A 57,671-nucleotide genomic window follows, 5' to 3' on the forward strand; every position below is an offset into this window, starting at 1 on the left:
TGGCTGCTGTGGTTGCTGGTGCAGGTGAGCTGCAGGTGGCGATCCCTGAAGGTAGTGAAGGCCTCCTTGCCTACCTTCAGGGTAGGCAAGGAGGCCTTCACGGACTACGCGATCGCCACCCGCGGCTCAGCCGAGGCAACTCGACCTTCACACGTTCCCCAAGTACGTGAAGGCCCCCTTCACTGCGTCTAGCACAGTGAAGGGGGCCTTCACGTACTTCAGCTGCGAGCGAAGGGCAGCGGTGGCGTGGTGGGGCGCGTCTCGGGAGTGGCGATTCGGATTAGAGCCGCCCGTGTCCTCGGCACCTCCCGATCCGAAGTCCGTGAAGGCCTCCTTGAGGGACTCTGGGTCCCTCAAGGAGCCCTTCACAGACTTGGAAACACCGACAGGGCGTGCGCGAAGGCGTGATTCGCGTGACTGGGAGGCGCACTCGGGGTGTTCCGCCGCTGATCACGCGAGTCCCGGATTCGATCACGTCAGTGCGATCTCACGACCACCCCGACCCAGGCCCCAGAACGACGGGGGTCAATACGCGCCGCCGTGCTCGAAGAACCGGCGGGGATTGTGCACCAGCATCGTCGTTATGTCCTTTTCGGAAACCCCCGACTCCCGCAAGGCGGGCAGCACATCCCGGGTGATGTGGAGGAAATGCCAGTTCGGTGCCACGGCGGCCATCTTGTCCCGCTCGAACCAGTCGATGAAACACGAGGCATCATGGGAGAGGACCATGCTTTCGGCGTAACCGCGCTCGCACATCGCCGCGACCGTGGCCACCCGGTCGTCGAACGACAGCAACGGGTCGAGCCCGAACCGGTCCATGCCCAGCAGCGATCCCTTGTCGGCGATTTCGGTGAGGTAATCGAGGTCCGTGGTGTCGCCGCTGTGGCCGATGAGGACCCTGCTCAAGTCGACGCCTTCGGAAGCGAACACGGCCTGCTGTTCGAGGCCGCGGCGGGTGGGCGCGTGGGTGTGGGTCATGATCGGCGCGCCGGTCTCCCGGTGCGCCTTCGCGACCGCGCGCAGGACGCGTTCGACGCCGGGAGTGACCCCGGGTTCGTCGGTCGCGCACTTCAGCAGGGCCGCCTTCACCCCGGTGCCGGCGATCCCGTCGACGATGTCGCCGGTGAAGAGGCCGACCAGCGGATCTTCGCCGTCGTCGAAGATGAGGCCCGGTCCGCGGTGGTGGAGGTAGTGCGGGACGTCGTTGTAGGTGTAGAGCCCGGTCGCGACGATGATCCGGAGGTCGGTTTCGGCCGCGACCCGCTGAACGCGCGGGAGGTAGCGGCCGAGCCCGATCACGGTGGGGTCGACGATGGTGTCGATCCCGGCGGCCTTGAGTTCGTCGAGCCGCCGGATCGCGTCGGCGACGTGTTCGTCTTCGCGGAACCCGTCGTGCTCGGGGTGGTTCGCCATGAACTCGGGACTGAGCACGAACAGGTGCTCGTGCATGAGCACCCGGCCCAGCTCGCCGGTGCCGACGGGCCCTCGGACGGTTTCGACCTGCGCCATGCCGCTCAGCCCCTCTCCCGGAGTTCGCGGCGGAGGATCTTGCCGCTCACCGTTTTCGGCAGTTCGTCGAGCACCTCGATCACGCGCGGGTACTTGTACGCGGCGAGGCGTTCCTTGCAGAACGCGACGAGATCCTGGGGGTCGGGCGTGGTGCCCGGAGCCGGGCTGATGTAGGCCTTCACGGTCTCGCCGCGATACTCGTCCGGAACGCCGACGACAGCCGCTTCACGCACCGCGGGATGCGTGTACAGGACGTCCTCGACCTCACGCGGCCAGACCTTGAACCCGGAGGCGTTGATCATGTCCTTCTTGCGGTCGACGACGTAGACCCAGCCGCTCGGCTCCATGAAGCCGATGTCGCCGGTCAGGAGCCTGCCGCCGGGCAGCGCGGCTTCGGTCGCCTCGGGCCGGTTCCAGTAGCCGGGGATCACCATCGGACCTTCGACGGCGATCTCGCCCGCCGTCCCGAACGGCAGCTCCTCGCCGTTCTCACCGAGAATGCGCACGATCGTCCCCGGCACCGGCAGGCCGATCGAGATCGTGCCGGACGCTTCGTCGATGGGCGCTTCGAGACTGCTCGGGACGACGATGCAGCCCGCGGTCGTCTCGGTGAGCCCGTAGCCGTTGTGGATGTAGTGGCCGAACCGTTCGCGGAACGCGGCGACCACGGCGGGCGGCAGCGCGGCGCCGCCGGAGTACAGCAACTCGAACGAGTCGAAATGTTCGCGGCCGACGCCGGGGTGGGCCATCAGCGCCATGTACGCCGTCGACGGGCCCACCGTGTACACGGGCTTGTGTTCCAGGAAGGCGTCGAGCACCACGCCGGGCTCGAACCGGTACGCGAGCGCGAGCGTGCCGCCGATGTCGATCGCGGAGGCGATCTCGCAGACCATGCCGGTGATGTGGAACAGCGGGGCCAGACCGAACAGCGTGGCGCCCTCGCCGAGACCGCTGAACGTGCTGAGCACGGCCGCGTTCGCGCCGAGGTTGCCGTGGGTGTTCATCGCCCCCTTCGGCGTCCCGCTGGTGCCCGACGTGTAGCTGATCAGCGCGACGTCGTCGGGGCCGAGGCGGGGGTCAGGGGGCGGATCTCCCGCCGCCCGCGCCACCGTCAGCAGATCGGCGGCGCCGGGGGTCGGCTCCCGCACGATCCCGCCGAACACCCGCGCGTCGTCGCGGCCCTGCAGGTCCAGTTCGCTGGTGGTCAGCGCGATGGTCACGCCGCTGCCGGGCACCAGCGGGCCGATCCGGCGGTTCCATCCGCTCTGCGAGCAGACGACCGCGCGCACCCCCGCGTCCTCGAAGACGTGCCGGAGTTCCCGCTCGCGGTACATCGGGTTGACCGGGACGACGATCCCGCCCGCCTTCCAGGCTCCGAGCAACGCCAGCACGAACTGCGGGACGTTCTGCAGGACCAGGGCGAGCCGGTCCCCCGGGGCGAAACCGGAGGCCAGCAGATGACGCGCGACGCCGTCGGAAAGCTCGTCGACCTCGCGATAGCTCATCGTCGCGTCGAAGTAGGCGATCGCCGTGGCCTGCGGGGAGCGCCGCACCGCCCGCCGAAAGGACGCGGGGACCGTGGTCGCTTCCGGTGTCCCCGCCGCCTTCATCCGATCTTCGTAGGCGGCCAGCCACGGCTTCGCTTCGTACCGGCTCATGCAGGTTTCCTCCCTGACAAGACTCGACGATCCCGTAAGCATCCGCTTAGTATGTCGATGACGCAAGGAGGTCGACGTGACCGATCAGCTCTCACCGTCCGAAGTGGACACTGCGGACACGGTCCGGTACGCCGTGGACGGCGCCGTCGCCACGATCACCTTCGACAAACCCGAGCGCGGCAACGCGATGGATCAGCCGATGCAGATCCGCTACGGCCGGCTGCTGGGCGAGGCGTCGGCCGATCCCGGGGTCCGTGCCGTCGTCGTCACCGGCGGCGGGCGCTCCTTCTGCCCCGGCGCGGACCTGGGGCTGCTGGAGGACATCTCCGCCAACGGCACGGGCACGCCGGAACGGGAAGGTTTCCGCGACGTCCTCGCCGCCGCGTATGCCGACGTGCCGGTGGTCGCGGCGATCAACGGCGGCTGCGCCGGGCTCGGTTTCGTCATCGCCTGCGCCGCCGACGTCCGGTTCGCCGCGGCGGGCGCGAAGTTCACCACCGCGTTCGCGCGGCGCGGCCTCATCGCCGAATACGGTGTGGCGAAACTGCTTCCCGAACTCGTCGGCCGCGGCCGGGCGCTCGACCTGCTGCTCTCCGGGCGGACCTTCACCGCCGAACAGGCGTACGAGTACGGCCTGGTGCAGGAAGTCGTGTCGCCGGAAGAGCTTTCGGCTCGGGCGATGGCCTACGCCACCGAACTCGCGACGTACAGCGCGCCACGCTCCATGGCGCTCATGAAACGGCAAGTCCTTCGAGAAGCCGGGCTCTCCCTGGAGGATTCCGCCAGGGAGGCCACCTCCCTGATGCTCGAATCCTTCGGCCACCCGGAACTTCCCGAAGGCCTGGCCAGCTGGAACGAACGCCGCCCGCCGGCTTTCCCGCCGTACCAAGGCGATTAGGCCGCGTCCGGTCCCGCGGTGCTCACTCCCCGCTGACCTGCTCCACCTTGCGCTGCAGCTTGTTCATCCCGCCGAGCCAGCGGTCGGTCTGCGTGGCCCGCGCGGCGTAGTAGTCCGCGACCTCGGGATGCGGCAGCACCAGAAAACGGTCCTCCGCGATGGCCTCGAACAACGCGTCCGCGACCTGTTCCGGCTGGATCGCCGACGCGCCCATCAGCAGTTCGCCCGCGGGGCCGGTGTTCTCCAGCATCGCCGTCCGCACGCCCTGCGGGCAGATGGCCTGCACGGTCAGCCCGCGGTGCCGGTACGTCGCCGACAGCCATTCGGAGAACGCGAGCGCGCCGTGTTTGGTCACCGAGTACGAAGCCGAACCGAGACTGGTCAGCAATCCCGCCGCCGACACCGTCGAGATGAAGTGCCCGCGTCCGCGTTCGAGCCACGGCGGCAGGAGCAGCCGCGCCGCGCGCACGTGCGCCATGACGTTGACGTCCCAGATCCGCGCCCAGTCCTCCTCGGGCGCGTCGACGCCGCCCATCGGCGCGATCCCGGCGTTGGCACAGAAGACGTCGATCTCGCCGAGGGTTTCGCGGGCCGCCGCGATCAGCGACGCGACTCCCGCTTCGCTCGCGGCGTCACCGGCGACGGCGGTCCCGCCGATCTCCTTCGCGACCTCGGCCGCGGCGTCCCCGTTCAGGTCGCCGACGACCACGCGCGCGCCCTCGGCGGCGAACCGGCGGGCGAGTACGGCACCGATCCCGCCGCCCCCGCCGGTGACGACGACACCGGATCCGGTGAAGGACGGCGTCACAGGCCACCGGCCAGTGTCACGCCGCCGTCGAGGACCATCGTCTGCCCGGTGATCCAGCCCGCCTCTTCCGAAAGCAGGAACGACACGGCGCTCGCGATGTCCGCCGGGACGCCGAGGCGCTTCATCGGGTACGGCTCCGAGACCTCTTCCTCGCGGCCTTCGTACAGCGCGGTCGCGAACTTGGTCTTGACCACGGCCGGCGCGACGGCGTTCACGCGGATCTTCGGGCCCAGCTCGAAACCGAGTTCCTTGGTGAGCCGGATCAGCGCGGCCTTGCTGACGCCGTACATCCCGATCCCGGGCGACGCGCCGAGCCCGGCGATGGACGCGACGTTCACCACCGCGCCGCCGTGCTCCCCCATCCACGCGTCCCGCGCCCGGCGGGTCCACGAAAGCGGGGCGAGCACGTTGACGGCGAAGATCTTCGCGGCGGCACCGGGGTCGACGTCCAGGGTCGGCCCGAACACCGGGTTGATGCCGGTGTTGTTGACCAGCATGTCGAGCCGCCCGAAGGTCTCGATGGTCTTGGCGACGGCCTCGGCCTGGTGTTCGTCGTCGTCGGCCTTGCCCGGCACGGCGATGGCGACGGCCTCGCCGCCCAGTTCGGCCACCGCCTCGGCGAGCGGCTCCGGCTTGCGCGCGGTGATGCACACCTTCGCGCCGCGCTCGACGAGGTCCTTGGCGATCCCGAGGCCGATGCCCCGGCTGGCCCCGGTGACGATCGCGACGCGATCCTTGAAGGAGTGGTTCACTCTGTCGATCTCCTCTGTGTTCACTAGCGAGCGCATTCACTAAGCGAGCGCTCACTTACAATGGGAAGGTCCGGAGACGCTGTCAAGCCCACACTCCGGTTCGAGCGTCTGGGAGGATCTGCGGATGACCATGTCGCTGTCGGCCGAACTGTGGCCCGACGTCCAGCCGGAGACGGCACGGCGGCTGATGCTGGCCGGCGTCGAATCCTTCGCGCGGCGCGGCTATCACGCGACCACCACCAGGGACATCGCCTCGGCGGCGGGCATGAGCCCCGCGGCGCTGTACGTGCACTTCCCGTCCAAGGCCGCGCTGCTGTTCGCCATCTCGAAGTACGGCCACGAGCAGACGCTCTCCCTGGTCGAGAGTGTCGTGGCGCGGGAGTCCGACCCGGTCGAGCGGATCCGGCTGCTGGTGGAGGACTTCGTGGCCTGGCACGCGCGGAGGCACACCGTGGCCCGCGTGGTGCAGTACGAACTGCAGGCACTGCCCGACGAGGAGTTCGAGATCGTCGCGAAACTGCGCCGCCGCATCGAGCAGGTCGTGCGCGAGGTCATCACCGAAGGCACACAGGCGGGTGTGTTCACCGTCGGCGACCCGCACACCGCGGCCCGCGCCGTGCTCTCGCTCGGCGTCGACGTCTCCCGCTGGTACAGCGAGCGGGCCCGCCAGACGCCCAAGAAGCTGGGCCAGGAGTACAGCGAGCTGGTGCTGCGCATGCTCGGCACGAAACTCTCCTGACCAGTACTGATCGACCTCTCCCGGCGATACCGCCACCAGAGTGACATACCAACTGGTCGGTATCTAGAATTACCCGTTGAGACGTTGACCACATACTAAGCGGTTGTTAACTTGCCCGGACTGCATCGCCGCAGCAGCGCCGAGCGAAGGGCATCCAGATGGCCGACACCGCACCGAACGCCCCCGGAACCGCCGCCGAACCGACGATCACCGTCTCCCAGCGCAGGAAGGCCGCGACCGCGGCGGCACTCGCCTCATCGGTCGAGTGGTACGACTACTTCGTCTTCGGGATCGCCGCCGCCCTGGTGTTCGGGAAGACCTTCTTCCCCACCACCAACGCCGCGGCCGGCGTCCTCGCCTCGTTCGCCACCTTCGCCGTCGGTTTCCTCGCCAGGCCGCTCGGCGGGATCATCGCGGGCAGCCTCGGCGACAAACGCGGCCGGAAACCCGTGCTGGTGCTGGCGATCGCGCTGATGGGCGCGGCGACCACGCTGATCGGCCTGCTGCCGACCTACGATTCGATCGGCATCGCCGCGCCGATCCTCCTGGTGCTGCTCCGGCTCGTGCAGGGGGTCGCCGTCGGGGCCCAGTGGGGTGGCGCGATGCTGCTCGCCACCGAGTACGCGCCGCCCGGGAAACGCGGTCTCTACGGCAGCCTCGTCCAGCTCGGCGTCCCGATCGGGGTCGTGCTGGCGAACACGGTGTTCCTGATCGCCGCGCAGGTCGCGCCGCCGTCCGACTTCCTCGTGTGGGCGTGGCGGATCCCGTTCCTGGTCGGCGTCCTCGTGCTCGGGCTGGCCTGGTACATGCACGTCAAGATCGACGAGACGCCCGAATACCGCCGCGCCGAAGCGAAACTCGCCGCCGAGGAACGCGGGCGGGCCAAGTCGCCGCTGCGCGACGTCCTGCGCCACCACAAGGGCACGGTGCTGCTGGCCGGCGGTTCGTTCATGGTCAACACCGCCACCTTCTACATCCTGCTGAACGGCGTCCTCGACTACGCCACCCGCCATCTGGGCATGTCGCGGACCACCGTGCTCGTCGCGACCCTGCTGATCAGCACACTGCAGCTGGCGATCATCCCGCTGGCGGCGAAACTGTCCGACCGGATCGGCAGGCTCAAGATCTACACCTTCGGCGCGGCGGGGGTCGCGCTTTGGGCGATCCCGATGTTCCTGCTGATCGACACGGCGTCGCTGCCGCTGTTCGTGGTCGCCTCGTTCGTGGGCTCGCTGTTCCTCGGCATCATGTACGGCCCGCAGGCGGCGCTGTTCGCCGAACTGTTCACCGCCGAGATGCGCTACACCGGCGCCTCGCTCGGCTACCAGATCAGCGCGGTCGTCGGCGGCGGGCTCGCGCCGTTCATCATGGTGCTGCTGCTGGAATCCACCGGGACCTCGATGTCGGTTTCGCTCTACATCATCGTGCTGGCCCTGATCTCGCTCGGTTCGATCGGCCTGCTCGCCAAACGGGCGCGGTCCACTTCGGACTCAGACGACCGCGCGCGCGAAGCGGTCGGCGACCAGTCGTAGCTGCTCCTTGACCTCGTCCGGGGCCTCCTCGACGACGAAGTCGACGTCCCAGTGGGCGAGGTAGTAGGGCATCACCGAGAGGTCGTTGGAACCGACCCTGACCCGGCAGGTGCGCTCGTCGATGGCCTCGATCGTCCCGGCGGTCGGGGACACGTACTCGGCGAGCGCCTCCGCCGAGGCGTTGACCCGCAGCACCATCTGGTGCGGATACGGCGAGGACGTGATCCCGCGGGAGACGTAGGCCGCGAGGTCCTCGGCGGGCGGTTCCCTCGGCGTGAACCGGAAGCTCGTGTCCGGGACGCCGTCGATGCGGTCGACGCGGAAGGTCCGCCAGTCGTCGCGATCGAGATCGAACGCGACCAGGTACCACCGGCGCCCGGTGTGCACCAGGCGCAACGGCTCGATGTAGCGCTCGGTGACGTCGCCGCTGTGGCTGCGATAGCCGAACCGGAGCCGCTGATGGTCGCGGCACGCGGACGCGATGACCGTCAGCGCGGCCGCGTCGATGACCGGGACGACGCCGCCGAGCGGGATCATCGCGGCGTTCAGCGCGGTCACCCGGTGCCGGAGCCGGGCGGGCAGCACCTGCTCCAGTTTCGTGAGCGCGCGCACCGAGGTCTCCTCGATCCCCGAGACCGTACCGTTCGCGGCCGTGCGGAGCCCGACGGCGACCGCGACCGCCTCGTCGTCGTCCAGCAGCAGGGGCGGCAGCGCGGCCCCCGCGCCGAGCCGGTAGCCGCCCGCGACCCCGGGCGTGGCATGCACCGGGTAACCCAGCTCGCGCAGCCGCTCGACGTCGCGCCGGACCGTGCGGACGTCGACCTGCAGCCGGTCGGCCAGGTCGGCGCCCGGCCAGTCGCGCCGCGCCTGCAGCAGGGAGAGGAGCCTCAGCAGCCGTGCCGACGTGCCGGTGGTCATCGGTTCGCTCGCTTCATGGGAGGGAGTCTGGCAGACATTCAGGACAGGTCCGGTCCGCATCTTCACGTGACCCAGTGGACGACACGTGTGATCAGACGGACGACACGCGTGATCGGGTGGACGACACGCTCGCGGCCGGGTCGCCATCGCGTGTCGTCCGTCTGATCACGCGTGTCGTCCGTCCAGTCACGCGAAACCGCCCGGTCTGACGCCACTTACGAGCCGTAAGGTGGGCCAGGTGATCGATCCCGCGCAGCTGCTGTCCGTCGCCCGCGAAGAGGCCGAACTCGGCAAGGCCGAGGGCGGGGTCCCGATCGGCGCCGCCCTCTTCGACACCACCGGTGTCCTGCTCGGCCGCGGCCACAACCGCCGGGTCCAGGACGGCGACCCGTCGATGCACGCCGAGACCTCCGCGTTCCGGAACGCGGGCAGGCGGCCGCACTATCGCGACACGATCATGGTCACCACCCTCTCCCCCTGCTGGTACTGCAGCGGCCTGGTGCGCCAGTTCGGCATCGGCCGGGTGATCATCGGCGAGGCCACCACGTTCGAGGGCGGGCACGGCTGGCTCGAGGAGAACGGCGTCGAAATCACCCTGCTCGACGACCCGGCCTGCACCGCGCTGATGACCGAGTTCATCCGGGACCACCCGGAGCTGTGGTTCGAGGACATCGGCGTCCCGGCCGAGGACTAGCTTTCGGCCTCGAAGACGACGGTCCGGTTGCGCCCGGCCCCCTTCGCCGCGCGCATCGCCTGGTCCGCCGCGCCGACGAGCCGGTCGAGCGTCTCGCCGCCGGCGGGATGCGACGACACCCCGATCGAGACGGTCGCCCCGGCGAACGTCCCACCCAGTGAGACGAAGGTCGAGGAGATCCGCATCCGGATGCGTTCGGCGATCGCGTGCGCGTCGAATCGGGTGGTGCCGGGCAGCAGGACGACGAATTCCTCGCCGCCGAACCGGCCGACCAGGTCCGCCGCCCGGACCTCCGCGCGCAAAGTGTCCGCCACCGCGCGGAGGACGTCGTCGCCGACGTGCCTGCCGTGCCGGTCGTTGAGCCGGGCGAAGTGGTCAAGGTCGAGCATCAGCAGCGAAAGATCCGCGCCACGGCCCCGAAGCAGTTCGAACTGGGTGCGCGCACCGTCCAACCAGGACGACGCGGTGAGCAGTCCGGTGCCGGCGTCCGTACCCGCGTGGCCGCGCAGGGCGCGCATCGTCCCCGCCCGGTGGAGTACCACGAGTGCCCCCGCGAGTACCACGGCGACGTACGGCCAATCCGCCGCCGACCACGCGAGCAGCAATCCGAACGCGACCATCGCCGCGTCGAAGGCGAACCCCGACGGTTCCGCCCCGAATTCGGCGGCGGGCGCGGCCAACGCGGCGTCGACGGACAGGAAAATCAGGCCGGTGGCGAAAACCAGGGCGAAACTCTCGAAATCCCTTGCCGCGTCGGCGAACGGCGGCGCCCCCAGCAGTACCGGGATGATCGAGGCACCGAGTGCCGAAAGCATGGTGGCGGAGGCCGCGAACACCTGGCGGTGCGGGATCCCGCGCCGGATCCGGCACCAGCGATAGCCCGCCGAAGCGACGACGAGTACCGCGGCGAGCGCGGGCGGCAACAGCAAAGCGCCCGCGAAAATCCACGCCGCGTCCAGTCCGGCCCCGAGCCGCGTGTCGGCACGGGACCGCTCGACGGGCCGCGAAAGCTCCGAACTGAGGATCATTCCCCCCAGCAGAGCCGAAAACGGGAGCAAGGACGACGGCGCGGGCGGCCGCAACACGAAGAGGTAGGCGGTGGCGGCGAAAGCGGCGAAGTCGACGAGGAGCAGGTATCCGATCAGGCCCCGCCTGGGTAGTTCCCACAGGCTCCAGGACCCCAGGATCCGGCGCGGCGCGGCGAGCCGGTCTCTCCGGCCGCGGCTTCCGGTCGCCATCAGGGAGTCCCCCACCATTTCGGCAAACTAGCCGGTAATCGCGGTGGTGTCGATCCGCTTTCCGGGTCATCACCCCCCTACTAAGGTCGGTCGTTTCCCCCGGGAATCCCGGTGAATTCTTGACAGTCCTCAATGGTCTAGTCCACCGTGAGTGAGCGCACCCTCCCGGTTGATACGCCGCGTCAAGACGGAGGTGCTCCACACCTGCGCGCCTCGCCGCGCGCGTACCAGTTGGAGGACCTATGAAATCCCTACGACGCTGGGCAACACTGGCCACCGCCGCCGGCGCCGCTCTCGCCACGGCCGTCGGCCTCGCCCCCGTCGCCTCGGCGGCCCCGGACCCGGTGCTCGCCTCGCCCTATCTGTACCAGTGGTCGGGACAGACGGACCCGATCGCCGCGATGAACGCCACCGGGGTCAAGGCCTTCACCCTCGCGTTCATCCTCTCCGACGGCGGCTGCAACCCGAAATGGGACGGCAGCCGTTCCCTCACCGGCTCCGACGCCACGCTGATCAACAACATCCGGGCCAAGGGCGGCGACGTCATCCCGTCGTTCGGCGGCTGGTCCGGTACGAAGCTCGGGCCGAAATGCGGTACGCCCGCGGCACTCGCCGGCGCGTATCAGAAGGTCATCGACGCCTACAAGCTCAAGGCGATCGACCTCGACATCGAGAACACCGACGAATTCGAGAACTACACCGTCCAGGACCGGATCCTGAACGCCATCAAGATCACGAAGCAGAAGAACCCCGGCCTGCGCGTGGTCATCACCATCCCGACCGAGGTGAGCGGCCCCAACGCGCACGGGAAGCGGCTGATCAACCAGTCGAAGGCGCTCGGTGCGGGCGTCGACGCGTGGTCGGTCATGCCGTTCGACTTCTCCAGCGGCGGTGACATGGCGGGCAAGACCCGCAGTGCCGTGGACGGGCTGAAGAACGTCGTGAAGTCCACCTTCGGCTTGAGTGACGACGCGGCCTACCGGCGCAGCGGGCTTTCGTCGATGAACGGGAAGACCGACGTGGCTGGCGAGACCGTCAGCGTCGCCGACTTCCGCGCGATCCGCGACTACGCGGCGAGTAAACATCTCGCCCGGCTGTCGTTCTGGGCGGTGAACCGCGACTGCAACAACTGCGCGGGAATCTCGCAGGGCAAGTACGACTACACCAAGATCGTGGCGGGTTACACCGGCTGACTTCCGTTCCCCACCGGTGTCAGGCCTAGGGTGAGCCCTCGGTACAGGTGGTCGTGAGTGGCGATTCGGGTTCTAACCCGAATCGCCACTCACGACTGCATCAGCGGCCACAGTCCGCCTTCGTGTTCAGCGGCCTCCCCCGCGACCACACCAGGTCGACCGGATGCACCGAACCGTCCGGATCGATCGACAGGATCGGCAGCGCCTTGTCGAGCTGGTTCCCCGTCGCCTGGTCGAAAGCGACGAACCCGGTCGCGCCGGGCACCGGGGAGTTGCAGTCGATGCTGCGCAACACGTCCGGCACCGAAACCGGATCCGACGACACGTTCTGCACCGCCGCTTCGACGGCCGCGGCGACGGCGTCGTGTTCGATCATCGCTGCACCGTCCCACAGTTCCGCTTTGGGGAAGCCGTGGGTACCGGTGAATTCGGCGACGAAGTTGTCGTAATTCTTCTTGTACGTCGGATACGCCGGATCGGCGGTGAACATATCCCACTGGTCGGGATACGCGAGGGCCGTGTAGCGGAGCCGGACACTGATGTCCTTGTTCAGCTGCAAGGGTTTCCCGGCGAGCGTGCTCGCGTCGTCCCCGGTCATCACGGTCACCGTGTCGAGCCCCTCGCAGGCGCCGTCGCCCGCCAGCGCCGCCACGAGGGCGCCGAGGTCCAGTCCACGGCCGGCGAAGTAGATCAGATCGGGTCTCGCGCCACAGATGTCGTTGTGCCACCTGCTGAACAGCCCTCGCAGATACGCCTCACGCGAGGTGTCGGTGAGCGGCTTGACGTCGTAGGTCTTCGTGAAGATCACCGGGACCTTCGAGGAGCTCTGGAAGGCTTCGGCGAGCGTCGTCGCGTAGGTGTCCTCTTTGCTGACGCCCTGGATCATCATCACGCGCCGGAAACCGTGCGCGGCGATGTATCCGGCCGCGGCGCGGGCCTCGTCGGTGTTGGTCGGGCCCACGCGGAAGAAGTTGTCGATCCGCACGCCCTTGGGGTCGGTGTTCATGTTGTCCGCGGTGACGGTCGCGCCGATCGTGGCGATCCCGTGCCGGGACAGTTCGGCCACCAGCGCCCGGCTGCTCTCCGTGCTGATGCCGATGTCGGTGACCGCCACGATGCGCTGGGCGGCGGCCGCGGCGACGATCTCCTCCGCGACGACCTGCCAGTGCTCGGCGTTGCTCCCGTAGTTGGCCAGCATGAGCTTGATCCCCGGCGGCCCGTTCTTCGGCCAAGCGGCGGTGATCGCGCCCTGGACCTCCCGCCGGACGAACGGGAACGGCTGGCTGTCGACCTTCGGATCGGGCGCCAGGTTCTCCAGCACCACGATGGTCTTGAAGTTCTCGCCCGCCTTCTCGTTGCGGCTCTTGATGAGCTTCTCCAACGGGTCGAGCGGATCGTCGGCCCGCATCGGACCGGAGTCGAGGTTCAGCCCGACGCAGACGTACGACGAGCCGATCGACTCCTCGTCCGCGTCCACCGCGCGCAGCCCCCGGCCGCAGGATTCCCACGGGCTGATCGACACCAGCGCGGCACCCAGCAGCACGACGACGATCGCGATCAGCAGCACCCGATGGCGGTGGGCCCAGCCGCGTGGCCGCACCGGTGGCCCCGTCGCCGCGCGTTCACGGGCCTCGGACATACGTGTTCTCAACGAATCGAGCCAGGACATGACGGAGTTCCGTTCCGGGTCAGGGGAATTCGCCGCGACGGGCGGCTTCCTTGGCCGACACGAGCGCGCCGACGTCGGGCTGGTGCGAAGTGGTGGCCAGCGCGGCGAAGGCGTTCGCGATCACCTGGTGCTGGGCCTGCCCGCGGACCGCGAAGGGGCTGGCGGTCAGCCAGCCCGCCGCGATGAGCCGGGCGACGTTGTTCCGGATCTCGGACCGGCCGGCCGGGCACTGCGCGTTGTCGAGGTTGACGAGTTCTTCGTACAGTTCCGCGTGATCCCGCTCGGGCGGCAGATCGTCCGGCGCGTTCAGCACCAGTTCGAGCTTCGCGATCCACTCCGCGTGCGGGATCCGGTTGAACTCGCGCTCGAAGAACGTGACCACTTCGCCGATGTCGCCCAGCGCGAGATTGCAGTAGGCCAGCCGCACGGGATCCTGTGCGGTGTCCGGATCGTCGCGCAGTGCCTTGAACTGGCCGGTGTAGGTCGGCCCGTCCCCGTCGCCGCGCCGGGCCAGCGCGGACACCAGGTTCGCCGCGATCCACGGATGCAGGGCGGCCTGGTCGTCGGTCGAACCGGGCGAATTCCTGGCCGTCACCCACAACGACGTGCGCAGTTCGGTCAGGATCCGCCCGACGTGCGGCTGGTCGATCCGGCTCTGCGCGGCGTCCGGGATCAGCCAGGGCGCGGTCGCGAACGGGGCCGCAGTCACGAAGTCGTCGACGTGGACGTCGTCGAGGTGTTCGGTCAGGGCGAGCTTGGTCAGCCTGGTGTAGCAGGGATCCTCCCCGCCGCGCGGATCGGTGGTGAGCAGGTCTCGATCGCCCTCGCGCGCGTCGCTCGCCCGCAAGCGCCCGGTGAGCTGCTCGACCGCCGACGGCAGTCCGCCGGTCGCCCGGTGCGCGAGCGTGACCTTCGGCGTCCGCGCGCCGGAATCGAGGATCCGCGCGATCCGCCCGATCGACTGGGGTGGGATCCGGATCGGGTAGTAGGCCGAGTCGAGGGCTCCGTTGGCCGGGTTCGCCCAGTCGTCGTACGAGGCCTCCTCGCAGTCCACCATCGGCCGGGCCGCGGATCCGGCGCCGGGCACGGGTTTCCACGGCGGCAGCCAGGCGGTGCCCCAGTCGTCGTGCCACCGTCCGCTGGTGGCGATGACCAGCAGCGCGTCGTGTGCCTCGCGGTCGTTCGGATGCTGGACGGCATGCCGTTCCCTGGCGGCGATCAGGTCGGAGAGGAACTCGGTCCCGCCGGGGTGGTCGACGTCGTCGAGCACCACCACCCAGTTGTGCCAGTGCCTGCGCTGCTGCGAGATGTCGCAGGTACAGGGACTCTTCTCCTCCGGCCTGGCCATCCGCGGATGGTTCTCCCGGACGTCGCCGAGGAACGCCGCCATCAGCCACTCGGTGACCGCCTTGGCGTCACGGGCGCTGCCGTGCGCGAGCCGGTTGAGTTCGAGTAGCGCGTCGAACGGGGATCTCCCCTCGGCGTGGGGGAAGTCCGCCAGCGACCGCAGTGCCTTCCCGAGCCGGGGCCGGATGTTCCGCACCAGATGAGGGAACGTCTGGCGGAACAGATCCGCGTACGGGGGCTCGACGAGACCGGTCGCCTTCGCCGTCTCGGTCAGCGTGTCGAGCGTGCTGTCCATCGCCGGTGTCCAGATGATCCGGTCGAGACTGCCGAGCAGCGACTTCAGTTGCGCCAGGTCTTCGTCGCGATTTCGACCGGAAAGTTCCGCCTGGACTGCGATCAGCGCGATCGTGAACCGAATGAACTGCGGTTTCGGTCGATTTCGCCATTTTCTCGACAACGAGTAGGCCAGTTTCGTGAGCACGTCGATCGTGCCCGCCCGGCCGCCTTGCCCGAAATCGAATCCGGCGTGGACGACGCCCCAGCCCAGGTCGCGACGGATCGCTTCCAGTGCCGTGGTCTTCCCCGAACCGACCGGGCCGAGCAGCAACGTCACCGGCTGCGGGCGCGACGGATTCCCCGTCTCGCGGTTGATCAGCATTCTCCGGGCGAACTGCACCGCGGGAGAATGTCGGTCCACACTCATTTTCCTGTTTCAGCCCCTAGCCGTGCTCCGGGAGGAATGGAGAGTGCGAACCATCGTAGGTAAGCGGCCGAAGGCGGGGCACAGGAAAAATGACAAGCAGACACGAACGGACGAAACCGGAGATGAATCGTGATTCTTGTTCGACGGTGAGCGACGCCGTCGATCACCCGATCGGCGCTACCGGCCCCATTGCGGCCAGCGACCGCCTTGATGACCGCCGCCGTAGTACCACTCGTAATACTGCTCGAAGTCGTGATGTCCGGTGCGCGGCTCCGGACGTTCTTCGGGTTCCGGGGTGGGTGTCGGGGACGGCGTCTCCGAGCCGTGCAGCGACGCGGTCATCGGCGGCGGGGGTGCGACACTGCCGCCCGGGGGTCCCGACGGGACGGGCGAGGAGACCGGGGCGTCGATCGCCTGCGGGGCGATGGTCAGCGACGGCGGCAGGAGCGGGGTGCCCGGGACGACGTCGGCCGGGTCGGCCGGGACGAGCACGACGGCCAGCAGCCCGCTGACGAGCACGCCGCCCGCCGAAAGCGCCGAGATCCGCCGGATCCGGCCGGTGCCGGAAGCGGTTTCCGGAGCCCGGTGCTTCGGCCCGCGCGGTCCCCGGCGACGGGGCGCCGCACCGGCTTCCCGCATCAACGTGCTCAGTGTCTGTTGATGAACCCGCTGGCGAGTTCGACACAGCGGGTTCAGGGCGTCCTCACCGGCATCGCGGCGAGCCGTGCGTGCCATCGGCACCTCCCAACCCAGGCCCGTCGCTCGGCGACGGCCTCATCCCGGGGTGGATCCTAGGAACGCGGGACGTGCTTGTAAACGGTCGTCGTCCACTGCGGACAGACGATGCGGTGAAAGGTCAGGCGGCGGCGGTGACCGCGATCGCGGCTTCGCCCGCCTCGGTCAGCTCGGCGGGCACCCGGCCGGTGACCGCGGAGGGTCCGGTGGTCTCGGCGGGGCGGATGTACCCGCCGTGGGCCAGCGCGTGCGCGGTCATCTGGTCGCAGCAGGCGAACCCGTCGATGAAGAGATCCGGCTCGCAGCTGCACGACATCTGGGCACGGCGCGCCGCGACCGCTCGCAGCATCGCCATCGCGCGATGGGACAGTTCGACCTCTGAACCGGACACCGGACTGGACCTCTCTCGATCAGCCACCTGAATCAGCAGCACTCACACCGTGTTATCGGCCGCTGCTCCATCAGTGTTAACAAGATCTCAGACGTCGCCGGTGACTTTTCGGTTCCGTCAGATCTTCGCCGACGCCAAGGCCGGTTCCAGTACCCGCGCCCACTGCGCGACGATCTGCTTGCGCCGCTTCGTGTCGTCGGTCAGCAGGTTCGCCAGGCCCAGGCCGCGGGCGAGATCGAGAGTGGCCTGGACCAGCTCGCGAACGCCCTGGTGGGACTCGTCGACGCCGAGCAGCTCGACGGTCACCCGGTGTGCTTCGCGGCCGACGCGGGCCTCCAGCGGCACCAGTGTCGCCCGCAGCGAGTCGTCGGTCGAAGCCGCGACCCACAGGTGGAGCGCGGCACGGAACAGCGGCCCGCTGTAGAGGTTGAGCACCATGTCGACGGCCCGCTCGATCCGCGACCGGCCCGACGGCAGCTCCGCCGCACGGGCCCGCAGTTCCACGATCTGGATTTCGCCGACGTGCTCGACCGCGGCCGCGACCAGGTCCTCCCTGGTCGGGAAGTGGTGCTGGGCGGCACCACGCGAGACCCCGGCGCGCTCGGCGATCAGCGCGACGGTGGTCCCGTGCCAGCCCAGTTCCCCGATCGTCTCGACGGCGGCCTCGACCAGCCGCCGCCGGGTCGTGCGGCTGCGCTCCTGCTGTGGTTCGCGGATCACGGGGTGCGGCTCTCGACCCAGAAATCGAGCTGCAGGTCGTCCTCCGACCCGCCGATGCGGTACTTCGAGAAGTCCGTGACGCCCTCGGCGGCCAGCACCTCGTCGTCGAGGTAGAAGTTCCCCGTCGCCTCGGTGCTCGGTTTGGTGAGGATCGCGTGCGCGGCGTCGGCCATGATCTCCGGCGTCCGCGATTTGGCCGCCAGCTCCGCGCCGACGACGTTGCGGATCGCCGCGGTGTCGATCGTCGTGCGCGGCCACAGCGAGTTCGCCGCGATGCCGTACTGCCGCAGTTCCGCCGCGAGCCCGACGGTCACCAGGCTCATCGAGTACTTCGCGATGCTGTACGCGAGATGCCCGGCCTGGAACCACTTCTCGTCGAGGCTGATCGGCGGCGACAACGTCAGGATGTGCGCGTTCTCCGCCAGCTTCAGATACGGGATGGCCAGCTTCGACAGCAGGAACGATCCGCGCGCGTTGATGTCCTGCATCAGGTCGTAGCGCTTCATGCTGACGGACTCGGTCGGGGTCAGATCGATCGCGCTCGCGTTGTTGAGCACGATGTCGATGCCGCCGAACTGCTCCGCGGTCCGCGCGATAGCGGCCTCGACCGACGTGTCGTCGCGGACGTCGCCGACGATCGGCAGCGCCTGACCGCCGGCGTCCTCGATCGCCTTGGCCGCGGTGTAGAGCGTGCCCGGCAGCTTCGGATGCGGCTCGGCGGTCTTGGCCAGCAGGGCGATGTTCGCCCCGTCGCGGGCGGCGCGGACCGCGATGGCCTCGCCGATCCCGCGGCTCCCGCCGGAGATGATGAGCGTCTTGCCGTGGAGCGTGCTCATGGACGCCTCCTCAGTAGGACCGGGGCAGGCCGAGGCTGTGCTGGCCGACGAAGTTGAGCACCATCTCGCGGCTCACCGGCGCGATCCGGCCGAGGCGGACGGCCGTGACCAGCGTGCCCAGCCCGTATTCGCTGGCCAGCCCGTTGCCGCCGTGGGTCTGCACGGCCTGGTCGACGGCCCGGATGGCGACCTCGGCGGCGGCGTACTTCGCCATGTTCGCCGACTCGCCCGCGCCGAAGTCGTCGCCGGAGTCGTAGAGCGACGCGGCCTTCTGCGTCATGAGCTTGGCCAGTTCCAGCTCGATCTTGATCTCGGCCAGCGGATGCGCGAGGCCCTGGTGGGTACCGATCGGCGCACCCCACACCTTGCGTTCGTTGGCGTAGCCGACGGCCTTGCCCAGCGCGTAACGCGCGATGCCGAGCGAGAACGACGCGCCCATGATGCGTTCGGGGTTGAGCCCGGCGAACAGCTGCGCGATCGCCGCGTCCTCCTCGCCGACCAGCGCGTCGGCGGGTAGGTGGACGTCGTCGAGGAACAGCCCGAACTGCTTCTCCGGCGAGACGATGTCCATGTCGATCTGCTTGTACTCGAAGCCGGGCGTGTCGGTCGGGACGGTGAACAGCGCGGGCTTGAGCTTGCCGGTCTTGGCGTCCTCGGTGCGGCCGACGACCAGGACGGCGTCCGCCTCGTCGACACCGGAGATGTAGACCTTCCGTCCACTGAGGACCCAACCGTCGGCGTCCCGCTTCGCGGTGGTGGTGATCTTGTGCGAGTTCGACCCGGCGTCCGGTTCGGTGATCGCGAAGACCATCCGCCTGCTGCCGTCGGCGATACCCGGCAGCCAGCGCTTCTTCTGCTCGTCGGTGCCGAAACGCGAGATGACCGTGCCGCAGATCGCCGGCGAGACGACCATGAGCAGCAGCGGGGAGCCGGCTGCGGCGAGTTCTTCGAGCACCGCGGCGAGATCCGCGATCCCCGCTCCCCCGCCGCCGTACTCCTCGGGCAGGTTCACGCCGAGGTAGCCCAGCCGTCCGGCCTCGGCCCACAGTTCCTCGGTCTTGAGCCCGGCACGCGCCTGCTTGGCGTAGTACTCGTACCCGTACTTCTTGCCGAGTTCGGCGACCGCGGCCCGCAGCGCGACGCGCTCCTCGGGCTCGGTGAAGTTCATCGCGTTCATTCGTCGTCTCCTACCACCGCGAGGATAGTGCCCACTTCGACCTGTTGTCCGACCACCACCGGGAGTTCCGTCACGACGCCGTCGGCGGGCGCCGCGATCCGGTGTTCCATCTTCATCGCTTCGAGCCACAGCAACGGATCGCCGGTCTTGACGGTGTCGCCGGCCTCGACCGCGAGCCGGACCACCGTGCCCGGCATCGGCGCCACGAGCGAACCGGCGGCGAGCGCCGCGTCGGGATCGGTGTACCTCGGCACCACGCCCAGTTCGACGGAGCCGTCCGGCGAATCGACGTACACCGTGTCGCCGTATCGGGCGACGGCGAACTTGCGCCGCACCCCGGAGACTTCCAGGACCACGCCGCCGTTCTCGGCGGAAACCAGTTCGACGCCTTCGAATCCGTCGGCGCGCAACCCGTCCCGGCCGAGGCTGTAGCCGACCTCGAGCTCGTCGTCACCGTGACGAAAACGTTTGCGCTGCCCTTGGGAACGGACGTTGCGCCAGCCGCTCGGCAGCCTGCTCTGCACCCGGGCCTCCGAGCGGTTCGCGGCCGCACCGGACAACGCCGCCGCGAGCGCGGAAATCCGTACGGTGTCCACAGTGGCCAGTGGACGGGCCAGGGTGTCGAGTCCGTGCCGGTCGAAGAACGCGGTGTCGGTCTCTCCGGCGAGGAAAGCCTCGTGGCGCAACACGTTCACCAGCAGGTCGCGGTTGGTCACCACACCGTGGATCTCCGCGCCGGCCAGGGCACCGGCCAGTGCCCGCGCCGCGCTCCGGCGATCCGGGGCGTAGGCGATGACCTTGGCGAGCATCGGGTCGTAGTGCACACCGACGGTCTGCCCGCTGACGAAACCCGAGTCGAGCCGGACACCCGGGCCGACCTCGAATTCCCGCTGTGCCGCGGGAAGCTCGAAACGGTGCAAGGTGCCGCTCTGCGGCTGCCAGCCCGCGGCGGGGTCTTCGGCGTAGAGCCGGACCTCGATCGCGTGGCCGGTCGTCGCCGGCTCTTCGATCGGGAGGTGCTCGCCCTCCGCGATCCGCAACTGCAGCGAGACGAGGTCGAGCCCCGTCGTGGCCTCGGTGACCGGATGCTCGACCTGGAGCCGCGTGTTCATCTCCAGGAAGTAGAACCGCCCGTCCGGTCCGGCGAGGAATTCGACCGTTCCGGCACCGACGTAGTCGATCGCCTGCGCGGCCTTGCGCGCGGCGTCGAACAGCGCCTCCCGCATCGCCTCGTCGACGAACGGCGACGGCGCTTCTTCGACGACCTTCTGGTGACGGCGCTGGATCGAGCACTCGCGCTCCCCCACCGCCCACACCGTGCCGTGGGTGTCGGCGAGCACCTGGACCTCGATGTGACGGCCGGTCTCCAGGTACCGCTCGCAGAAAACGGTCGGGTCGCCGAACGCCGACGCGGCCTCAGCGCTCGCGCCTTCGACGGCCTCGGCGAGTTCGCCGAGCGTGCGCACGACACGCATACCGCGTCCACCACCTCCGGCGGAGGCCTTGACCAGCAACGGAAGGTCGGCTTCGGTGACCTCGGCCGGGTCCAATTCGGACAGGATCGGGACACCGGCCTCGGCCATCATCCGCTTGGACTCGACCTTCGAGCCCATGCTCTCGATGGCTTCCGGCGGCGGGCCGACCCAGGTGAGTCCCGCGTCGAGCACGGCGCGGGCGAACGCGGCGTTCTCGGACAGGAACCCGTAGCCGGGGTGGATCGCGTCGGCGCCGGTCTCGACGGCCGCCTTGATCAGCAGTTCGGCCCGCAGGTACGTGTCGACGGGCGCGTTGCCCGGCAGGCGGACGGCGAGATCCGCCTCGGCGGTGTGCGGCGCGTCGGCGTCCGCGTCGGAGAACACCGCGACCGTGCCGATCCCGGCGTCGCGGCAGGTGCGGAACACGCGACGGGCGATCTCACCGCGGTTGGCGACCAGAAGTTTCTCGATCATGCCGCTCACTGTCCTTTACGCGAGATTGCGCGCGTCCGCGATCGGGTCGCCAGGGCGCGACTTCGCGTAGAATCCGCGCGGTTGGTCGACAAGCGCCCTGCCACCCCGATAGCGGGGCCTTCGGCCGAGCGCGCGCCTTTACGTGAATTTGGTTGCCGCGACATCAGTCTGCTCCGCCTCCCGTCACATACGGAAGACGCCGAAGCCCTCGGCGCCCTTCACTGGTCCATTGTGGATCACGGACAGGCTGAGCCCGAGCACCGTGCGGGTGTCGCGGGGATCGATGATCCCGTCGTCGTAAAGCATCCCGGACAGGAACATCGGCATCGACTCGGCCTCGATCTGGCCCTCCACCATGGCGCGCATGGCGGCGTCGTGCTCCTCGTTGTACTCCTGCCCGCGCGACGCGGCGGCGGCACGGGCCACGATCGACAGCACGCCCGCCAGCTGCTGCGGACCCATGACCGCGGATTTCGCACTGGGCCAGGCGAACAGGAAGCGGGGATCGTAGGCCCGGCCGCACATGCCGTAATGCCCGGCGCCGTACGAGGCGCCCATGAGCACCGAAAGATGCGGCACCTTCGAGTTCGACACGGCGTTGATCATCATGGCGCCGTGTTTGATGATGCCGCTCTGCTCGTACTCCTTGCCGACCATGTAGCCGGTGGTGTTGTGCAGGAAGACCAGTGGCGTGTCGATCTGGTTGGCCAGCTGGATGAACTGCGCGGCCTTCTGCGACTCCTCGCCGAACAGCACGCCTTGGGCGTTGGCGAGGATGCCGACCGGGTAACCGTGGATGCTCGCCCAGCCGGTGGCGAGGCTGCTGCCGTACAACGGTTTGAACTCGTCGAAGTCCGAACCGTCGGCGACCCTGGCGATCACCTCGCGCGGGTCGAACGGCACCTTGAGATCGGTGGGCACGATGCCGAGCAGGTCCTCGGCGGAGTACAGCGGCTCGGCGTAGTCCGGCTTCGGCGTCGGGCCCTGTTTGGTCCAGTTGAGCCGTTTCACGATACTGCGGCCGAGCCGGATCGCGTCCTCCTCGTCCGCCGCGAGGTAGTCGGCGAGACCCGACGTGCGGGCGTGCATTTCCGCGCCGCCGAGCGATTCGTCGTCGGATTCCTCACCGGTCGCCATCTTGACCAGCGGCGGACCGCCGAGGAACACCTTCGCTCGTTCCTTGACCATCACGACGTAGTCCGACATGCCGGGCAGGTACGCGCCGCCCGCGGTCGAGTTGCCGAACACCAGCGCGATCGTGGGCACCTTCGCCGCCGAAGACCGCGTGAGGTCACGGAAGATCCGGCCGCCGGGGATGAAGATCTCCTTCTGCGTCGGCAGATCCGCCCCACCGGACTCGACGAGGTTGATCACCGGCAGGCGGTTCTGCGCGGCGATGTCCGCGGCGCGGTAGCTCTTCTTCGCCGTCCACGGGTTGCTCGCCCCGCCTTTGACCGTCGGGTCGCTGGCGGAGATCATGCACTCGACGCCTTCGACCACGCCGATGCCGGTGATCACGCTGGCGCCGACCTGGTAGTCCGAACCCCAGGCCGCCAGCGGCGACAGTTCCAGGAACGGCGAGTCCTCGTCGAGGAGAAGTTCGATCCGTTCGCGGGCAAGCAGTTTGCCGCGTTTGCGGTGCCGGGCGACGTACTTCTCACCGCCACCCGCGATCGCCTTGGCGTGCTCGCCGTCGATCTCGGCGAGTTTGCCGAGCATGGACTCGCGATTCTCCGCGAACTCCTCGCTCCGCGTGTCCACAGTGGACCTGATCGTGCTCATGCGGTGTATCCCAATCGCTTCGCGGCCAAGCCGGTGAGGATCTCGTTGGTCCCGCCGCCGATACCGAGGATGCGCACGTCACGGTAGTGACGCTCCACTTCGGACTCCCGCATGTAGCCGAGTCCGCCGTGCAGCTGCACGGCCTCGTTGACCACCCATTCGGCGGTCTCGACGGCGGTGTTCTTCGCGAAACAAGCTTCGGCGATGACCTCTTCGCCCGCGACGTGCCGCTGGGCGACCTGCCGGGTGTAGGTGCGGGCGACGTCGATCTTGCGGGCCATCTCGGTGAGCTTGTGCTGCACCAGCTGACGGGAGATCAGCGGACGGCCGAAGGTCTCGCGCAGGCGGCACCAGTCCAAGGTCAGGTCGAGTGCCCGCTGCGCGTGCGCGTAACCCTGCACGGCCAGTGAGACCCGCTCGGTGACGAACTGCGTGGCGACCTGCGCGAAGCCGCTGTTCTCGGCGCCGATCAGGTTTTCGGCGGGCACCCGGACGTCCACATAGGACAGCTCGGCGGTGTCCGAGCAGAGCCAGCCCATCTTCTCCAGCTTGCGGGAGACGGTGAAGCCCGGCGTGCCGCGTTCGACCACGATGAGCGAGATCCCGTGGGCGCCGGCTTCACCGGTGCGGACCACGGTGGTCACGAAGTCGGCGCGGCAGCCCGAGGTGATGAAGGTCTTGGCGCCGTTGATGACGTACTCGTCGCCCTCGCGTACCGCCGTCGTGCGGATCCCGGCGACGTCGGAGCCGCCGTCGGGTTCGGTGACCGCGAGCGAGCCGATCTTGGTGCCTTCCAGTGTCGGCCGGACCCAGCGTTCGATCTGCACCGGATCGCCGGCCGCCGCGATATGCGGGACGGCGATACCGCAGGTGAACAGCGAGGCGAAGAGCCCACCGGAACCGCCCGCGTAGTGCAGCTCCTCGGCGATGACGACGGCGTCGAGGTAGTCGCCGCCTCCTCCGCCGACCTCCTCAGGGAAGCCGACGCCGAGCAGTCCGAGTTCCCCGGCCTTGCGGTGCAGATCGCGGGGCAGCTCGCCCTCGCGCTCCCAGTCGTCGAGGTGCGGCAGGATCTCGGTTTCGGCGAACCGCCGGACGGTCTTGCGCAGTTCGGCGCGTTCCGGCGTGGCGAAGGGGTCGGTCACAGGAGGGCCTCCGGGATGTCGATCTCGCGGGAGCGCAGCCATTCCCCGAGCGCCTTCGCCTGTGGGTCGAACCGCGCCTGCGACGCGACGCCCTCGCCGAGGATGCCTTCGACGACGAAGTTGACCGCCCGCAGGTTCGGCAGCAGATGCCGCCGGACTTCGAGGTCCGCGGTCTCCGGGATCAGCAGTTTGAACTCGGTGACGGTCAGCCGGTGAGCGAGCCAGCGCCACGCCTCGTCGGACCGCGCCCAGACGCCGACGTTCGCGTTGCCGCCCTTGTCGCCGCTGCGCGCGCCGACCACTTTGCCGAGCGGCACCCTGCGGACTTCGGCCTGCGTGAACGGCACTGGCAGTCCCTCGAAGTCCACTTCGGACAGAGGCAGGGTTCCGGCGGCGGGCGCGATGTCGCGACGGGTTCCGTCCGGCAGGACGGCGACGTGCGGGACCTCTTTCGCGTCAACGAAAGCGGCACGATAGACGCCGTAGGGCGAGGCGGCCGCGGGCGGCGCGGTGACGTGGAAGCCCGGGTAGCTCGCCAGCGCGAGTTCGATCGCCGCTCCGCTGAACGCGCGCCCGGCGACCTCGGGATCGGCGTCCTTCACCGCGACGTGCAGCAGTGCGCTCGCCTGCTGCTCGGTTTCGGCGTCGGGCCGGTCGGTGCGGGCCAGGGTCCACCGCACGTCGGCGGGTGGCCGGGCCTTGAGCGCGCCTTCGAGCTGTTCCTTGACCAGCGCGGCTTTCGCCTCGATGTCGAGTCCGGTGAGGACGAACGTCGTCTCGTTCCGGAAACCGCCGAGCCCGTTCAGGCAGACCTTGAGCGTCGGAGGCGGCGGCTCGCCCGTGACACCGCTGATCCGGACGCGGTCCGGGCCGTCCTCGGTGACGGTCAGTGTGTCGAACCGCGTCGTGACGTCCGGCCCGGCGTAACGGGCGCCGGTGATCTCGTAGAGCAGTTGCGCGGTCACGGTTCCGGTGTTCACCACACCCCCGGTGCCGGGGTGTTTGGTGATCACGCTGGAGCCGTCGGCGGAGATCTCGGCGATCGGGAATCCCGGGACGCCGATCTCGTGTTCGGTGAAGAAGGCGTAGTTGCCGCCGGTGGCCTGCGTCCCGCATTCGATCACGTGCCCGGCCGCGACCGCGCCGGCGAGTGCGTCGTAGTCGTCGCGCGCCCAGCCGAAGTGCGCGGCGGCCGGGCCGACGATCACCGACGCGTCGGTGACGCGGCCGGTCACCACGATGTCGGCGCCCGCGTTCAGGCATTCCGCGATCCCCCACGCGCCGAGATAAGCGTTGGCGGTCAAGGTCTTGCCGAAGCCGAGCTCCTCGGCACGCTGGATGAGGTCGTCACCTTCGACGTGCGCGATCGCGACGTCGACGCCGAGCTTCGCGGCCAGTTCGCGGAGCGCGCCCGCGAGCCCGGCCGGGTTCAGCCCGCCGGCGTTCGCGACGATCTTGACGCCTTTTTCCTTGGCCAGCGCGAGATTCTGTTCCATCTGACGCAGGAACGTCTTGGCGTAGCCGCGGTTCGGGTCCTTCATCCGGTCGCGGCCGAGGATGAGCATGGTCAGCTCGGCCAGGTAGTCGCCGGTCAGCACGTCGAGCGGGCCGCCGGTGAGCATCTCGTGGACCGCGGAGAACCGGTCGCCGTAGAACCCGGACGCGTTGCCGATGCGGATCGGGGTCATGCGAACTGCCCCGGTTTCCGCCCGGCGCCGGGCGGCCCGGCGAACGCCTGCGCGATCCCGAGCCATTCCTCGACGTCCTTGCCCGCGGCGACCAGGTCGGTGTCGGCGGGGTGACGGCGCTGGGTGATCACGAGACAGAAGTCGGCCGCGCTCCCGGTGAGCCGCTGCGCCGCGTCCTCGGGACCGAAAGCCCAGGTGGTGCCGTCGGGCGCGGTCAGCTCGACGCGGAACTCCCCGGTGGGCGGAGCGAGCGAATTGAGCTTGTAGGCGAAGTCGCGCGTGCGGGTGCCGAACCGGGCGATATGCCAGATCCGGGCGGTGTTCTCCCGCGCGACGCCGAGCGTGTCGAAGATGTCCTGGCCGTGGGCCCAGGTCTCCATGAGGCGTGCCGTCACCATGGACGCGGCGCTCATCGGCGGGCCGTACCAAGGGATCTTCTGCCCGTCGGGCACCGCGGCGAGCGCTTCGGCGAGCTCCGCGCGACCGGCGCGCCACTCCTCCAGAAGTTCGCGGGGCGGCGTCTTCGCCCCCTCGGCGGCACCGTCGTCGACGTAGGACTCGCCCGTCGCGAGCAGCCCTTCGATCTCGGCCTGCCATTCGGCCTCGGATCCGCGCGCCGCGATCAGCGCCTTCTTGTCCGTCCAGGCCAGATGGGCTATCTGATGAGCGATCGTCCAGCCTTCGGCCGGGGTCTGCCGTGCCCAGTCCGACGCGGGCAGAGCCGCCACCACGTCGTCGATGGCCTGCGATTCCGCCGCGAGATCCCCAAGGATCACGCCAAGGTCAGCCATGCCCGCCTCCTCGCGTCTTCCTCAGGCTGGCACCCCGCACCGGAAAAATCAAGCGTGCCTGATTGTTTTGTGGAGAAGCGGTCAGCCGGAGATGATGCCCAGCGCGACGGCACGCCCGCCCTCCAGCGAGCGGATCCCCTCTTCCGCCGCCAGCTTCACCTGCTCCGGTGTGGCCCGCTCGGGACCGAGAAGCGCGGTGATGGACGCGGCGAACACCCGGGCGGGATCGTCGACCGGCAGCCTGCTCCCGATCGAAGGGGCCGCCGTCAGGAAACCCGCGAGGAGGGCCTGCAACGCGAAGGCCTGATCGGCCACCTCCCAATCGGTCCTGGCGAGGTCGTGCCGCCGCCAGATGGGCAGGATGTGATGCAGGAACGCGCCCGCGCCCAGCGTTTCGAGCAGGGTCGCCGACCGGGGGTCCTCGGCGAGGACCCCGAGCAGGACGTCGTCGCCGGTCTGCAGCGCGTTGACGTACGGATGCCGGGCCGCGACCTCCAGCATGTTCGGACCGAGGCGCGACGGCCGGGCCAGCTCGGGGTCCGCGGTGACCGCCGCGACGACCTCGTCGGCGAGCGCGACGAAATCGCGGCTGATCAGCCCGAGCAGCAAGTCTTCCTTGGTCTTCCAGTAGAGGTAGACGGTGCCCTTGCCGACGTGGGCCTTGGTGGCGACCTCCGCGATGGTGACGCCCTTGCTGCCCCGGCTCAGCAGCAGTTCGCCCGCCGCCGCCAGGATGCGTGCCGCTTTGGGCGAGCCGTGTTCAGGCAGTTCCGCCAACAGTGGTCCTCTCCGGTATCGCGCCGACGATATCCGCATTCTTGTACAACGCGATCTCGTCGAGCCGCATGATCCGGTCGGTCAGTCGTTTGCCGAGCTTGAAGCGGCTCAGCACCGGCACCGCGCGCCGAAGCAGAAGCTGCATCCGGTTGTCCAGGACGAAGATCTTCCGGTCGGCGAACGCGCCGTCCTGGTAGTGGTCGACGTAAGGCCGCAGTGCCCGTTCCCAGGCGGAGAGGGCGGTGGCGAGGTCACCGGGGTGCCGCTCCAGCATGCCGCCGAGCAGATCGGCTCCGGTGAGCCCGGACGAGACACCCATGCCGGCGTAGAGCGTCACGCACCAGGCGGCATCACCGATCAGGACGACACGTCCCTTGTGCCAACGGTCCAGGCGCACTTGCTCCACGGAGTCGAACAGGACGTCGCCTGCGGACTCCAGCGCGCCGACGACGTCACCGAGCACCTTTCCCAGCGGCCGCGGGCCGAACGCCGCGCGCACGCGTTCCGCGGGCGGCCGGGTGAACTCGGCGTCGACGTCGTCGGTGCGGTAGGTCAGCATGACCGTCGGGTCGTGGTCGGAGAACGCGAAGACCCACATCGAGCGGTCCGGTTCGAGCAGCGTCGCACCCTGTCCGGGGGCGAGGCCGGCGGGCGTTCCGGTGTACTGGAAGGCCGCGACCATGTAACCCATCCGCCGCAGATACCTCTCGTGCGGGCCGAACACCAGCGACCGCACTGTGGACCGCAGCCCGTCCGCACCGACGACGAGGTCGAAGCGTTCGGTCGTCGCGGTGTTCGAAGCGGTGTCGAGCAAGGTGACGTCGACACCGTCGGCGTCCTGCTCGATGGCCGTGGGGACGGTCGAGTACCGAATCTCCACGTCGTCGGGGAGAACGGCGAAGGCGGCCTTCTCGACGTCACTCCGCAGCATCATCCAGGGCTTGCCGGGCAGGTCGGCGTACGACATCCCCGGACGGCTCGAACCGTCACGGGCGAGGTCGAGGCCCTGCGCGAGCGAGGCCCGGTCGTGGATGGCGCCGGCCATGCCGAGCCTTCGCGCGGCCGCCTGCCCGGCGCCGAACAGCGCGACGAAGTACCCGCCGGACCGCCTTTCCGGCGCTTTCTCGATCAGCACCGTCCGCCAGCCGGCCTTGCGCAACCGCGCCGCCGTCGCGATCCCGCTGACACCCATTCCGACGACGAGTACCCGTCCCGCTTCGCTCCCGGTCATACTTCCGAACATACTGACCAAAATGTTCAGTTGGTCAGTATGTTGTCCGCGTCACAGCCGTGTCGTCCACCCAATCACGCGTGCCGTCCATCCAGTCACGCGTGTCGTCCGCCTGGTCACACCTGCCGTCCGCCCAGTCACGTGAAGCCCCGATTCGTTCCACGGGAGTAAGCCGACGGGGCCCGGTGGACGGGCACTCCGCTCGTGGTCGCGTCGGCGCTCATGGCGCGAAAGCCACTTTCAGGACGTCACGTGTCTCGAAAGTGGCTTTCGCGACACGCGCCCAACCACTCGGGCAAGCCACATGCGTTGCGAAAGCCACTTTCGCAACGTTGAAGGTTGCGAAAGTGGCTTTCGCAACCCCCTTCGCCGCGGCCTGATCCGCTTTACTCCCCCGGCCGCTCGAATTCCCGGATCAGCACCGGATACTGCTCACCCCCGTGCCCGGCGGCGATCGCGCGATCGGCCATCGCCTTGATCAGCTTCGGCAGTTCGGCGTTCACGCCCAGCGCCTCACTCTCCTCGACCATGTGCGCCATCGCGCGCGCGTCGGTCTCCAGCGCCGACACCTCGGCGGGGAAGGAACCCTGGTCGATCTGCTCCGCGTAGCCGGGCAGCCAGTCCGCCACCCCGGCGGCGATCTGCCGCGCGAACGGCGCGTACGTCGCGGCGTCGACACCGGCCGTCTTGAGCATCGCGGTGCCCTGGAGCCACGCGTTCAGCACGCTCCACATCATCGTCAGCCCGGCGACGTCGTACAGGGACGCGAGGCCGGGGTCCTCGCCGAGGTGGCTGACCGTGCCGAGCGCGCCGAGGTCGAAGTCCGGCAGCGGTCCGCTCAGCAGGATCACCGCCTCGTCGGTCCCTATCGACGACGGGATGGCCATGATCGCGCCGTCCAGGTAGCGGGCGCCCTGTTTTTCGGCCCAGGCGGCGGTTTCCCGCGCCTGCGCGGAGTCGCCCGAGGTGAGGTTGACCAGGGTCGTGCCGTCGAGCCGGGCGTCGCCGAGCAGTTCGCGCACGGCGGAATAGTCGGTGAGGCACACGATCGTCACGCCGCCGAGCGCGTCACCGATCGCAGGTGCGAGCCGCGCACCTTCGGCGACCAAAGAGTCCGCCTTGGCGGCGGTCCGGTTCCACACGGTCGTGGGATGTCCCGCCTTCAGGAACGCGCGAGCGAGCGCGGTGCCCATCAGGCCGAGGCCGACGACCGAAATCGGGGTGTTCGTCTTGTCTGTCATGGCACGATCGTCAACGTTGATACCGGTATGAAGGTCAAGTGGGGAAAGCGATGAAGATCGGTGAGCTGAGTCACCGGACGGGCGTCAACGCCCACCAGCTGCGCTACTACGAGGCACAAGGCCTCCTGGAGGCGAGCCGCGGCACGAACGGCTATCGCGAGTACGACGAGACGGCGTTGCTGCGGGTGAGGCAGATCCGTCATCTGCTCGCCGCCGGCCTGTCGTCCGAGGACATCGCGTATCTGCTGCCGTGCGCGATCGGCGAGGAGCCCGAGCTGATCGGCTGCCCCGAGTTGCTGGCCGCGATGCGCGAGCGGCTCGGCCGCCTGGACGAGCAGCTGGCCAAGCTGACGCGATCGCGTGACGCGCTGGCCGAGTACATCGTGGTGGCCGAGCGCGTCGGCGCCGAGACCTACCCGCCGTTCGACGGCACCGCCGCATGAACGAAGCGATCCGGCTACGGGAGGAAGGCACCGACGAGGCACGCCTGCGGCTGATCGAGCTGGCCGAGAAGAACCCGCGGGACGCCGTGATCGCCTACCAGACCGCGTGGGCGCACGATTCAGCCGGCCTGGAAGCCGAAGCCGCCCCGTTCTACGAGCAGGCACTCGCGGGCGAAGGTCTGTCCACAGAGGACAGACACGGCGTGTTCGTCGGGCTCGGCAGCACGTATCGCGTCCTCGGCCGGTACGACGAGTCGCTCGCGACCTTGCGGCGCGGCCTCGGCGAGTTCCCGGACGACGGCGTCCGGCGGTACCGGCGAGCGGTCGAGTACTACGCGGACCATCTGGACGACGTCGAATGAGTCTTGTTGACACCTTGTCAACACTGGCTTACTTTCACGTCATGAGCGCGTACGCCGAAATCACCTACGAGGTCGAAGACCGCATCGCGACGGTCACGCTCAACCGGCCCGAGGCCCGCAACGGCTACACCATCCGCATGGCCGACGAACTCGGCGACGCGATGGACCGCGCCGACCGCGACGAGGACGTCCGCGTGGTGATCCTGACCGGCAACGGCAAGGACTTCTCGGTGGGCGCCGACCTCACGCAGGGCGGTTTCGACTTCGATCCGGAGACCGGACCGGACGCGGCGTGGCAGGAGCCGGCGGGACGCTGCTCGAAACGGATCTTCACGATGAACAAGCCGGTGATCGCGGCCCTGCGGGGCGCGGCCGTCGGCGGCGGCGTCACGATCACGCTGTCGTGCGACTACCGCCTCGCGTCCACGGACTCCCGGTTCGGCTTCGTGTTCGTCCGTCGCGGGATCTACCCCGAAGGCGCGTCCGCGTGGTTCCTCCCCCGGCTCGTCGGGATGGGCACCGCACTCGATTGGATGATCAGCGGCCGCGTCTTCGACGCCGAGGAGGCGAAGGCCGCCGGGCTGGTCCACAGCGTCCACGAACCCGAAGAAGTACTCGGCAAGGCCCGCGAGCTGGCTCGCGAGATCGCCGCGACCACGTCGCCGGTTTCGGTCGCCGTGACCCGCCAGCTGCTCTACCGGATGGCGAGCGCGGAATCGCCGTTCCCCGTGCACGAGCTCGACTCCCGGCTGATCGGCGGCCTGGGCTCCAGCCCGGACGCGGTCGAAGGCGTCGTGTCCTTCCTGCAGAAACGACCACCGGAGTTCTCCATGCGCGTCGACACCGATCAGCCCGACTACCTGCCGTGGCTGGACAAATGACCGCCTATCCCCCGGAACCCTGGAACCTGGCGGGTCAGGCGTACCTGTCGATCTGGCGTGTCCCGGTGAGCGAACTGCCCGCACTGCCCGGCGGCGTCGAGCCGATCGTGATCGGCGGCCGCGCCCAGGTTTTCACCGCCTGGATCGACTACCAGGAGCCCGGGCAGCTCCAGTACCACGAGCTGCTGGCGACGGTCGCGGTCCGCGGCGAGCGCCTCTCCAGCTCCATCACCGACATCTGGGTCGACAGCGAGGTCTCGCTCGCCGGCGGGCGAGCGCTGTGGGGCATCCCCAAGGATCTCGCGGCGCTCGACTTCGCCCACGGGCGGACCTTCACTGCTTCGGCGGCCACTCAGGACGACTGGATCGCGACGGCGGCCTTCACGCCTCGCCCGAGTCTCCCGGTGCGGATGCCCGCGGCCTTCGACGTCGTCCAAATGCTGGACGGCCGTCTCAAAAGGAGCCCCGTCCGGGCGAAGGCGCGACCTTGTCCGGCGGCCGCGGACTGGCGGATCAACGAGTCCGGGCCGTTCGGCTTCCTTGCCGGTCAGCGGCCCGTCCTGAACGCCTGCCTGCGCGATTTCAAGATCGTCTTCGGCGGTTGACCAGCCGCTCAGCGTGATCGTCTAACCCGCCAGGGTGAGCCGACGACACGCCACCCATTGGGGCACGTGCAGCCTCCGACCCCTACATGTAGTCTCTGGGAACCGGCACCGCCCAGCGACGGGGAGACCGCTCGGGAGCGGTGGTCGGACAGCTTTGTGAACGTGCAGCGCACGGCCTTGTGAGGCCTTGTGGTGCTTCAACGCGCCCTTTTGGAGTGACGCATGTCAGTCGATACCGGTCAGCGGCCGCCCTCGTCCTCGGACACCACGCCCGCGACCGTGCGAGTCATCCGGCGGGACGGCAGCGTGTCCCCCTTCGACGCGAACAAGATCTCGGTCGCCGTGACCAAGGCCTTCCTCGCCGTCGAGGGCGGTGACGCGGCCGCCTCGTCGCGGATCCACCACCTGGTCAAGGAACTGACCGAGCAGATCGAGACCACCCTGCTCCGCCACGCCGGTCCCGAGACCGCGCTGCACATCGAGCAGATCCAGGACATCGTCGAGCTCGCGCTCATGCGCGGCGAGCACCACAAGGTCGCCCGCGCGTACGTCCTGTACCGCGAGGAGCGCGCGAAGGCCCGTGAGGCCGAGAAGCCCGCGTCGTCCGACGTCGCCATCAGCGTCAAGGCGGCCGACGGCTCGCTCCGCCCGCTCGACTGGGCCCGCGTCGCGCACGTCGTCGGAGAGGCCGTCGCCGGACTCGAGGACGTCTCGGCGGAGCCGGTGCTGGCCGAGGCCAAGCGCAACCTCTACGACGGCATCAGCGCCGACGAGCTCGCCCTCGCGCAGATCATGGCCGCGCGCGTGCTCGTCGAGCAGGAGCCGAACTACTCCTACGTCAGCGCCCGGCTGCTCGCGGACAAGCTCCGCGGCGAGGCGCTCAGCTACCTCGCGGGCGTGCCGCAGCAGGCCAGCCAGGACGAGATGACCACCCGGTACCCGCAGTACTTCCGGGACTACCTCAAGCGCGCCGTCGAGCTGGAGCTGGTCAACCCCGAGCTGCAGGCCTTCGACCTCGACAAGATCACCGCGGCCATCCGCGCCGAGCGCGACCTCGACTTCGGCTTCCTCGGCCTGCAGACCCTGTACGACCGGTACTTCCAGCACCACGACGGGGTCCGTTTCGAGCTGCCGCAGGCGTTCTTCATGCGCGTCGCGATGGGGCTGGCGATCCGCGAGGACGACCGTGAGGCTCGCGCCATCGAGTTCTACGAGCTGCTCTCGACGTTCCACTTCATGGCGTCCACTCCGACGCTGTTCAACTCGGGCACCACGCGCCCGCAGCTGTCGTCCTGCTTCCTCACCACGGTCGACGACGACCTGGACTCGATCTTCCAGGCGTACAAGAACAACGCGCTGCTGGCGAAGTACTCGGGCGGACTCGGCAACGACTGGACCCCGGTCCGCGGCCTCGGCGCGCACATCAAGGGCACCAACGGTCAGTCGCAGGGGGTCGTGCCGTTCCTCAAGATCGCCAACGACACCGCGGTCGCGGTGAACCAGGGCGGCAAGCGCAAGGGCGCGGCGTGCGCGTACCTCGAGACCTGGCACGTGGACATCGAGGAATTCCTCGACCTGCGCAAGAACACCGGTGACGACCGTCGTCGTACGCACGACATGAACACCGCGAACTGGGTGCCGGACGAGTTCCTGCGCCGCGTCGAGGCCGACGCGCAGTGGACGCTGTTCTCGCCGAACGAGACCCCGGACCTGCACGACCTCTACGGCAACGCGTTCGCCGAGCGCTACCGCGAGTACGAGGCCGCCGCCGAACGCGGTGAGCTCAAGGTGTTCCGCAAGGTCCGCGCGGTCGACCTGTGGCGCCGCATGCTGACCATGCTGTTCGAGACCGGCCACCCGTGGATCACCTTCAAGGACCCGTGCAACCTGCGTTCGCCGCAGCAGCACGTGGGTGTCGTGCACTCGTCCAACCTGTGCACCGAGATCACCCTGAACACCACCACCGACGAGGTCGCGGTCTGCAACCTCGGCTCGGTGAACCTGCTCAAGCACGTCACCCCCGAGGGCCTGGACACCAAGCGCCTCGAGAAGACCGTGCGCACCGCGGTCCGCATGCTCGACAACGTGATCGACATCAACTTCTACACGATCCCGGAGGCGCGCCGCTCCAACCTGCGCCACCGCCCGATCGGGCTGGGCCTGATGGGCTTCCAGGACGCGCTGTTCGAGATCGGTGTCCCGCTGTCCTCGGACGAGGCCGTGCAGTTCGCGGACACCAGCATGGAGCACATCAGCTACTACGCGATCTCGGCCTCGACCGACCTCGCGGAGGAGCGCGGCCAGTACCAGACGTTCGAGGGTTCCTTGTGGAGCAAGGGAATCCTGCCGATCGACTCGATGCAGCTGCTGATCGACGCCCGCCAGGGCGACGCGCTCGACGTCGACACCTCGTCCACTTTGGACTGGGCGCCGCTGCGCGAGCGGGTCAAGACCGTCGGCATGCGCAACTCCAACGTGATGGCGATCGCGCCGACCGCGACGATCTCCAACATCTGCGGCGTCGGGCAGTCGATCGAGCCGCTGTTCCAGAACCTGTTCGTCAAGTCGAACATGTCCGGTGACTTCACCGTGGTGAACCCGCACCTGGTCCGCTCGCTCAAGGAGCGCGGGCTGTGGGACGAGGTCATGGTGTCGGACCTGAAGTACTTCGACGGCAGCCTCGGCCAGATCGACCGCGTGCCGGACGACCTGAAGGCGCTGTACGCGACCGCGTTCGAGATCGAGTCCAAGTGGCTGGTGGACGCCGGTTCGCGTCGTCAGAAGTGGATCGACCAGGCTCAGTCGCTGAACCTGTACATCGCGGCGCCCAGCGGCCGCAAGCTCGACGAGCTGTACCGCTACGCCTGGCACAAGGGCCTCAAGACCACGTACTACCTGCGGGCCCGGTCCGCGACGCACGTGGAGAAGAGCACCCTGCGCGGCACCGACGGCAAGCTGAACGCGGTCTCGGCCACCCCGGCCCCCGCCGCACCCGCTTCGCCGAAGCCCGCCGTCACCCCGGCTCCCGCCGCTTCGCCCGCGCCGTCGGCTTCCGCCGCGGTCCCCGCCGCTGTTCCCGCCGCCAAGCCGGAGCCGAAGGAGATGCCGAAGGTCTCGGACGTCGACTTCGTCGCCACCGAAGGCGCCGCCTGCCGGATCGACGACCCCGACTGCGAAGCCTGCCAGTAACGACATCCTCGTGAGTGGTAAGGGCGGTTCTAACCGTCCTTACCACTCACGACGCCCTCTTGGAGCTCTTTATGACCACCTTTGACGCCTCCACCGACGCCACGGGCCTCGGTGAGATCGAAGTCGGCGCCGCCCGCATCAACGTCGACGACAAGCGGATGATCAACGCCCGCGCCGACGTCAACCAGCTGCTGCCGATGAAGTACACCTGGGCCTGGGAGAAGTACCTCGCCGGCTGCAACAACCACTGGATGCCGACCGAGGTCGCCATGCAGGCCGACATCGCGCTGTGGAAGTCGCCCGACGGCCTCACCGAGGACGAGCGCACCATGCTCAAGCGCAACCTCGGCTTCTTCGCCACCGCGGAATCGCTGGTGGCCAACAACATCGTGCTCGCGGTGTACCGGCAGATCACCAACCCCGAATGCCGCCAGTACCTGCTGCGCCAGGCGTTCGAGGAGGCCGTGCACACGCACACCTTCCAGTACATCTGCGAGAGCCTCGGCCTGGTCGAGGGCGAGCTGTTCAACATGTACCGCGAGGTCCCGTCCATCTCCGACAAGGACGCGTGGGCGCTGAAGTACACGCAGAACCTGGAGAACCCGGACTTCGAGACCGGCACCCCGGAAGCCGACCAGAACTTCCTGCGTGACCTCGTCGCGTTCTACGTGATCTTCGAGGGCATGTGGTTCTACACCGGTTTCGCGCAGATCCTCTCGCTCGGCCGCCGGAACAAGATGATCGGCATCGCCGAGCAGTACCAGTACATCCTGCGCGACGAGTCGATCCACCTGAACTTCGGCATCGACTGCATCAACCAGATCAAGATCGAGAACCCGCACCTGTGGACCGAGGAGTTCCAGGCGGAGATCCGGACGATGCTGACCGAGGCTTGCGAGCTCGAGGTCGCCTACGCCCGCGACACCATGCCGCGCGGCATGCTCGGGCTCTCGGCCGAGCTGATCGAGCAGTACATGCACTTCATCACCGACCGGCGGGCCCAGCAGATCGGCCTCGCCCCGATCTTCGGCGAGACCGAGAACCCGTTCCCGTGGATGTCGGAGGCGATGGACCTCAAGAAGGAGAAGAACTTCTTCGAGACCCGCGTCATCGAGTACCAGTCCGGTGGCGCCCTCGACTGGGACTGACCCCGAACTCGTAACTCGCGTGTCTGAACACGTAACTCGCGTGATCAGACACGTAACTCGCGTGATTGAACGACGAACTCACGTGACCAGATGGACGACACGCCGGGCGGCCTCCGCCCGGCGTGTTCCGTCTCCAGACACGCGAGTTACGCCCCCGATCACGCGAGTTCGCCGTTCAATCACGCGAGTTCGCCGTCTGATCACGCGTGTCGTCCGGTTCGTCACATGTCCAGCGGGGTACTAGCGCGTCTCGGTACGCTCTGGGGTGCTACTGGTTCGCCCGGCCTCCCAGGCCGGTCGAGGTAACAGGGAACCCGGTGCGAATCCGGGACTGCCCCGCAGCGGTATGTGGGAACGAAAGCCGTCACCGTGCGAGACACGGTAAAGCACTGGGACATGGCGTCCCGGGAAGCGACGGCCGGTAGGAGCGAGCGAGTCGCCCACGAGTCCGAAGACCTGCCCGTGGTACGCGCGCCGACGGCGTGCGTGAGTCCGGGCCTCGTGGGATGGGCACGACCGAACGGCGGTCACTCCTGCGCGCTCCGGGCTCGCCCGACAAGCTCGCGAGGAGAGAGCTGTGACCGAAATCGGCACGACAGTGCTGGGCTACCCCCGGATCGGACCGGACCGGGAACTCAAGCGTTCACTCGAACGCTTCTGGGCGGGCAAGATCGACGAGGCCGAACTGCTGGCCACCGGCCGCGCGCTGCGCACCCGCGCCTGGCGGGAACTCAAGGACGCGGGGCTGGATTCCGTCCCCTCCAACACGTTCTCCCACTACGACCAGGTACTCGACACCGCCGAGCTGTTCGGAGCGCTGCCGGAGCGCTTCACCACGCTCGGCCTCTCGCCGCTCGACACCTACTTCGCCGCCGCACGCGGGGTGCAGGACGCGCCGGCGATGGAGATGACGAAGTGGTTCGACACGAACTACCACTACATCGTCCCCGAACTCGGCCCGGACACGGCGTTCTCGCTCACCGGCACCAAGCCGCTCAACGAGTACCGCGAAGCCCGCGCCATCGGCGTCGAGACCCGGCCGGTGCTGGTGGGTCCGGTGACGTTCCTGCTGCTCGCGAAGCCGTCGGAGACCGCGCCGGAGGGTTTCCGTCCGCTGGAGCTGCTCGACAACCTTCTCGACGGCTACGTCGAATTACTGCGTCGCCTGCACGACGAAGGCGTCGAGTGGGTCCAGTTCGACGAGCCCGCCTTCGCCGCGGACCGCAGCGAGCGGGAGCTCAACGCGCTCATCCGCGCCTACCACCGGCTCGCGAAGGAGACCGAGCGGCCGAAGATCCTGGTCGCCGGGTACTTCGGCGGGCTCGGGCGCGGCCTCGGTGTGCTCGCCCGCTCCCCGATCGACGCCATCGCCGTCGACCTCGTCACCGACGAGTCCTTTGTGGACGCCGTCGCCGCCGAACCCGCCTTGCGGGACAAGGAAGTGCTGGCCGGTGTGGTCGACGGGCGCAACGTCTGGCGCACGGATCCGACCCGCGCGCTCAGCCGGGCGGCGATGGTGCTGGGCACCGCGAAGTCGGTCAGCGTGTCGACGTCCTGCTCGCTGCTGCACGTGCCCTACGACGTCGAGCGGGAGGACGGACTTCACCCGCGGCTGAAGGGCTGGCTCGCCTTCGCCAGGCAGAAGGTCGACGAGGTCGTCCTGCTCGGGCGTGCGTTGAAGGAAGAAGGTGTCGACCTCTCCGCCGCACGTGCCGCCGCCACGGATCGCGCGACGGCGGCCGACCTGGCCGACAGCGGGGTCCGCGCCCGGCTGGAGGCGTTGCGGCCGGAGGACACCATCCGCTCCCCCTATGCCCTGCGCGCGGCGGCCCAGCAGGCCGCGCTGAAGCTGCCACCGTTGCCGAGCACGACGATCGGCTCGTTCCCGCAGACCACCGAAGTCCGCAAGGCGCGGGCGGCGCACAAGGCGGGTTCGCTGGACGACACTGGCTACGAAGCCGCGATGAAGGCCGAGATCGAGCGCGTCGTCCGGCTGCAGGAGGACCTCGGCCTCGACGTGCTGGTGCACGGCGAGCCCGAGCGCAACGACATGGTGCAGTACTTCGCCGAGCGGCTGGCCGGTTTCGCGGCCACCGACTTCGGCTGGGTGCAGTCCTACGGTTCGCGGTGCGTCCGGCCGCCGATCCTGTACGGCGACGTCTCGCGTCCGGAACCGATGACCGTCGAATGGGCGCGCTACGCACAGGGCCTGACCGGCAAACCCGTCAAGGGCATGCTGACCGGACCGGTGACGATCCTGGCGTGGTCGTTCGTCCGCGACGATCAGCCGCTGGGCGAGACCGCCCGCCAGGTGGCGCTGGCCATCCGCGACGAGGTGCACGACCTGCAGGAGGCCGGCATCCGCGTCATCCAGGTGGACGAGCCGGCGCTGCGGGAGCTGCTCCCGCTGCGGGCGACGGCGCACGAGGCGTACTTCGCGTGGGCGGTTTCCTCGTTCCGGCTGGCGACTTCCGGGATCGACGACGCCACGCAGATCCACACGCACATGTGCTACTCGGAGTTCGGTGACGTGGTCAAGGCGATCGACGCGCTCGACGCCGACGTCACCAGCATCGAGGCCGCGCGGTCGAAGATGGAGGTCGTCACCGACCTCGGCGCGGCGGGCTTCGGCCGCGGTGTCGGGCCGGGCGTGTACGACATCCACTCGCCGCGCGTCCCCGACGTGGACGAGGTCAGCAGCCTGCTGCGGACCGCCGTCGGCGCCGTGCCCGCCGAGCGGATCTGGGTCAATCCGGACTGCGGCCTGAAGACCCGCGGCTACGCCGAGGTCGGACCGGCCCTGCGGAATCTCGTCGCCGCGGCCCACGCGGTGCGCTCCGAGCTGGCCTGACCGGTCCGTGAAGGCCTCCTTCCCTACCCTCAAGGTAGTGAAGGAGGCCTTCACGGAACTTCCATCGAGGTATTGTCAGGACGTCAATAAGGGTGCGATGGTGGAGCGGTAACCGGTCTCAGCGGGGAGATGGTCACCATGGCGAACGCCGTCGAAAAGGTCACCGGGGCGCTGCGCGAGCGGGTTCCGCCGCTCACCTCGATCCCCCTGCCGCGTTCGGTCGACCAGCGCTGGCTCGGCGCGACCTGGCCGGTCCGCGAACTCGCGCCCGCCCCGCCGGGTCTCAAACCCGTCCTCGGCGACGAGGGCCCGCCGGTCATCGGGCACGCGCTGGACTTCATGCGCTTCGGCATCGAGTTCGGCCTCAAACGCTACGAGACCTACGGACCGGTGTCGTGGATGGGCGCGTTCGGGCGCCGCATCGTCGCGCTCACCGGCCCGGAGGCCACCCAGATCGCGTTGGTGAACAAGGACAAGGCCTTCTCCCAGGAGGGCTGGAAGTTCTTCATCGAGCAGTTCTTCGACCGCGGCCTGATGCTGCTCGACTTCGGCGAGCACCACCTGCACCGCCGGATCATGCAGGCGGCGTTCACCCGGCAACGGCTCACCGGTTACATCGACCAGATGGGACCGGCCCTGCGCGACGGCATCGCCACGTGGGCGGACCGGCCGAACCCGCGGATCTACTGGTCCCTCAAACAACTCACGCTCGACGTCGCGACACGCGTGTTCATGGGCATGAAGTCCGGCGACGACGCGGCCGCGATCAACCGCGCGTTCGTGAACTCCGTGCGCGCGGGCACGGCCATCGTGCGGTTCCCCGTTCCCGGCGGCCGCTGGGCGGCGGGTTTGCACGGCCGCAAGGTCCTCGAACGCTACTTTTCGGCGAACCTGCCCGCGAAACGAGCGAGCGACGGCGACGACCTCTTCACCGCGTTGTGCCACGCCACCACCGAGGACGGTGACCGCTTCACCGACTCGGACGTCGTCAACCACATGATCTTCCTGATGATGGCCGCGCACGACACCTCGACCATCACCAGCGCCGCCGCCGTCTACCACCTCGCCAAGAATCCCGAGTGGCAGGAACGCGCGCGTCAGGAGTCGCTCGCGCTCGGCGACGACGTGCCGGACATCGAGGCGCTGGAGACCTTGACGACACTGGATCTGGTGATCAAGGAAGCCCTGCGGCTGGTGGCCCCGGTCCCTTCCCTGACCAGGAAGACGGTGAAGGACACCGAAGTCCTCGGGCATTTCGTTCCCGAAGGGACACTGGTCGGGATTTCCCCCACCTACAACCACTTCTCGCCGGAGCACTGGACGGATCCGATGCGGTTCGACCCGGACCGCTTCGGCGAGGACCGCCGCGAGGACAAGTCGCATCGCTACGCGTGGATGCCGTTCGGCGGCGGGGCGCACAAGTGCATCGGCCTGCATTTCGGGACGTTCGAGGTGAAGGCGCTGCTGCACGAGATGCTGCGCGCGTATCGATGGTCGGTCCCGGAGGACTACACCGCACGCTGGGATTACGTGTCGCTGCCCGTTCCGGCGGACGGTCTGCCGATCCACCTGACGCCGCGGTGAGACCACGCCACGATCGAGCACTCTTGGTAACTTCCGGTCACCACTCGTGTAGTAGCGATCACCCTTTCAGCCGGTAGACACCCCGGATCGCGCATGATGCCGTGGCACTACACCCGGTCGGCTCATACCTAGTGTGGGTCCATGGGCTCGGACACCCGGTCTGAGCTGGCCATCAACCGCGCATGAAGAGGTGAAGTGTGCCCGAACCTGGTTCCGCGCCAGGGTTGGTGGACGTGGCCCGGAGATGGGCCGAGACGCTCGCTGACACTAAAGGAGTATCGCTTCCCAAGGAGCAACTCGAACAGCTGCTGCTCGGTGTCGCCAAGGACGCCGTCCTGGCCGAGCCCGACCATCAGCCCGCCGTGCTGCGCTTCTCCAAGCTCTATTCCGCCTCCCCCATCGGGATCGCCCTCGCCGACGCCAACGGCGCGATCGTGGAGGCGAACGCCGCGCTCGGCCGTCTCCTCGGCTGCCGGCCGGGCTCGCTGCGCGGCCGGGAAATCCCCGATCTCGGCTCCGCCGAACACGACGTCGCCCGCCTGCGGAACGCGCTCGCCCAGCTCATGACACACGGCCGGCCGACGCAGGAGGAACGGCTGCTGCTGGACCACAGTGAGGAAGGCCCGCTCTGGGTCGACGTGACCCTGACCGATCTGCCCGGTGACCGGCCCGGCTCGGCCTATCCGGTGCTGATGGTCTCCGACGCCAACGAAATCCACCTGCTGCAGGAACAACTGCGGCATCAGAACGTGCACGACCCGCTGACCGGCCTGCCCAACGCCACCGCGTTCGGCAACACCCTCGAAGCCGCGCTGGCCGGGTCCGGCGACGAGCAGGTCGCGCTCGTCTATCTCGACGTCGACGGCTTCAAGGTGATCAACGACGGCCTCGGGGCCGGCGTGGGCGATCAGGTGCTGCGCGGGGTCGCGAACAAGCTCACGTCCGTCTTCGCCGGCCGGTACGACGGTTCGGTCGCCCGGCTGTCCGGCGACGGGTTCGCCGTCCTGCTGCGCGGCGACTTCACCCCGCCCGCAGTGATCTCGCTGGTCGAGCAGGCCTTGGAGGAACTCGTCGAGCCGATCTACCTCGGCGGGCACGGGATCGGGGTCAGCGCGAGCGCGGGCATCGTCGTCCGCTCCGCCGCCGACGGCGGGCCCGAAGACCTGCTTCGTGCCGCGGAGATCGCGCTGCACCGCGCGAAGGAGGCAGGCAAGGCGCAGTGGATGCTGTTCGACCCCGAACTCGACGCGCGTGACCGGGGCCGCTACCAGCTCGGCGCGGTGATCGCGGGCGCGCTGGAGAACGGCGAGTTCTCGCTGATCTACCAGCCGACGGTGAAGCTCGCGAATCCCGACCAGCTGGCGGCCGTCAACGCCGGGCTGCGGTGGAGCCATCCGGAGAAGGGCGAGCTGGACTCCGACGAGTTCTATCCGCTGGCGCAGATCACCGGGATGACCATCCCGCTCGGCCGGTGGCTGCTGGCCGAATCGCTCGCCGCCACCGCGCGATGGCGGCACAGGTTCGGCGAGGCCGCCCCGGACGTCTGCGTGCGGCTGCCGACGCGGCTGGCCATCGAGCCCGATCTGGTGCTGCTGGTCAAGGAACAGCTCGACCGGCACAACCTGCCCGCCCAGGCGCTGCGGCTGTGCACGGACCGCGAGTCCGTGCTCGACTCGGGCGGCGAGGTGCTCGACTCCTTCGCCGTACTGGCTGATCTGGGCGCGCAGCTGGTGCTGACCATCTCCGGTTCGGACGATCTGGAGCTGATCCCGCGGCACGGGCTGCCCGTCCGCCACGTGATCCTGTCCGGCCCGGTCGTCGACGCCCTTGCCGACGGCGAGAACGAGGCCGACGTCCGTCACCTGTGCCAGCTGGTCGCCAGGGCCAAGGAGCTGAAACTGCGCATCGGCGCGGAAGGCGTCCAGAGCCACGAACAGGCCGAACGGCTGCGGCGGTACGGCGTCCTCGCGGCGCGTGGTTCGTTCGTGGCGGATTCCGCGACCGGGGACGAGGTCGACGAGCTGATCGAACGGCACGCCCACTGACGTGACAGGATCGCTCCATGGACCAAGGTGACCTCGCCCCGGACTTCACGCTGCCCGACGACAAGGGCGAAGAGCGCACGCTGTCGGACTTCCTCTCGTCCGGTCCGGTGGTGCTGTTCTTCTACCCCGCCGCGATGACCAGCGGCTGCACCGCGGAAAGCTGCCATTTCCGCGACCTGGCCGCGGAATTCGCCGAAGTGGGCGCGCACCGCGTCGGCATCAGCCCGGACGCCGTCGCCAAACAGCAGGAGTTCTCCGCCAAACACGGCTTCGACTATCCCCTGCTGTCCGATGTGGACGGTGTGGTGGCGAAACAGTTCGGCGTCTGGCGCAAATTCAGCCCGCTGCACGCCAAACGGCACACCTTCGTCATCGACACCGACCGCAAGGTCCTCGAAGTGATCAAGAGCGAGCTGAAGTTCACCGTGCACGCCGACAAGGCGCTCGCGGCCTTGCGTGAGCGCAAGACTAAGGACGCTTGAGCCGCCAGAACCGGTTGACCCCCGCACAGGCGGGGGCGAGCGGCGGTTCGGCGGGCTCCTCGCCGATCATCGTGAACCCCAGCCGCGCGGGCACGGCGGCGCTCGCGAGGTTCTTCTCGTCGTGCCGGATCTCGACCTCCGGCGCGCCGAGCCGGAAGGCCTCGTCGGCCAAGAGCTTCGCGGCCCTGGTCACGTAGCCGCGGCCGGTGTGATGGCGGCCGAGCCAGTAGCCGATCTCGATGCGGTCCGGATGCGTGATCATGCCCGCGCCGCCGACGAGCTCCTCCCCGGCGAGGATCGCGAAGTCGTAGGTCTTGCCGTCGGCCCAGTTCTTCGCGCTCCGCTCCAGGAAGTCGGCGGCTTCGCGACGGCCGTAACCGTAGGTGGCCCAGATCATCCAGGCGCCGAGGTGTTCGGCGGAGTCGCCTGCGACGGCGGCGAGGGTTTCGAGCTGCTCCGGCTTCCAGCGGCGCAGGGTGACGACGTCGTCGGCGAGGGTTTCGGCGGGCGCTTCCATCCGCCCATGGTGACTCGCCTTCGCTCCGGGCGCCTCCGGTTTTCGGCGCCGAACAGGTTTCGCCAGATGTCATGAAAGGGTCGTTCAGGACACTTTTCGTCCTGAACGACCCTTTCATGACATCTGGCCGGAGGCAGCGGACACCCGAGGCACACGAAGGCTCCCGAACGCTATGAACGGACCGTTCCTTGCAAATTTTGCAAGGAACGGCCCGTTCATAGCGCCTGAAGATCAGGTCAGGATCGCGCTGTCCGGGATCTCCGTGTCGTTCTTCAACGCGTCGAACAGCAGCTTCGACTTCGTCTTGTCCCAGTTCTCCGCCGAGCCGCTGGTCACCGGCACCGTCGTGGTGACGACGCCGCCCGACGAGATCCCGCGCATCGCCAGCGCCAGCCCGACCAGGTTGTGCACGTGGTCGCCCGAATCCATGGTCAGCGCGTCCGGCGCGGTCGACAGCAGCGGGAACAGCGTGAACGGGTTCAGCAGCGTGCCGGGGCTGCCGATCTCGCTGACCATCGCGCCGATGAACTTCCGCTGGTTGGCGACGCGGTCGAGGTCTGACCGCGGGGTCGCCTCGCTGTGCCGCATGCGGACGAACCCGAGCGCCTGCGGCCCCTGGAGGTCCTGGCAGCCCGCCGGGATCTTGATCTTGGTGAGGGTGTCCTCCATCGGCTTCTCGACGCACATGTGCACCCCGCCGATCGCGTCGACGATCTTCGCGAAGCCGCCGAAGCCGATCTCGGCGTAGTGGTCGATGCGCAGGCCGGTGGCGCCTTCGACGGTCTGCGCGAGCAGCGTCGGGCCCCCGATCGAGAACGCCGCGTTGATCTTGTTCTTGCCGTGCCCCGGAATGCTCACCTGCGAGTCGCGCGGGAGGCTCAGCAGCGTGGGTTTGACGCTGTTGGACGGGATGTGCGCGATCATGATGGTGTCGGTCCGCTTGCCGCCGCCTGCGGCCTTGGAGTCGCCGGTGACCAGCTTCTCCTGTTCCTCGGGGGTCAGCCCGTCCCGGCTGTCGGAGCCCACGATCAACCAGTTGGTGCCCTCCGCCGCGACAGGGCGGCCGGAGTAGTCGGCCAGCGCGTCGACGCGGTTGATGGAGAACTCCAGGTACACCCACACCCCGGCGAGGAACACCACGAACACGGTCAGCAACGTGAGCAGCACCTTGCCGAAACCCCAGCGCTTACGCCGCCGCGGCGGGCGCGCGTCGTCCATCGGGCGCCCCGGAGGGGGCTGCGGCGGGCCTGGGCGGCGCGGTGGCGGGCCGGAGGGCCGCTCCTGGCCGCCGTGCCCCATCGGCCTCGTCCGCTCGTCGTACGGGCTGCTCCCCCGGCCCGGCAGCGGCATCATCTGCGCGGGCTGATGCCGCCGGGGGCGGCCGGACGGCGGCCGCTGGGGCGGCGGCATCCGTCGCCCTCGGTCGTCGCCTCCATACGTCATGCCGAATCACCCGTCCCGATCTCGCGTGTAGGGCCCAGTCAACCGCAGACCCTAGGTGAAGGACGTCCGGCACCCCGCATCGGTTGGGTGGTGCTCACCGTCCGTTTTCGGCGAATCCGAACTGGTGGACCTTGAGATACCCCGAACGGAACCCCGCTTCGGAGTACGCCAGATAGAACTCCCACATCCGTTTGAAGACGTCGTCGAAGCCCAGTTCGGTGATCTCGCCCCACCGCTGGGTGAACCTCTCCCGCCACAGCCGCAACGTGCGGGCGTAGTCCTGGCCGAACTCGCGCACCCCCTCCAGCCTCAACCGCGCGTGCTCCAGCAGGCCCTGTTCGACGGAGGTGGTCGACGGGATGAGCCCGCCGGGGAAGATGTACTTGTGCATCCAGGTGTACGAACGCGCCGCGGCGAGCATGCGCTCGTGGTCCATCGTGATGGCCTGGAGCCCCAGCCTTCCGCCCGGCTTCAGCCGCTTGCCGATGGTCTCGAAGAACGTCGGCCAGTACGCCTCCCCGACCGCTTCGATCATCTCGACGCTCACCACGGCGTCGTACTCGCCGGAGGAGTCGCGGTAGTCGCACAGCCGGACGTCGACGCGGTCGGCGAAACCCGCCGCCGCGATACGTTCGGTCGCCAGTTTCGCCTGTTCCTCGGAAATGGTCAGTGACGTGACCTGCGCCCCGCGCGCGGCGGCGCGGATCGAGAGTTCGCCCCAGCCGGTGCCGATCTCGAGCACCGTGCTGCCTTCGCGGACGCCGGCGTAGTCGAGGACGCTGTCGATCTTGCGGTGCTGGGCGGCGGTGAGGTCGTCGTCCGGGCCGAACAACGCCGACGAGTACATCATCGACGGGTCCAGGAACGCGCCGAACAGATCGTTCGACAGGTCGTAGTGACGATGGATGTTCGACCGCGCGCCCTCGACGCTGTTCTCCTCGCCGTCCGGGTGACCGCGGTCGACGAACCGGCGGAACCGCTGCAGCAGCGGCGGGATGAGCGTCGCCATCCGCTCCGCGAACGGGGTCAGCACCTCGGCGAGCGCGTCGCTCGTCCAGTCGCCGACCATGTACGCCTCACCGAAGCCGATCTTCGCGTCCACGCCGAGGCGGTGGAAGAACGCGGCGGGACGGTTGAGCCGCATTTCGGGCGCGTCCGGACCGCCCGCGCCCAGGTGCGAGCCGTCGGGCATGCGCACGCGGACGTTCAGCGGGCGCACGGCGTGCCGGAACAACTGCTCGGCGATCCGCGCCCGGAACGGGGAATGCGGCGGGGTGGCCAAACCGGGCCACCTGGTTTCGCCGGGACCGGGAAGGCCGGACGGACCTGCCGTCCGGTCGACGCTCGACGTGGACATGGGTACTCCCTCCCGCCCGGTCTAGACCGGGATCCGCAGCCGCTCCGAGCTCGGCCGATCCCAGGCTCCGCTCAGCGTTTCGTCAGTGCCCCCGGCTTCGATCAGCTCGAGCGCGAATGCCCGTACGAGACGGTTCCAGACGCGAGACCTTCGTAGCATCGCGTGCCCTTCACCATCGATTTCAAACCGCGCCGACCGCGCTGTCACCTTTTCGGCACGTTCGGCGAAAGCGTGTGATGCCACCGGATCCGTCATGCGGTCCTTGGTCCCGTGCGCGATCAGCACGGCGCGGCCGCGGACGGCATCGACGGGTTCACCCGGTGGTGTCCACGGTGCCAGCGCGCAGACACCGATGACGGCCGGATCGTCGGCGACGCGCAGGCCGACCCGTCCTCCCATCGAGTGGCCGACGAGGATCACCGGCACGCCAGGGTGATCGTCGCGGATCCGCGCCAGAGCCCAGCGCGCGTCGGCGAGCGCGTCGGTGCCGTGGTCGTTCCAGCCGTAGATCCGGTTGCGCAGCAGCCGCACCTCGACCCCGTGCCCCCGGCCCGCCCGGTGCACGTCCTTCGCCAGCGGCACCATGCGCTGGTACGCCAGCCGCCACGGCGCCACGCGGGCATGACTGTGCTCCGCGCCGCCGTGCAGTACCAGCACCACGGCTTTGACCTGGCCGCGTGCCCGCCAAGTCCGCACCGCGGGATCAGCCTCGCTCACCCTGGACCCTCCAGTCTCCGAAACCCCGGCCGCAGTGATCGGGTCAACCTCGATCATGACCCCATGTATTCCACTTCGGCGATTGGTCCACGCGATACATTCGTCGCTGATCTCCAGACGGAAGGGCGGATGTGGTGAGCACCACCGAACGTTGTGCAGACGTCGCCGAACGGCTCGCGGAGGCCGAACGGGGTAACGCGGAGCAGATCCGGAAGTCGGCCGAGCTGATCCTGGGGGTCATCCGGGCCGACGCCCTGGTGTTCACCGCCGGTGCCGGTCATTCGCTGGCCGCGGTCGCCGAGACCTTCTACCGCGCGGGCGGGCTCGCCTGCGTCTACCCGATCTACCACCCCGAACTGCTGCCGCTGCACGGCGCGCAGCACAGCACCAAGACCGAGCGCCGCTCCGGGCTCGCCGAGGAGGTGCTCGCCGAGCGCGCGCCGGGGCCGGACGACCTGCTGGTGGTGTTCTCGACGTCGGGCGTCAACCCGTACCCGGTCGAACTGGCCGCCGGGGCGCGCAAGCGCGGGGCGTCGGTCATCGCGGTGAGCTCGGCCGCGTCGGTGGCCGCCGCACCGAAGCGCGCGGCCACGACGCTGATCGAAGAGGCGAGCATCGTGCTCGACTCCCACGTCCGTCCCGGTGATTCGAGCTACCCGCCGGAGGCGCCGCGGACCGCGCCACTGTCCACTGTGATCAACGCGTTCCTCTGGAACCTCGTGCTCGCCGAGGTCGTGGACCTCGGCGCGGCGCAGGGCGTCGACGTCCCGCTGTGGCGCAGCTCCAACGTGGACGGTGGCGACGAGGCCAACGCGGCGCTGCTGGCCAAGTACGGCGCGCGGGTCCCGGCACTGCGGTAGCGACTTCGCGGGGACGGGCCTCTTGACTCGTCCTCGCGGCGCTTCTACGGTCACATACCGACCGGTCGGTGTCCGCACAGGAGGTCCGTGCCATGACCGAGATCCACGGTGAATGCGCGGCGGGCTTCGAACCCGTCCGGGCCGCCTTCGAGGAGAACTTCGCCGCCCGCGGCGAGATCGGCGCCGCGTTCTCGGTGACCCGGCACGGCGAGACCGTGGTCGACCTCTGGGCGGGCTGGGCCGATCCGGACCGGACGATCCCGTGGCGGGCGGAGACGCTCACCAACGTCTGGTCGACCACCAAGGGCATGACCGCGCTCTGCGCGCACCACCTCGCCGACGACGGCGCACTCGACATCGACGCGCCCGTGGCGAAGTACTGGCCGGAGTTCGCGGCCGCGGGGAAACAGGACATCCCCGTGCGATGGCTGCTCTCGCACCGCTCCGGCGTGACCGGGATCGGCCTCGACCGGCCCGTGAAGGTCGAGGAACTCTACGACTGGGACCACGTCACCGGACTGCTCGCCGCGCAGCCGCCGCTCTTCGAACCGGGCACGGCCAGCGGCTACCACGCGCTGTCGTTCGGCTTCCTCGTCGGCGAGGTGATCCGCCGGGTGAGCGGGCAGGACGTCCGCGCGTACTTCGCCGGGCACATCGCCGGTCCGCTGGACGCGGACTTCCGGATCGGCCTGGATTCCGACGACGATCTGGCGCGTTGCTCCACCCTTGTCGAGCCCGTGCTCAGCGCGGAGATGAAGACCGCCCTGACCCAGGCGTTCGCCAACGCCGGCCCCGTCGCCCTCGCCGCACTGGCGAACCCGCGCGTCCAAGGCCGCGACGCCAACGATCCCGGCTGGCGGCGCGCGATCCTGCCCGCGCTGAACGGGCACGGCACCGCCCGGGCCATCGCGACCATCTACGGCGCGCTCGCCTCCGGGCGGCTGCTCTCGGCCGGAGCGCTCGCGACGGCCCGCGAAGGGCAGGGCCGGGAGACCGACGTCGTGGGCGGGCTGGGCAACGAATGGGCGCTGGGGTTCTACCTCGGCAGTGAGGAACGCGGCTTCGGGCCGAACCCGCGCGCGTTCGGTCACGACGGGCTCGGCGGCTCGTCCGGCGGTGTGGATCCCGAGAGCGGGATCGCGTTCGGCTACACGATGAACCGGATGGGGCCGCTCATGCGGGACGATCCGCGGAAGATGGCGCTGGTGAACGCGACCTTCGCCTCGCCCGCCCTCGCCTGACCCGCTCCGGATGTCATGAAAGGGTCGTTCAGGACGAAAAACGTCCTGAACGACCCTTTCATGACACATCAGCAGGAAAGCGAACCACCTCGGTCACGCGGCCGCAGGCTCCTCCGAGAACTGCGTCAGGTACAGCGACGCGTAGCGACCTTCGCGCGCGAGAAGCTCTTCGTGCGTCCCCCGCTCGACGATCTCCCCGTGCTCGATCACCAGGATCTGGTCCGCCGCCCGGACCGTCGACAACCGGTGCGCGATGACCAGCGCGGTCCGCCCGTCCAGCGCGTCGGTCAGCGCCTCGCCGACGGCCGCTTCGGACTGCGAGTCCAGATGCGCGGTCGCCTCGTCGAGGACGACGACCTTCGGCTGCGCGAGCAGGAGCCGGGCGATGGTCAGCCGCTGCCGTTCGCCGCCGGAAAGCCGGTAACCTCGCTCCCCCACCACGGTCTCCAGCCCGTCCGGCAGCTCCCGGATCAGCTCGGCCAGCCGGGCCTTCTCCAGCGCCGACCAGATCTCGTCGTCGGTGACCCCCGGCCGCGCGTACTCGAGGTTCGAGCGGATGGTGTCGTGGAAGAGGTGCCCGTCCTGTGTCACCACGCCGACGGTTTCCCGCAGCGAGGCGAAACTCAGCTCTCGAACGTCCACATCGGACAGACGGACCGAACCGGCGTCGACGTCGTACAGCCGCGGCAGCAACGAAGCGATCGTCGACTTGCCGGCGCCCGACGATCCCACCAGTGCCACCATCTGCCCGGGTTCGGCGCGGAAGCTGATGCCGTGCAACACCTCCTCACCACCCCGGTGATCCAAAGTGGACACGTCCTCCAGCGAAGCCAGCGAGTACCGGTCCGCCGCCGGGTAGCCGAACCGGACATCGGAGAACTCGACCGAGACCGGACCTTCGGGGACTCGCCGCGCGTCCGGCTTCTCCTCGATCATCGGCTTGAGGTCGAGCACCTCGAAGACCCGCTCGAACGACACCAGCGCGGTCATCACGTCCACCCGGACGTTCGCCAGCGCGGTCAGCGGCGAGTACAGCCTGGTCAGCAGCAACGCCAATGCCACGACGGTGCCCGGCGCGAGTGCCCCGGTCAGCGCCAGGTAGCCACCCAGCCCGTAGACCAGCGCCTGCGCGAGCGCGGAGACCGTGGTCAGGCTGGTCAGGAACCAGCGCGTCAGCATCGCCGTGCGAACACCGATGTCGCGCACCCGTCCGGCCCGCGCGCCGAACTCGCCGGTCTCGCGCTCCGGGTCTCCGAACAGCTTCACCAGCGTCGCGCCCGGCGCGGAAAACCGTTCGGTCATCTGCGTGGTCATCGACGCGTTGAGCCCGCCGGCCTCCCGCTGCAGCCCGGCCATCCGCCGCCCGAGCCGCCGCGTCGGCAGGATGAACACCGGCAGCAGCACCAGCGCCAGCAGGGTGACCTGCCAGGACAGCGTCACCATGACCACCAGCGACAGCGCCAGCTGGATCACGTTGGTGACCAAGCCCGACAGTGTCGCGGTGAACGTGCGCTGCGCGCCGATGACGTCGTTGTTGAGCCTGCTCACCAGCGCGCCGGTGCGGGTGCGGGTGAAGAACGCGACCGGCATCCGCTGCACATGGCGGTACACCGCGAGCCGCAGGTCGAGGATGATCCCCTCGCCGATCCTCGACGACTGCGCCCGTTCGGCCAGCCCGAGCCCGGCGTCGATCAGGGCCAGCGCCGCGATCACCACGGCGAGCCACACCACCAGCGCGACGTCGCGCCCGCCGACGATCGCGTCGACCACCTTCCCGGCCAGCACCGGCGTGCTCACCGCCAGCACCGCCGAAACGACGGTGAGCACCAGGAATATCATCAATCTCCGCCAGTGTGGCCTGGCGAACCGCGCGACGCGGCGGAGCGTCCCCTTGTGCAGCCCCTTCGGAACGTCGGCGGATCTCATCGCCGAGTTCATCAGCGCGTACGTGTTGTCCATGAGAACCCTCTCTCAGCCCCCAAAACCTCGATATTAGTCGAGAGTTTTCCCGGATATAAGCAAGACCAACACCGCGGCGCGCCGGATGCTTCCCGGTTTCCGCGTCCTCTTTCCGGCGGGCGTGGCCGCGTCGGTAGCCTGAGCCGGTGACCAAGGACCCAGACCTGCGGCGACTGACCATCGACCTGGTCTTCTACACGGGCTGCCTGATCTTCGCCGTCGTGAACACCGCCGTCGCGGAATTCTACGGTTATCGCGTGTGGGCGAACTTCGCCGTCGCGGGTTACGGCCTCGCCGTGGTCCACACCGGCTGGCTGACGATCGCCGCGCGGCGCGGCAAGGCGCTGCCCGGCGCGCTCGGCTCACGGTGGATCGGTATCGGCGCCATCGGGCTGTTCGCCATGATCCTTCCGTTGGGAATGCTCGTCATTCGCCGTCTGACCGGAGTGGACTGGCTCGTCACGCCGAACTCGTGGGCCGCGCAGCCCGAGGTCTGGGTCATCGAACGGTCGGCGAAACTCCTTCTGGAGAACGGAACCCCGTACGTCGACGTCACCGCGCTCGGTCGCGCGGTGGAAGTAAACGATTACACGCCATACGGTCCCGTGATGACGGTCTTCGGCCTGCCGCGCGCCCTGCTGGGCGGCGGGCCGGTCGCGAACGCCCTCACCGACGCGCGCTGGATGTTCTCGCTGGCGGCTGTCGCGTGTGTACTGCTGACGCTGCGGCTGCTGAAGTGGCCGAAAATCCCGGTCAGCGCTGCACAACTCGCGCTCGCCTGCCCGCTGACCGCGCTGACCTGGGCGGTCGCCGGTCCGGATCTGGCCATCGTCGGGCTGCTGGTGCTGTCCTTCGCGCTGGCCGCGACGGGCCGCGCCGTCCTGTCGGGTCTGGTGCTGGCCTTGGTGGTCAGCGCGAAACTCATCGTCGCGCCGGCGATCGTGGTGCTGGGTGTCCTGTTGATCACGCGGCGTGGTCCCCGCGCACTGGGCGGATTCGCCGCGGCACTCGTGGTGACGACCCTCGTCCTGCACGTACCCGTCTATCTGGTGGACCCCAAGGCGTTCGTCGAACACGTCTTCCGGTTCCCGATGGGAATCGGCGTGATCAAGTCACCGGCGGCGAGCCCGCTGCCCGGCCACCTCATCGCCTCGCTGGGCCCGGTGGGCACGGCGGTTTCCTTCGCCCTGCTCGGGATCGCTGCCGTCGCGATCCTGGTCTGGCTGCTGCGACGCCCGCCCGCGACCGGTTCCGACGCGTTGCTGCGCATGGCCGTCGGGCTCGTCGCACTGATCATGCTCACTCCGGCGACGCGGTACGGCTACCTGGTGTATCCGCTGGTCCTGCTCGGTGCCAGGCTGGTCTTCATCTCCAGCGAACACTGCCTGGCCGCGGAAACCCGTGAAACAGCGGTCCCTGGAAAGGGAACTGCGCCCCCCGCGCAGCAGTCCGCTACTTCCTCGTGACTACTTCTTCTTGACCCTGGTGGCACCGCCACGGCCGCGCAGCTGGACGCCGGACTCCGAGAGGACCCGGTGCACGAACCCGTACGAGCGACCCGTGGACTCCGCGAGAGCGCGGATGCTCGAGCCCTTCTCGTATTTCTTCTTCAGGTCAGCGGCCAGCTTGTCACGCGTGTTGCCGGTGATCCGCGCGCCTTTCTTGAGATCAGCCACGTCGATCGCCTTCCCGCCGAGAGTGTTCTGGGCCACATAACGGCCCCTGTCGCCGCAATGATCGAACACTGAGCGCCGGAATGCCAGACGACGAGCGCAAAACTGCTGAAACCGCGATCACATTGGGCCATTTCAGTGGCCGGATGGCATCGATCAAGCACCCGAACGGACGCAAGCCTCACGCAAGCTGGACAAGTTCCAGATAATCCGCCGACCAATGGTCCTCGGTTCCGTCCGGCAGGAGGATCACGCGTTCCGGCTCCAGCGCCTCGACCGCGCCCGGGTCGTGCGTCACCAGGACGACCGCTCCGGCGAAGCTGCGCAAGGCGTCCAGGACCTGGGCACGGCTGGCCGGGTCCAGGTTGTTCGTCGGCTCGTCGAGCAGCAAAACGTTGGCAGCGCTGGACACCAGACCGGCGAGCGCGAGCCGCGTCTTCTCACCTCCGGAGAGCGTGCCGGCGGGCTGATCGAGCTGCTCGCCGGTGAACAGGAACGAACCGAGAAGGTTCCGCAACTCCTGCGCGCCGGTGTCCGGCGCGAGGTGACGGATATTTTCCCACACGGACGCATCGTGGTCGAGCGTTTCGTGTTCCTGTGCGTAATAGCCCAAACGCAATCCGTGACCTGGAATGGTCTCGCCGGTATCCGGAGTTTCCATTCCGCCGAGCAGCCGGAGCAGAGTCGTCTTTCCGGCGCCGTTCAATCCGAGCACGACGACCTTCGAACCACGGTCGATGGCGAGGTCGACGCCGGTGAAGATCTCGAGCGAACCGTAGGACTTCGAGAGCCCCTCCGCGGTGAGCGGGGTCCGGCCGCACGGGGCGGGCTCGGGGAACTTGATCCGGGCGACCTTGTCGGCCTGACGGGTCTCGTCGAGCGCGGACAGCATCTGCTCGGCGCGGCGCGCCATGTTCTTGGCGGCCACGGCCTTCGTCGCCTTGGCACCCAGTTTGGCGGCCTGCTGCTGCAGCGCGGACGCCTTCTTCTCGGCGTTCGCGCGCTCGCGGCGGCGGCGCTTCTCGTCGGTGGCGCGCGCGTCGAGATACCGCTGCCAGCCCATGTTGTAGAGGTCGAGCTCGCCGCGGGTCGCGTCGAGGAACCACACCTTGTTGACGACGTCCTCGAGCAGTTCGACGTCGTGGCTGATGACCACGAGACCGCCGTCGTGCTGCTTCAGGAAGCCGCGCAGCCAGCTGATGGAGTCGGCGTCGAGGTGGTTGGTGGGCTCGTCGAGCAGCAGGATCGTCTCGGACTTGCCGCCGGCACCCGCTTCGGCGGCGGCGAACAGGATGCGGGCCAGCTCCACGCGACGGCGCTGACCACCCGAGAGCGTCTGCAGCGTCTGCGCGAGCACCCGGTCGGCGAGGCCGAGGTTGGAACAGATCCGCGCGGCCTCGCTCTCGGCGGCGTACCCACCGAGGGAGGCGAAGCGCTCTTCGAGGCGGCTGTAGCGATTGACCGCCTTGTCGCGTTCCTTCTCGTCCACCAGCTCCGACATCGCGTTCTGCGCCTTTTCCATGTTGCGCAGCAAGGAGTCGAGGCCGCGCGCGGAGAGCACACGGTCCTTCGCGGTGACGGACAGGTCGCCCTCACGCGGGTCCTGCGGGAGGTAGCCGAGCTCGCCGCTGCGGCGGACCTCGCCCGCGTACGGCTCGCCCTCCCCCGCCAGCACCTTGAGCGAGGTGGTCTTGCCGGCGCCGTTGCGGCCGACCAGGCCGATACGGTCGCCCTGCTGGATGCGGACGTTGGTGTCGTCGAGCAGGATGCGCGAACCAGCGCGCAACTGAAGGCCAGAGGCCGTGATCACGGGAACTCCCGGTACAAGGGGTGGATGAGTGGACAGCTTCGACTCGCCGGCCGACGGGCCGGCGAGGAGCTACTCCAAGAGGATGTCCACGCACCCAGTGTACGGGCCGCTGTCGAACGGTTTTATCGGACCGTGCCGGACGTCACGGCCCGGCGAGGGTGATTTCGACCGCGGCGGCCCGTTCCGCCGCGTCTTCGAGCACCGTCCGGCGCGGTTCGGGGATGTCGAGGACGCGGGGCTCGGCACGCTCGAACAACGGTGCCAGCCGCCTGTCCTCGCGCAGGGTTTCCAAGGCGCGGCGGTCACCGCCGAGGACGACCGCGTCCACTTCGGACAGTTGAGGGACGAGCACCTCGAAGGCGTCTTCGGCGGCGGAACGCAGTGCGACGCGCGCCTGTCCTTCCCTGCGCCGCGCGAACCGCTGCTGCGACCATCCGCCCGCCGCGGACCGGCCCTGGACGAGGTGCCGGTCCGTCCTGGACTGGACGACCACTCCCCCGCGCGCGATCCCGACGCTGTGCCCGCCGCGGCGCACCAGCAGGAGCGCGATCCTGCGCGAGACCAGCGCGTGTTCGACGAGCGGGCCGACGGCCAGTCCGTTCGCCGTGCCTTCCGTGTCGAGGGGTCCGAAAGGGACGGTCGCGACGGCGACGACGCCGTTGTCCGCGACGACCGTGACAGTTTCGGCCGTGAGCCGCGTCTCGCGGACGCCTTCGTTGCGGACGGCGAAGCGCGCGTACCAGCCTTCGAGGCGTTCCGGGGCGACCTCGACCGCCCAGCCCCCGCCCGCCACCTGCCGCTCCCTCGCCATGGGTCCAACGTACGGGGCGGGGCCGGATCGGCAACCCCGCACTCGCGTGCGCAGAGGCGTAACTCGCGTGCGGGAAAGCGGAACTCGCGTGATTGAAGGCGGAACTCGTGAGTTCCGCCTTCAACCACGCGAGTTACGTCTCCAAACACGCGAGTTACGCCTTCGCGCCGGCGGAGCCCGACGCGCGTGAAGGCCCCCTTCCCTCGACTCAGCCGAGGGAAGGGGGCCTTCACGCGCATGACCGGAGGATTAGACCGGCTTCACCGGCCCCTTCCCCACCGACTTCCCGACGGCCGCGGGGCGCTCGGCCACCCCAGGCTGCACGAAACCGTTGATGTGCAAGGAGACCGAGCGGATCGACCCGGTGTCGCCACCGGCGACGTCGACCGCGGTGAACTTCCACGTGCCGTCGGCCGCCGCACCGGTCAGGCCGCCGACTGCCTGCGCCGGCTTGTAGGTGCCGGTGAACGGCGCGTTCGCCGCGCTCACCGAACTGAACGCGGCGGCCGCGTTGTCGGCGAACACGACCTGGCACAGGTTGTTGCCCGAGCCGCCGCTGCGCTGGAACACGGTAGCCTTCGCGCCCGCGGGCGACGTCAGCGTGCCGACCAGGTCACCGACGTACGAGTGGTTGATGCCCACGGTCGCCGAGGTCTGGTCGGTGTTGCAGGTCGCGCCGTCCACCGAGAACGTCAGCTTCGACGCGCGCCCGACGCCGCTCACCGTGATCGGCACGGTCACGCCGGTCGGGTCGCTGTCCGGGATCGCCACCGCGTCACCGGCGTAGGCGAAGTTCTGCGTCACCGGCGACGGGGTGCCGACCGGAAGCGAGAACGTCGACGTCGTCGGCGAGTACGAACCCGCGAAAGTGACGCGCGCGTTCAGCACCACCGGCACCCCGAGTTCCTGCGTGGCGGGGACGGTGATGGTGAAGTCGTTCACGCCGGTCTGCCCGGGGCTGATCGTGCCGTACGACTTCGACCGCGGCGCCACCGTGACACCGGGGGTCGGGCTGGAGAGCACGACGCTGGTGGACGTCGCGGTGCCGTCGCCGCGGTTGGTCACCGGCAGGGTCACCTTGGCGGTGTCGCCCGGGTCGAGCGCGGAACCGCCGTCGGCCGGGGTGACCGTCGGCTGCCCCGCGGACGCGAGCGGCTGCGGGCTGGCGCCGGTGTAGGCGAGCACCTTGTCGGCGAGGATGACGCCCGCGCCGCTGGAGTTGTCGCGGCCGGGTGCCAGGATGTCGACGGCGGTGTTGACCAGCGCCTCGCGCACCTCGGCCGGGGGCAGCCCCGGGTTGCCCGAGAGCACCAGGCCCGCGATCGCGGCGGCGTGCGGCGCGGCGGCCGACGTGCCGTAGAACGTGGTGAAGCCGGTGACGCTGGTGGAGACACCGTCGGCCGCGGTGATGTCCGGCTTGTTCCGGACCTCGCCACCGGTCCCGGACACGTTGCCCGGGGTGATCGGGGTGCCGTCGGCCTGGTAGAACATCCGCCGCGGACCGTCCGAAGTGAACCGCTCGACCTGCGAGGCCGGGCCGAACGCGGCCGGGAACGGACCCGCCGGGTTGGC

General features: G+C 69.0%; 48 protein-coding genes and 1 riboswitch (1 of these 49 running past the window's edge). Of the genes, 18 read left to right on the top strand and 30 right to left on the bottom strand.

The window, feature by feature from the left end; all coding sequences use genetic code 11:
• Window positions 1–525: 525 nt before the first annotated feature.
• The gene (locus tag AVR91_RS29905; protein WP_063276186.1) at window positions 526–1,509 is read right to left on the bottom strand and encodes a phosphotriesterase family protein; all 984 of its coding nucleotides are present in this window, start codon (window positions 1,507–1,509) and stop codon (window positions 526–528) included.
• A gap of 5 nt (window positions 1,510–1,514) precedes the next feature.
• Complete coding sequence (locus AVR91_RS29910; RefSeq protein ID WP_063276187.1) at window positions 1,515–3,167, bottom strand: AMP-binding protein; 1,653 nt, start codon at window positions 3,165–3,167, stop codon at window positions 1,515–1,517.
• Between the two features lie 76 nt (window positions 3,168–3,243).
• Here AVR91_RS29910 and AVR91_RS29915 point away from each other — a divergent pair, with 76 nt between their 5' ends.
• Window positions 3,244–4,065: an enoyl-CoA hydratase-related protein gene (locus AVR91_RS29915; protein WP_228709389.1), complete on the top strand. Its 822-nt coding sequence runs from the start codon at window positions 3,244–3,246 to the stop codon at window positions 4,063–4,065.
• A 22-nt stretch (window positions 4,066–4,087) separates the two neighbouring features.
• Here AVR91_RS29915 and AVR91_RS29920 read toward each other — a convergent pair whose 3' ends face one another.
• Entirely contained in the window at window positions 4,088–4,873 is a 786-nt protein-coding gene (locus AVR91_RS29920) for an SDR family oxidoreductase (RefSeq protein ID WP_063276188.1), read from the bottom strand.
• Window positions 4,870–5,625 (bottom strand): SDR family oxidoreductase, encoded by a 756-nt coding sequence (locus AVR91_RS29925; protein WP_016333231.1) that lies wholly within the window; start codon window positions 5,623–5,625, stop codon window positions 4,870–4,872. Before AVR91_RS29925 ends, AVR91_RS29920 begins: the two co-directional genes overlap by 4 nt.
• A gap of 124 nt (window positions 5,626–5,749) precedes the next feature.
• On the opposite strand from AVR91_RS29925, the gene AVR91_RS29930 reads away from it, so the two are divergent.
• On the top strand, window positions 5,750–6,364 hold the full coding sequence (locus tag AVR91_RS29930) for a TetR/AcrR family transcriptional regulator (RefSeq protein WP_063276189.1): 615 nt from the start codon (window positions 5,750–5,752) through the stop codon (window positions 6,362–6,364).
• Between the two features lie 158 nt (window positions 6,365–6,522).
• The gene (locus AVR91_RS29935) at window positions 6,523–7,896 is read left to right on the top strand and encodes an MFS transporter (RefSeq protein WP_063276190.1); all 1,374 of its coding nucleotides are present in this window, start codon (window positions 6,523–6,525) and stop codon (window positions 7,894–7,896) included.
• Here AVR91_RS29935 and AVR91_RS29940 read toward each other — a convergent pair.
• Window positions 7,855–8,814, bottom strand: coding sequence for a helix-turn-helix transcriptional regulator (locus AVR91_RS29940; RefSeq protein WP_063276191.1), 960 nt, complete (start codon window positions 8,812–8,814; stop codon window positions 7,855–7,857). The two genes, AVR91_RS29935 and AVR91_RS29940, sit on opposite strands and share 42 nt — an antisense overlap.
• 229 nt (window positions 8,815–9,043) lie before the next feature.
• On the opposite strand from AVR91_RS29940, the gene AVR91_RS29945 reads away from it, so the two are divergent.
• Window positions 9,044–9,508 (top strand): nucleoside deaminase, encoded by a 465-nt coding sequence (locus AVR91_RS29945; RefSeq protein WP_172843503.1) that lies wholly within the window; start codon window positions 9,044–9,046, stop codon window positions 9,506–9,508.
• Here AVR91_RS29945 and AVR91_RS29950 read toward each other — a convergent pair.
• Window positions 9,505–10,764 carry a GGDEF domain-containing protein gene (locus tag AVR91_RS29950; RefSeq protein ID WP_063276192.1) on the bottom strand — a complete coding sequence of 420 codons (1,260 nt, stop codon included), beginning with the start codon at window positions 10,762–10,764 and terminating at the stop codon, window positions 9,505–9,507. The two genes, AVR91_RS29945 and AVR91_RS29950, sit on opposite strands and share 4 nt — an antisense overlap.
• 224 nt (window positions 10,765–10,988) lie before the next feature.
• Here AVR91_RS29950 and AVR91_RS29955 point away from each other — a divergent pair, with 224 nt between their 5' ends.
• Window positions 10,989–11,939 (top strand): chitinase, encoded by a 951-nt coding sequence (locus tag AVR91_RS29955; protein ID WP_063276193.1) that lies wholly within the window; start codon window positions 10,989–10,991, stop codon window positions 11,937–11,939.
• Between the two features lie 100 nt (window positions 11,940–12,039).
• Here AVR91_RS29955 and AVR91_RS29960 read toward each other — a convergent pair whose 3' ends face one another.
• The 15 genes from AVR91_RS29960 to AVR91_RS30030 form a co-directional block, all read right to left on the bottom strand.
• Entirely contained in the window at window positions 12,040–13,608 is a 1,569-nt protein-coding gene (locus tag AVR91_RS29960) for an ABC transporter substrate-binding protein (RefSeq protein ID WP_228709390.1), read from the bottom strand.
• 19 nt (window positions 13,609–13,627) lie between these two features.
• The gene (locus AVR91_RS29965) at window positions 13,628–15,652 is read right to left on the bottom strand and encodes an ATP-binding protein (RefSeq protein ID WP_063276015.1); all 2,025 of its coding nucleotides are present in this window, start codon (window positions 15,650–15,652) and stop codon (window positions 13,628–13,630) included.
• Window positions 15,653–15,835: 183 nt separating this feature from the next.
• The gene (locus AVR91_RS29970) at window positions 15,836–16,297 is read right to left on the bottom strand and encodes a hypothetical protein (protein ID WP_063276016.1); all 462 of its coding nucleotides are present in this window, start codon (window positions 16,295–16,297) and stop codon (window positions 15,836–15,838) included.
• 217 nt (window positions 16,298–16,514) lie between these two features.
• Window positions 16,515–16,784, bottom strand: a complete 270-nt coding sequence (locus AVR91_RS29975) for a hypothetical protein (protein WP_143254151.1) — start codon at window positions 16,782–16,784, stop codon at window positions 16,515–16,517.
• 117 nt (window positions 16,785–16,901) lie between these two features.
• Window positions 16,902–17,504, bottom strand: a complete 603-nt coding sequence (locus AVR91_RS29980) for a TetR/AcrR family transcriptional regulator (protein WP_083715754.1) — start codon at window positions 17,502–17,504, stop codon at window positions 16,902–16,904.
• Window positions 17,501–18,340 (bottom strand): SDR family oxidoreductase, encoded by an 840-nt coding sequence (locus AVR91_RS29985; protein ID WP_063276017.1) that lies wholly within the window; start codon window positions 18,338–18,340, stop codon window positions 17,501–17,503. The genes AVR91_RS29980 and AVR91_RS29985 overlap by 4 nt, the downstream gene beginning before the upstream one ends.
• Before the next feature lie 10 nt (window positions 18,341–18,350).
• Entirely contained in the window at window positions 18,351–19,517 is a 1,167-nt protein-coding gene (locus tag AVR91_RS29990; RefSeq protein ID WP_016333218.1) for an acyl-CoA dehydrogenase family protein, read from the bottom strand.
• The gene (locus AVR91_RS29995; protein ID WP_063276018.1) at window positions 19,514–21,466 is read right to left on the bottom strand and encodes an ATP-binding protein; all 1,953 of its coding nucleotides are present in this window, start codon (window positions 21,464–21,466) and stop codon (window positions 19,514–19,516) included. The genes AVR91_RS29990 and AVR91_RS29995 overlap by 4 nt, the downstream gene beginning before the upstream one ends.
• A gap of 183 nt (window positions 21,467–21,649) precedes the next feature.
• Window positions 21,650–23,248: an acyl-CoA carboxylase subunit beta gene (locus AVR91_RS30000; RefSeq protein ID WP_046199778.1), complete on the bottom strand. Its 1,599-nt coding sequence runs from the start codon at window positions 23,246–23,248 to the stop codon at window positions 21,650–21,652.
• Window positions 23,245–24,393 carry an acyl-CoA dehydrogenase family protein gene (locus tag AVR91_RS30005; RefSeq protein ID WP_063276019.1) on the bottom strand — a complete coding sequence of 383 codons (1,149 nt, stop codon included), beginning with the start codon at window positions 24,391–24,393 and terminating at the stop codon, window positions 23,245–23,247. Before AVR91_RS30005 ends, AVR91_RS30000 begins: the two co-directional genes overlap by 4 nt.
• Entirely contained in the window at window positions 24,390–26,081 is a 1,692-nt protein-coding gene (locus AVR91_RS30010) for an acyclic terpene utilization AtuA family protein (protein ID WP_063276020.1), read from the bottom strand. The genes AVR91_RS30005 and AVR91_RS30010 overlap by 4 nt, the downstream gene beginning before the upstream one ends.
• A complete protein-coding gene (locus AVR91_RS30015) occupies window positions 26,078–26,872 on the bottom strand; it encodes a TIGR03084 family metal-binding protein (protein WP_063276021.1) in 795 nt (264 codons plus the stop codon). Before AVR91_RS30015 ends, AVR91_RS30010 begins: the two co-directional genes overlap by 4 nt.
• Window positions 26,873–26,953: 81 nt before the next feature.
• Window positions 26,954–27,649: a TetR/AcrR family transcriptional regulator gene (locus AVR91_RS30020; RefSeq protein ID WP_143254152.1), complete on the bottom strand. Its 696-nt coding sequence runs from the start codon at window positions 27,647–27,649 to the stop codon at window positions 26,954–26,956.
• Window positions 27,633–28,880: an FAD-dependent monooxygenase gene (locus AVR91_RS30025; protein ID WP_228709391.1), complete on the bottom strand. Its 1,248-nt coding sequence runs from the start codon at window positions 28,878–28,880 to the stop codon at window positions 27,633–27,635. Before AVR91_RS30025 ends, AVR91_RS30020 begins: the two co-directional genes overlap by 17 nt.
• A 386-nt stretch (window positions 28,881–29,266) precedes the next feature.
• Window positions 29,267–30,121 carry an NAD(P)-dependent oxidoreductase gene (locus tag AVR91_RS30030; RefSeq protein WP_063276023.1) on the bottom strand — a complete coding sequence of 285 codons (855 nt, stop codon included), beginning with the start codon at window positions 30,119–30,121 and terminating at the stop codon, window positions 29,267–29,269.
• A 50-nt stretch (window positions 30,122–30,171) separates the two neighbouring features.
• On the opposite strand from AVR91_RS30030, the gene AVR91_RS30035 reads away from it, so the two are divergent.
• From AVR91_RS30035 to AVR91_RS30080, 10 genes are all read left to right on the top strand, one after another.
• Window positions 30,172–30,564, top strand: a complete 393-nt coding sequence (locus AVR91_RS30035; protein WP_016333209.1) for a MerR family transcriptional regulator — start codon at window positions 30,172–30,174, stop codon at window positions 30,562–30,564.
• A complete protein-coding gene (locus AVR91_RS30040; RefSeq protein ID WP_063276024.1) occupies window positions 30,561–30,926 on the top strand; it encodes a tetratricopeptide repeat protein in 366 nt (121 codons plus the stop codon). Before AVR91_RS30035 ends, AVR91_RS30040 begins: the two co-directional genes overlap by 4 nt.
• 41 nt (window positions 30,927–30,967) lie before the next feature.
• A complete protein-coding gene (locus tag AVR91_RS30045) occupies window positions 30,968–31,807 on the top strand; it encodes an enoyl-CoA hydratase-related protein (RefSeq protein ID WP_063276025.1) in 840 nt (279 codons plus the stop codon).
• Complete coding sequence (locus AVR91_RS30050) at window positions 31,804–32,412, top strand: acetoacetate decarboxylase family protein (RefSeq protein ID WP_063276026.1); 609 nt, start codon at window positions 31,804–31,806, stop codon at window positions 32,410–32,412. Before AVR91_RS30045 ends, AVR91_RS30050 begins: the two co-directional genes overlap by 4 nt.
• A 222-nt stretch (window positions 32,413–32,634) precedes the next feature.
• A complete protein-coding gene (locus tag AVR91_RS30055) occupies window positions 32,635–35,601 on the top strand; it encodes a ribonucleoside-diphosphate reductase subunit alpha (RefSeq protein ID WP_063276027.1) in 2,967 nt (988 codons plus the stop codon).
• A 71-nt stretch (window positions 35,602–35,672) separates the two neighbouring features.
• Entirely contained in the window at window positions 35,673–36,749 is a 1,077-nt protein-coding gene (locus AVR91_RS30060) for a ribonucleotide-diphosphate reductase subunit beta (RefSeq protein WP_016333204.1), read from the top strand.
• A 255-nt stretch (window positions 36,750–37,004) separates the two neighbouring features.
• Window positions 37,005–37,227, top strand: a riboswitch (cobalamin riboswitch).
• A 99-nt stretch (window positions 37,228–37,326) separates the two neighbouring features.
• Window positions 37,327–39,600, top strand: coding sequence for a 5-methyltetrahydropteroyltriglutamate--homocysteine S-methyltransferase (metE, locus tag AVR91_RS30065; RefSeq protein WP_063276028.1), 2,274 nt, complete (start codon window positions 37,327–37,329; stop codon window positions 39,598–39,600).
• Between the two features lie 138 nt (window positions 39,601–39,738).
• Window positions 39,739–41,184, top strand: coding sequence for a cytochrome P450 (locus AVR91_RS30070; RefSeq protein ID WP_211282790.1), 1,446 nt, complete (start codon window positions 39,739–39,741; stop codon window positions 41,182–41,184).
• Window positions 41,185–41,417: 233 nt separating this feature from the next.
• Window positions 41,418–43,229: a GGDEF and EAL domain-containing protein gene (locus AVR91_RS30075; RefSeq protein WP_063276065.1), complete on the top strand. Its 1,812-nt coding sequence runs from the start codon at window positions 41,418–41,420 to the stop codon at window positions 43,227–43,229.
• A 17-nt stretch (window positions 43,230–43,246) separates the two neighbouring features.
• Window positions 43,247–43,711, top strand: a complete 465-nt coding sequence (locus tag AVR91_RS30080; protein ID WP_005152159.1) for a peroxiredoxin — start codon at window positions 43,247–43,249, stop codon at window positions 43,709–43,711.
• Here AVR91_RS30080 and AVR91_RS30085 read toward each other — a convergent pair.
• The 4 genes from AVR91_RS30085 to AVR91_RS30100 form a co-directional block, all read right to left on the bottom strand.
• Window positions 43,698–44,228: a GNAT family N-acetyltransferase gene (locus AVR91_RS30085; RefSeq protein ID WP_063276030.1), complete on the bottom strand. Its 531-nt coding sequence runs from the start codon at window positions 44,226–44,228 to the stop codon at window positions 43,698–43,700. The two genes, AVR91_RS30080 and AVR91_RS30085, sit on opposite strands and share 14 nt — an antisense overlap.
• Window positions 44,229–44,459: 231 nt before the next feature.
• On the bottom strand, window positions 44,460–45,671 hold the full coding sequence (locus AVR91_RS30090; protein WP_063276031.1) for an LCP family protein: 1,212 nt from the start codon (window positions 45,669–45,671) through the stop codon (window positions 44,460–44,462).
• Between the two features lie 94 nt (window positions 45,672–45,765).
• Window positions 45,766–47,028, bottom strand: coding sequence for an SAM-dependent methyltransferase (locus AVR91_RS30095; RefSeq protein ID WP_063276032.1), 1,263 nt, complete (start codon window positions 47,026–47,028; stop codon window positions 45,766–45,768).
• A 21-nt stretch (window positions 47,029–47,049) separates the two neighbouring features.
• Window positions 47,050–47,745 carry an alpha/beta hydrolase gene (locus AVR91_RS30100; protein WP_063276033.1) on the bottom strand — a complete coding sequence of 232 codons (696 nt, stop codon included), beginning with the start codon at window positions 47,743–47,745 and terminating at the stop codon, window positions 47,050–47,052.
• 131 nt (window positions 47,746–47,876) lie between these two features.
• Here AVR91_RS30100 and AVR91_RS30105 point away from each other — a divergent pair, with 131 nt between their 5' ends.
• The gene (locus AVR91_RS30105) at window positions 47,877–48,605 is read left to right on the top strand and encodes an SIS domain-containing protein (RefSeq protein ID WP_063276034.1); all 729 of its coding nucleotides are present in this window, start codon (window positions 47,877–47,879) and stop codon (window positions 48,603–48,605) included.
• Between the two features lie 92 nt (window positions 48,606–48,697).
• A complete protein-coding gene (locus AVR91_RS30110) occupies window positions 48,698–49,846 on the top strand; it encodes a serine hydrolase domain-containing protein (RefSeq protein WP_063276035.1) in 1,149 nt (382 codons plus the stop codon).
• Window positions 49,847–49,939: 93 nt separating this feature from the next.
• Here AVR91_RS30110 and AVR91_RS30115 read toward each other — a convergent pair whose 3' ends face one another.
• A complete protein-coding gene (locus AVR91_RS30115) occupies window positions 49,940–51,805 on the bottom strand; it encodes an ABC transporter ATP-binding protein (RefSeq protein WP_063276036.1) in 1,866 nt (621 codons plus the stop codon).
• Between the two features lie 146 nt (window positions 51,806–51,951).
• On the opposite strand from AVR91_RS30115, the gene AVR91_RS30120 reads away from it, so the two are divergent.
• Window positions 51,952–53,271, top strand: coding sequence for a glycosyltransferase 87 family protein (locus AVR91_RS30120; protein ID WP_063276037.1), 1,320 nt, complete (start codon window positions 51,952–51,954; stop codon window positions 53,269–53,271).
• Here AVR91_RS30120 and AVR91_RS30125 read toward each other — a convergent pair whose 3' ends face one another.
• The 4 genes from AVR91_RS30125 to AVR91_RS30140 form a co-directional block, all read right to left on the bottom strand.
• Window positions 53,272–53,481: a helix-turn-helix domain-containing protein gene (locus AVR91_RS30125; RefSeq protein WP_003071237.1), complete on the bottom strand. Its 210-nt coding sequence runs from the start codon at window positions 53,479–53,481 to the stop codon at window positions 53,272–53,274.
• A gap of 178 nt (window positions 53,482–53,659) precedes the next feature.
• Entirely contained in the window at window positions 53,660–55,288 is a 1,629-nt protein-coding gene (locus tag AVR91_RS30130) for an ABC-F family ATP-binding cassette domain-containing protein (RefSeq protein ID WP_016333192.1), read from the bottom strand.
• 142 nt (window positions 55,289–55,430) lie between these two features.
• A complete protein-coding gene (locus tag AVR91_RS30135; protein WP_063276038.1) occupies window positions 55,431–56,099 on the bottom strand; it encodes an acVLRF1 family peptidyl-tRNA hydrolase in 669 nt (222 codons plus the stop codon).
• A 249-nt stretch (window positions 56,100–56,348) separates the two neighbouring features.
• On the bottom strand, window positions 56,349–57,671 hold the 3' end of the coding sequence (locus AVR91_RS30140) for a S8 family serine peptidase (protein ID WP_063276066.1). 1,548 nt of this gene lie beyond the right edge of the window; the window shows 1,323 of its 2,871 coding nt (coding positions 1,549–2,871); its start codon lies off the right edge, out of view; its stop codon occupies window positions 56,349–56,351.

The organism is Amycolatopsis keratiniphila subsp. keratiniphila, assembly GCF_001620365.2.
Taxonomy (GTDB): Bacteria; Actinomycetota; Actinomycetes; order Mycobacteriales; family Pseudonocardiaceae; genus Amycolatopsis; species Amycolatopsis keratiniphila.

Coding starts and splice junctions, on each gene's coding strand:
- AVR91_RS30060 (WP_016333204.1), top strand. CDS start 35,673: ATGACCACCTTTGACGCCTCCACCGACGCCACGGGCCTCGGTGAGATC.
- AVR91_RS30055 (WP_063276027.1), top strand. CDS start 32,635: ATGTCAGTCGATACCGGTCAGCGGCCGCCCTCGTCCTCGGACACCACG.
- AVR91_RS30025 (WP_228709391.1), bottom strand. CDS start 28,880: ATGACCGGGAGCGAAGCGGGACGGGTACTCGTCGTCGGAATGGGTGTC.
- AVR91_RS29990 (WP_016333218.1), bottom strand. CDS start 19,517: ATGAACGCGATGAACTTCACCGAGCCCGAGGAGCGCGTCGCGCTGCGG.
- AVR91_RS30095 (WP_063276032.1), bottom strand. CDS start 47,028: ATGTCCACGTCGAGCGTCGACCGGACGGCAGGTCCGTCCGGCCTTCCC.
- AVR91_RS29940 (WP_063276191.1), bottom strand. CDS start 8,814: ATGACCACCGGCACGTCGGCACGGCTGCTGAGGCTCCTCTCCCTGCTG.
- AVR91_RS29935 (WP_063276190.1), top strand. CDS start 6,523: ATGGCCGACACCGCACCGAACGCCCCCGGAACCGCCGCCGAACCGACG.
- AVR91_RS29910 (WP_063276187.1), bottom strand. CDS start 3,167: ATGAGCCGGTACGAAGCGAAGCCGTGGCTGGCCGCCTACGAAGATCGG.
- AVR91_RS29950 (WP_063276192.1), bottom strand. CDS start 10,764: ATGGTGGGGGACTCCCTGATGGCGACCGGAAGCCGCGGCCGGAGAGAC.
- AVR91_RS30015 (WP_063276021.1), bottom strand. CDS start 26,872: ATGGCTGACCTTGGCGTGATCCTTGGGGATCTCGCGGCGGAATCGCAG.
- AVR91_RS29960 (WP_228709390.1), bottom strand. CDS start 13,608: ATGTCCTGGCTCGATTCGTTGAGAACACGTATGTCCGAGGCCCGTGAA.
- AVR91_RS30070 (WP_211282790.1), top strand. CDS start 39,739: ATGGCGAACGCCGTCGAAAAGGTCACCGGGGCGCTGCGCGAGCGGGTT.
- AVR91_RS30115 (WP_063276036.1), bottom strand. CDS start 51,805: ATGGACAACACGTACGCGCTGATGAACTCGGCGATGAGATCCGCCGAC.
- AVR91_RS30135 (WP_063276038.1), bottom strand. CDS start 56,099: ATGGCGAGGGAGCGGCAGGTGGCGGGCGGGGGCTGGGCGGTCGAGGTC.
- AVR91_RS30110 (WP_063276035.1), top strand. CDS start 48,698: ATGACCGAGATCCACGGTGAATGCGCGGCGGGCTTCGAACCCGTCCGG.
- AVR91_RS30085 (WP_063276030.1), bottom strand. CDS start 44,228: ATGGAAGCGCCCGCCGAAACCCTCGCCGACGACGTCGTCACCCTGCGC.
- AVR91_RS29955 (WP_063276193.1), top strand. CDS start 10,989: ATGAAATCCCTACGACGCTGGGCAACACTGGCCACCGCCGCCGGCGCC.
- AVR91_RS30000 (WP_046199778.1), bottom strand. CDS start 23,248: ATGAGCACGATCAGGTCCACTGTGGACACGCGGAGCGAGGAGTTCGCG.
- AVR91_RS29995 (WP_063276018.1), bottom strand. CDS start 21,466: ATGATCGAGAAACTTCTGGTCGCCAACCGCGGTGAGATCGCCCGTCGC.
- AVR91_RS30040 (WP_063276024.1), top strand. CDS start 30,561: ATGAACGAAGCGATCCGGCTACGGGAGGAAGGCACCGACGAGGCACGC.
- AVR91_RS29930 (WP_063276189.1), top strand. CDS start 5,750: ATGACCATGTCGCTGTCGGCCGAACTGTGGCCCGACGTCCAGCCGGAG.
- AVR91_RS30045 (WP_063276025.1), top strand. CDS start 30,968: ATGAGCGCGTACGCCGAAATCACCTACGAGGTCGAAGACCGCATCGCG.
- AVR91_RS29970 (WP_063276016.1), bottom strand. CDS start 16,297: ATGCGGGAAGCCGGTGCGGCGCCCCGTCGCCGGGGACCGCGCGGGCCG.
- AVR91_RS29985 (WP_063276017.1), bottom strand. CDS start 18,340: ATGAGCACGCTCCACGGCAAGACGCTCATCATCTCCGGCGGGAGCCGC.
- AVR91_RS30090 (WP_063276031.1), bottom strand. CDS start 45,671: ATGACGTATGGAGGCGACGACCGAGGGCGACGGATGCCGCCGCCCCAG.
- AVR91_RS29905 (WP_063276186.1), bottom strand. CDS start 1,509: ATGGCGCAGGTCGAAACCGTCCGAGGGCCCGTCGGCACCGGCGAGCTG.
- AVR91_RS30080 (WP_005152159.1), top strand. CDS start 43,247: ATGGACCAAGGTGACCTCGCCCCGGACTTCACGCTGCCCGACGACAAG.
- AVR91_RS30030 (WP_063276023.1), bottom strand. CDS start 30,121: ATGACAGACAAGACGAACACCCCGATTTCGGTCGTCGGCCTCGGCCTG.
- AVR91_RS30010 (WP_063276020.1), bottom strand. CDS start 26,081: ATGACCCCGATCCGCATCGGCAACGCGTCCGGGTTCTACGGCGACCGG.
- AVR91_RS30050 (WP_063276026.1), top strand. CDS start 31,804: ATGACCGCCTATCCCCCGGAACCCTGGAACCTGGCGGGTCAGGCGTAC.
- AVR91_RS30035 (WP_016333209.1), top strand. CDS start 30,172: ATGAAGATCGGTGAGCTGAGTCACCGGACGGGCGTCAACGCCCACCAG.